General features: G+C 56.8%; 49 protein-coding genes and 1 pseudogene (1 of these 50 cut by a window edge). 35 read left to right on the forward strand and 15 right to left on the reverse strand.

Translation table 11 applies throughout. The annotated features are described in order from the left end of the window. The first annotated feature begins 40 nt into the window (after positions 1 to 40). Genes AC0L6S_RS18320 through AC0L6S_RS18330 form a run of 3 tightly spaced genes read left to right on the forward strand, consistent with a single transcriptional unit; the run spans position 41 to position 2,570 of the window. Positions 41 to 853, forward strand: a complete 813-nt coding sequence (locus AC0L6S_RS18320; protein WP_473425556.1) for an ABC transporter ATP-binding protein — start codon at positions 41 to 43, stop codon at positions 851 to 853. Continuing rightward, positions 850 to 1,623, forward strand: coding sequence for an ABC transporter permease (locus AC0L6S_RS18325; RefSeq protein ID WP_473425557.1), 774 nt, complete (start codon positions 850 to 852; stop codon positions 1,621 to 1,623). Before AC0L6S_RS18320 ends, AC0L6S_RS18325 begins: the two co-directional genes overlap by 4 nt. After that, positions 1,623 to 2,570: an ABC transporter substrate-binding protein gene (locus AC0L6S_RS18330; RefSeq protein ID WP_473425558.1), complete on the forward strand. Its 948-nt coding sequence runs from the start codon at positions 1,623 to 1,625 to the stop codon at positions 2,568 to 2,570. Before AC0L6S_RS18325 ends, AC0L6S_RS18330 begins: the two co-directional genes overlap by 1 nt. A gap of 20 nt (positions 2,571 to 2,590) precedes the next feature. Here the strand turns inward: AC0L6S_RS18330 and AC0L6S_RS18335 are convergent, their stop codons facing one another. After that, complete coding sequence (locus AC0L6S_RS18335; protein ID WP_473425559.1) at positions 2,591 to 3,769, reverse strand: glycosyltransferase family 4 protein; 1,179 nt, start codon at positions 3,767 to 3,769, stop codon at positions 2,591 to 2,593. A 203-nt stretch (positions 3,770 to 3,972) separates the two neighbouring features. Here AC0L6S_RS18335 and AC0L6S_RS18340 point away from each other — a divergent pair, with 203 nt between their 5' ends. Beyond that, the gene (locus AC0L6S_RS18340; RefSeq protein ID WP_473425560.1) at positions 3,973 to 4,470 is read left to right on the forward strand and encodes a hypothetical protein; all 498 of its coding nucleotides are present in this window, start codon (positions 3,973 to 3,975) and stop codon (positions 4,468 to 4,470) included. A gap of 39 nt (positions 4,471 to 4,509) precedes the next feature. On the opposite strand, the gene AC0L6S_RS18345 is transcribed toward AC0L6S_RS18340, so the two are convergent. Then, positions 4,510 to 5,916, reverse strand: a complete 1,407-nt coding sequence (locus AC0L6S_RS18345) for a hypothetical protein (protein WP_473425561.1) — start codon at positions 5,914 to 5,916, stop codon at positions 4,510 to 4,512. A gap of 175 nt (positions 5,917 to 6,091) precedes the next feature. Here AC0L6S_RS18345 and AC0L6S_RS18350 point away from each other — a divergent pair, with 175 nt between their 5' ends. Both AC0L6S_RS18350 and AC0L6S_RS18355 read left to right on the forward strand, forming a co-directional pair. After that, positions 6,092 to 7,396 carry a mechanosensitive ion channel family protein gene (locus tag AC0L6S_RS18350; protein ID WP_473425562.1) on the forward strand — a complete coding sequence of 435 codons (1,305 nt, stop codon included), beginning with the start codon at positions 6,092 to 6,094 and terminating at the stop codon, positions 7,394 to 7,396. 17 nt (positions 7,397 to 7,413) lie between these two features. Then, on the forward strand, positions 7,414 to 7,944 hold the full coding sequence (locus AC0L6S_RS18355; RefSeq protein WP_473425563.1) for a retropepsin-like aspartic protease family protein: 531 nt from the start codon (positions 7,414 to 7,416) through the stop codon (positions 7,942 to 7,944). Between the two features lie 72 nt (positions 7,945 to 8,016). Here AC0L6S_RS18355 and AC0L6S_RS18360 read toward each other — a convergent pair whose 3' ends face one another. The 6 genes from AC0L6S_RS18360 to AC0L6S_RS18385 form a co-directional block, all read right to left on the reverse strand. Further along, positions 8,017 to 8,790 carry an SDR family NAD(P)-dependent oxidoreductase gene (locus tag AC0L6S_RS18360; protein ID WP_473425564.1) on the reverse strand — a complete coding sequence of 258 codons (774 nt, stop codon included), beginning with the start codon at positions 8,788 to 8,790 and terminating at the stop codon, positions 8,017 to 8,019. 117 nt (positions 8,791 to 8,907) lie between these two features. After that, positions 8,908 to 9,546, reverse strand: a complete 639-nt coding sequence (locus AC0L6S_RS18365; RefSeq protein ID WP_473425565.1) for a hypothetical protein — start codon at positions 9,544 to 9,546, stop codon at positions 8,908 to 8,910. Then, complete coding sequence (asd, locus tag AC0L6S_RS18370; RefSeq protein WP_473425566.1) at positions 9,543 to 10,436, reverse strand: archaetidylserine decarboxylase; 894 nt, start codon at positions 10,434 to 10,436, stop codon at positions 9,543 to 9,545. The genes AC0L6S_RS18365 and asd overlap by 4 nt, the downstream gene beginning before the upstream one ends. A 3-nt stretch (positions 10,437 to 10,439) precedes the next feature. Beyond that, the gene (locus tag AC0L6S_RS18375; protein ID WP_473425567.1) at positions 10,440 to 13,157 is read right to left on the reverse strand and encodes a glycosyltransferase; all 2,718 of its coding nucleotides are present in this window, start codon (positions 13,155 to 13,157) and stop codon (positions 10,440 to 10,442) included. Beyond that, on the reverse strand, positions 13,154 to 14,725 hold the full coding sequence (locus AC0L6S_RS18380; protein WP_473425568.1) for an aminotransferase class III-fold pyridoxal phosphate-dependent enzyme: 1,572 nt from the start codon (positions 14,723 to 14,725) through the stop codon (positions 13,154 to 13,156). Before AC0L6S_RS18380 ends, AC0L6S_RS18375 begins: the two co-directional genes overlap by 4 nt. Positions 14,726 to 15,003: 278 nt before the next feature. Continuing rightward, a complete protein-coding gene (locus AC0L6S_RS18385) occupies positions 15,004 to 16,914 on the reverse strand; it encodes an alkaline phosphatase D family protein (RefSeq protein ID WP_473425569.1) in 1,911 nt (636 codons plus the stop codon). A 218-nt stretch (positions 16,915 to 17,132) separates the two neighbouring features. Between AC0L6S_RS18385 and AC0L6S_RS18390 the strand changes: the two genes are divergently transcribed. The 7 genes and pseudogenes from AC0L6S_RS18390 (at position 17,133) to AC0L6S_RS18420 (ending at position 21,190) form a co-directional block, all read left to right on the forward strand. After that, the gene (locus tag AC0L6S_RS18390; protein WP_473425570.1) at positions 17,133 to 17,906 is read left to right on the forward strand and encodes a hypothetical protein; all 774 of its coding nucleotides are present in this window, start codon (positions 17,133 to 17,135) and stop codon (positions 17,904 to 17,906) included. A 99-nt stretch (positions 17,907 to 18,005) separates the two neighbouring features. After that, positions 18,006 to 18,842: a GIY-YIG nuclease family protein gene (locus AC0L6S_RS18395; protein ID WP_473425571.1), complete on the forward strand. Its 837-nt coding sequence runs from the start codon at positions 18,006 to 18,008 to the stop codon at positions 18,840 to 18,842. A 25-nt stretch (positions 18,843 to 18,867) separates the two neighbouring features. Next, complete coding sequence (locus tag AC0L6S_RS18400) at positions 18,868 to 19,467, forward strand: DJ-1/PfpI family protein (protein ID WP_473425572.1); 600 nt, start codon at positions 18,868 to 18,870, stop codon at positions 19,465 to 19,467. 111 nt (positions 19,468 to 19,578) lie between these two features. Next, the gene (locus AC0L6S_RS18405) at positions 19,579 to 19,983 is read left to right on the forward strand and encodes a VOC family protein (RefSeq protein ID WP_473425573.1); all 405 of its coding nucleotides are present in this window, start codon (positions 19,579 to 19,581) and stop codon (positions 19,981 to 19,983) included. A 78-nt stretch (positions 19,984 to 20,061) separates the two neighbouring features. Next, positions 20,062 to 20,244 (forward strand): annotated as a pseudogene (locus AC0L6S_RS18410) (DUF1428 family protein); the annotation flags it as partial. A gap of 252 nt (positions 20,245 to 20,496) precedes the next feature. Then, positions 20,497 to 20,727, forward strand: a complete 231-nt coding sequence (locus AC0L6S_RS18415) for a hypothetical protein (RefSeq protein WP_473425574.1) — start codon at positions 20,497 to 20,499, stop codon at positions 20,725 to 20,727. 64 nt (positions 20,728 to 20,791) lie between these two features. Beyond that, positions 20,792 to 21,190 carry a GFA family protein gene (locus AC0L6S_RS18420; protein ID WP_473425575.1) on the forward strand — a complete coding sequence of 133 codons (399 nt, stop codon included), beginning with the start codon at positions 20,792 to 20,794 and terminating at the stop codon, positions 21,188 to 21,190. A gap of 134 nt (positions 21,191 to 21,324) precedes the next feature. On the opposite strand, the gene AC0L6S_RS18425 is transcribed toward AC0L6S_RS18420, so the two are convergent. After that, on the reverse strand, positions 21,325 to 21,825 hold the full coding sequence (locus AC0L6S_RS18425; protein WP_473425576.1) for a lactoylglutathione lyase family protein: 501 nt from the start codon (positions 21,823 to 21,825) through the stop codon (positions 21,325 to 21,327). Positions 21,826 to 21,917: 92 nt separating this feature from the next. Between AC0L6S_RS18425 and AC0L6S_RS18430 the strand changes: the two genes are divergently transcribed. Together AC0L6S_RS18430 and AC0L6S_RS18435 are read left to right on the forward strand one after the other, a co-directional pair. Then, positions 21,918 to 22,811 carry a LysR family transcriptional regulator gene (locus AC0L6S_RS18430; protein WP_473425577.1) on the forward strand — a complete coding sequence of 298 codons (894 nt, stop codon included), beginning with the start codon at positions 21,918 to 21,920 and terminating at the stop codon, positions 22,809 to 22,811. Between the two features lie 217 nt (positions 22,812 to 23,028). Further along, positions 23,029 to 23,529 carry a hypothetical protein gene (locus AC0L6S_RS18435; protein WP_473425578.1) on the forward strand — a complete coding sequence of 167 codons (501 nt, stop codon included), beginning with the start codon at positions 23,029 to 23,031 and terminating at the stop codon, positions 23,527 to 23,529. A 108-nt stretch (positions 23,530 to 23,637) separates the two neighbouring features. Here the strand turns inward: AC0L6S_RS18435 and AC0L6S_RS18440 are convergent, their stop codons facing one another. Continuing rightward, positions 23,638 to 24,729, reverse strand: a complete 1,092-nt coding sequence (locus AC0L6S_RS18440; RefSeq protein ID WP_473425579.1) for an SH3 domain-containing protein — start codon at positions 24,727 to 24,729, stop codon at positions 23,638 to 23,640. A 202-nt stretch (positions 24,730 to 24,931) separates the two neighbouring features. Here AC0L6S_RS18440 and AC0L6S_RS18445 point away from each other — a divergent pair, with 202 nt between their 5' ends. The 8 genes from AC0L6S_RS18445 to AC0L6S_RS18480 all read left to right on the forward strand — a co-directional run bounded on the left by AC0L6S_RS18445 (position 24,932) and on the right by AC0L6S_RS18480 (position 36,857). Further along, positions 24,932 to 25,666: a YoaK family protein gene (locus AC0L6S_RS18445; RefSeq protein WP_473425580.1), complete on the forward strand. Its 735-nt coding sequence runs from the start codon at positions 24,932 to 24,934 to the stop codon at positions 25,664 to 25,666. A 213-nt stretch (positions 25,667 to 25,879) separates the two neighbouring features. Beyond that, the gene (locus AC0L6S_RS18450) at positions 25,880 to 27,229 is read left to right on the forward strand and encodes a cytochrome P450 (RefSeq protein ID WP_473425581.1); all 1,350 of its coding nucleotides are present in this window, start codon (positions 25,880 to 25,882) and stop codon (positions 27,227 to 27,229) included. 30 nt (positions 27,230 to 27,259) lie between these two features. Continuing rightward, complete coding sequence (locus tag AC0L6S_RS18455; RefSeq protein ID WP_473425582.1) at positions 27,260 to 28,297, forward strand: alpha/beta hydrolase; 1,038 nt, start codon at positions 27,260 to 27,262, stop codon at positions 28,295 to 28,297. 124 nt (positions 28,298 to 28,421) lie between these two features. Then, positions 28,422 to 30,506: a hypothetical protein gene (locus tag AC0L6S_RS18460; RefSeq protein WP_473425583.1), complete on the forward strand. Its 2,085-nt coding sequence runs from the start codon at positions 28,422 to 28,424 to the stop codon at positions 30,504 to 30,506. A 158-nt stretch (positions 30,507 to 30,664) separates the two neighbouring features. Continuing rightward, positions 30,665 to 31,177 (forward strand): hypothetical protein, encoded by a 513-nt coding sequence (locus AC0L6S_RS18465; protein ID WP_473425584.1) that lies wholly within the window; start codon positions 30,665 to 30,667, stop codon positions 31,175 to 31,177. A gap of 173 nt (positions 31,178 to 31,350) precedes the next feature. Continuing rightward, positions 31,351 to 34,164: an XrtA/PEP-CTERM system TPR-repeat protein PrsT gene (gene prsT, locus AC0L6S_RS18470; RefSeq protein WP_473425585.1), complete on the forward strand. Its 2,814-nt coding sequence runs from the start codon at positions 31,351 to 31,353 to the stop codon at positions 34,162 to 34,164. Between the two features lie 174 nt (positions 34,165 to 34,338). Further along, on the forward strand, positions 34,339 to 36,078 hold the full coding sequence (locus AC0L6S_RS18475) for an N-acyl-D-amino-acid deacylase family protein (protein WP_473425586.1): 1,740 nt from the start codon (positions 34,339 to 34,341) through the stop codon (positions 36,076 to 36,078). Further along, on the forward strand, positions 36,078 to 36,857 hold the full coding sequence (locus AC0L6S_RS18480; protein WP_473425587.1) for an SDR family NAD(P)-dependent oxidoreductase: 780 nt from the start codon (positions 36,078 to 36,080) through the stop codon (positions 36,855 to 36,857). Before AC0L6S_RS18475 ends, AC0L6S_RS18480 begins: the two co-directional genes overlap by 1 nt. 33 nt (positions 36,858 to 36,890) lie before the next feature. On the opposite strand, the gene AC0L6S_RS18485 is transcribed toward AC0L6S_RS18480, so the two are convergent. After that, complete coding sequence (locus tag AC0L6S_RS18485) at positions 36,891 to 38,075, reverse strand: hydroxymethylglutaryl-CoA reductase (RefSeq protein WP_473425588.1); 1,185 nt, start codon at positions 38,073 to 38,075, stop codon at positions 36,891 to 36,893. 93 nt (positions 38,076 to 38,168) lie between these two features. Here AC0L6S_RS18485 and AC0L6S_RS18490 point away from each other — a divergent pair, with 93 nt between their 5' ends. The 7 genes from AC0L6S_RS18490 (at position 38,169) to AC0L6S_RS18520 (ending at position 45,538) form a co-directional block, all read left to right on the forward strand. Beyond that, positions 38,169 to 38,792: a TetR/AcrR family transcriptional regulator gene (locus tag AC0L6S_RS18490; protein WP_473425589.1), complete on the forward strand. Its 624-nt coding sequence runs from the start codon at positions 38,169 to 38,171 to the stop codon at positions 38,790 to 38,792. A gap of 8 nt (positions 38,793 to 38,800) precedes the next feature. Continuing rightward, positions 38,801 to 39,460, forward strand: a complete 660-nt coding sequence (locus AC0L6S_RS18495) for a DsbA family protein (RefSeq protein WP_473425590.1) — start codon at positions 38,801 to 38,803, stop codon at positions 39,458 to 39,460. Between the two features lie 71 nt (positions 39,461 to 39,531). Further along, entirely contained in the window at positions 39,532 to 40,203 is a 672-nt protein-coding gene (locus AC0L6S_RS18500; protein ID WP_473425591.1) for an HAD-IA family hydrolase, read from the forward strand. Positions 40,204 to 40,254: 51 nt separating this feature from the next. Continuing rightward, the gene (locus AC0L6S_RS18505; protein WP_473425592.1) at positions 40,255 to 40,536 is read left to right on the forward strand and encodes a hypothetical protein; all 282 of its coding nucleotides are present in this window, start codon (positions 40,255 to 40,257) and stop codon (positions 40,534 to 40,536) included. 139 nt (positions 40,537 to 40,675) lie between these two features. Next, positions 40,676 to 41,743, forward strand: coding sequence for an SMP-30/gluconolactonase/LRE family protein (locus tag AC0L6S_RS18510; RefSeq protein ID WP_473425593.1), 1,068 nt, complete (start codon positions 40,676 to 40,678; stop codon positions 41,741 to 41,743). A gap of 94 nt (positions 41,744 to 41,837) precedes the next feature. Then, on the forward strand, positions 41,838 to 42,716 hold the full coding sequence (yghU, locus tag AC0L6S_RS18515; protein ID WP_473425594.1) for a glutathione-dependent disulfide-bond oxidoreductase: 879 nt from the start codon (positions 41,838 to 41,840) through the stop codon (positions 42,714 to 42,716). Between the two features lie 182 nt (positions 42,717 to 42,898). Further along, on the forward strand, positions 42,899 to 45,538 hold the full coding sequence (locus AC0L6S_RS18520; RefSeq protein ID WP_473425595.1) for a penicillin acylase family protein: 2,640 nt from the start codon (positions 42,899 to 42,901) through the stop codon (positions 45,536 to 45,538). Positions 45,539 to 45,607: 69 nt separating this feature from the next. Here AC0L6S_RS18520 and AC0L6S_RS18525 read toward each other — a convergent pair whose 3' ends face one another. After that, complete coding sequence (locus AC0L6S_RS18525; RefSeq protein ID WP_473425596.1) at positions 45,608 to 47,197, reverse strand: DUF3336 domain-containing protein; 1,590 nt, start codon at positions 47,195 to 47,197, stop codon at positions 45,608 to 45,610. Between the two features lie 370 nt (positions 47,198 to 47,567). On the opposite strand from AC0L6S_RS18525, the gene AC0L6S_RS18530 reads away from it, so the two are divergent. From AC0L6S_RS18530 to dinB, 4 genes are all read left to right on the forward strand, one after another. Continuing rightward, entirely contained in the window at positions 47,568 to 48,107 is a 540-nt protein-coding gene (locus tag AC0L6S_RS18530) for a hypothetical protein (protein WP_473425597.1), read from the forward strand. A 188-nt stretch (positions 48,108 to 48,295) separates the two neighbouring features. Then, complete coding sequence (locus AC0L6S_RS18535; protein ID WP_473425598.1) at positions 48,296 to 50,626, forward strand: Tex family protein; 2,331 nt, start codon at positions 48,296 to 48,298, stop codon at positions 50,624 to 50,626. Between the two features lie 93 nt (positions 50,627 to 50,719). Then, positions 50,720 to 51,508, forward strand: coding sequence for a transglutaminase-like domain-containing protein (locus tag AC0L6S_RS18540; protein ID WP_473425599.1), 789 nt, complete (start codon positions 50,720 to 50,722; stop codon positions 51,506 to 51,508). Positions 51,509 to 51,605: 97 nt separating this feature from the next. Beyond that, positions 51,606 to 52,721 carry a DNA polymerase IV gene (gene dinB, locus AC0L6S_RS18545; RefSeq protein ID WP_473425600.1) on the forward strand — a complete coding sequence of 372 codons (1,116 nt, stop codon included), beginning with the start codon at positions 51,606 to 51,608 and terminating at the stop codon, positions 52,719 to 52,721. A gap of 15 nt (positions 52,722 to 52,736) precedes the next feature. Here dinB and AC0L6S_RS18550 read toward each other — a convergent pair whose 3' ends face one another. The 3 genes from AC0L6S_RS18550 to AC0L6S_RS18560 form a co-directional block, all read right to left on the reverse strand. Next, positions 52,737 to 53,729 (reverse strand): cytochrome d ubiquinol oxidase subunit II, encoded by a 993-nt coding sequence (locus tag AC0L6S_RS18550; RefSeq protein WP_473425601.1) that lies wholly within the window; start codon positions 53,727 to 53,729, stop codon positions 52,737 to 52,739. Beyond that, the gene (locus AC0L6S_RS18555; protein WP_473425602.1) at positions 53,722 to 55,083 is read right to left on the reverse strand and encodes a cytochrome ubiquinol oxidase subunit I; all 1,362 of its coding nucleotides are present in this window, start codon (positions 55,081 to 55,083) and stop codon (positions 53,722 to 53,724) included. Before AC0L6S_RS18555 ends, AC0L6S_RS18550 begins: the two co-directional genes overlap by 8 nt. A 135-nt stretch (positions 55,084 to 55,218) precedes the next feature. Next, a complete protein-coding gene (locus AC0L6S_RS18560) occupies positions 55,219 to 56,493 on the reverse strand; it encodes an amidohydrolase family protein (protein ID WP_473425603.1) in 1,275 nt (424 codons plus the stop codon). A 267-nt stretch (positions 56,494 to 56,760) separates the two neighbouring features. On the opposite strand from AC0L6S_RS18560, the gene AC0L6S_RS18565 reads away from it, so the two are divergent. Further along, positions 56,761 to 57,671, forward strand: partial view of an NAD-dependent epimerase/dehydratase family protein gene (locus tag AC0L6S_RS18565; protein ID WP_473425604.1) — the 5' portion only. Its footprint extends 151 nt past the window's final position; 911 of the gene's 1,062 nt are visible here — the first part of the coding sequence; it begins with the start codon at positions 56,761 to 56,763; its stop codon lies off the right edge, out of view.

Here is a 57,671-nt window from a genome sequence, read left to right on the forward strand (position 1 = left end):
TTCAATCGATTCGCTCGATGTGACGTTCGGGATAAAGGAAATGCAAAGCAGCGAGCAGATCAATACACAGTCAGCGCCAGCACCTGCCATCGAAGTGCAACATCTGGTAAAACGCTTCGCCGATGATGAGCACGCGATCATCGATAATTTATCGTTCGCCGTCCCCGCCGACAGTTGCCTGAGCCTGCTCGGCCCCTCGGGCTGCGGCAAGACGACACTGCTGCGACTTTTGATGGGGCTGGAGGAGCCCAGCAGTGGTGCTATTCGCGTGGCACCGGCGCAGGCAATGCACATGAGCTATGTGTTTCAGGAGCCCAGATTGGTGCCGTGGCGCACCTGTCTGGAAAATGTGTTGCTGCCGCTGGAGCTCACGCGACAGCAAAATCAGGCAGCGCAGGCCTATGCGCTCGATTTGCTGCAGCAACTGGGGCTGGGCGAGCGCTTGCAGCATTTCCCCGGTGAACTCAGCGGTGGCATGCAAATGCGTGTGGCACTGGCGCGTGCACTGGTCACCCAGCCAAAAATTATCCTGCTGGACGAACCGTTTGCCGCGCTCGATGAGCGCACGCGATTTCGTATGCAGGACCTTTTGCTGGAGCTTAAATCGCGCCTGCAACTGCAGTACGTATTTGTGACCCACTCTATCTCGGAAGCCGTGTATCTGGGCGATCAGATTCTATTGATGGACAGCGCGGGCCGCGCGAGGGACTGGCGGGGTATCGATTTCGGTGAGCGAAATCAGGCACTGAAGCTGGCGCCCGAATTCAATGCCATCGTGCAAACCTACTCGCTGCTCTTCAGTGAGATGGAGCAGGGTAGCGCTGTCTCCGGTGGCGGCGAGGTACCACTATGACCGAGCGACTGAAGGCGTGGATGGTGGAGAAGTATCCGGCCTGGATTTTTCTGGCAGCCCTGTTGCTGATCTGGGAGTATGTCGTTGCGCAGGAGTGGGTGGCTTCCTATCTGCTGCCGTCCCCCACGCAGATATTTCAGACCACTGTGGAGTTGTGGCCGGAAATCTACGCGGCCACGTTGAGCACGGCAAACTCGATAGCCTGGGGTCTGGGTTGGAGTGCGATCAGTGGTGTCACGCTGGCGCTGTTGTTTTTTGCGATTCCGATTGTGCGCCGTGCGGTGTTGCCATTTTGCATCTTTTTTCAGACGGTACCGATTATCTCCATCGCACCACTACTGGTGATCTGGTTCGGTTTTGGTCAGCCTACGGTGCGTGCGTCGGCATTCATCGTGTCCATTTTTCCGATCCTTGCCAATACCTTGACCGGACTGCAGGAAACAGACCCTCATCTGAAAGAGCTTTTCAGGTTGTACCGGCCCTCGCCATTACAGTTAATATTCAAGTTACAGATACCCTCGGCGATTCCGTATATTCTGACAGGTATCAAGATTTCAGCCGGGCTTGCAGTGATCGGTGCTATTGTCGGTGAGTTTATCGCCGGAGGCGGGCTGGGCAGCCTGATAGATGCAGCGCGCACCCAGCAGCGCGTCGATCTGGTGTTCAGCGGGGTGGTCATGTCCAGCGTGCTGGCGCTGTTACTGGTGTTTATTATTGAGGTCGTCAGCCGCATCTTGTTGCGCGGCAGGCCCTACTTGAGGAAATTGTAATGCCTAGGCTCGTTACTTTTTTGTATGCGGTGTTGTTCAGTTGCCAGGTTCTGGCGCAAGCCGCTGCTGCGCCCGCGCCATTGGTGTTGGCGCTGAACTGGAAACCGGAGCCACAGTTTGGCGGGTTTTATGCCGCGCAGGTGCAGGGCTACTACGCGGACAATGGCCTGGATGTAAACATTATCGAGGGCGGTTCGGGCACGCCCACCATTCAGATGCTATTGGCTGGCAGAGTGGATTACGCCATAGTCTCTGCCGATGAAGTCATCATCGCGCTGGCGCGAGGTGGGAGCGATATTGTCGCGTTGTTTGCCACCTACCAGACCAATCCCCAGGGCATTATGACGCACGCCGAGCGCGGCTTTGAGTCCATCGATGAAGTGCTGCAAAGCGAGGGTGTGCTGCTGTGGCAATCCGGTCTGCCGTATGCGCAGTATTTCAAGAAGCAGTATTCGCCGTTCAAGGTTGTCACCGCGCCCTACCTCGGTGGCATCGGCAATTTCCAGAACGACCCAAAAGTGTCTCAGCAATGCTTTGTCACCAGTGAGCCCTTGACGGCTGCAGCAGCAGGGATCGAGGTAAAAACCTTCCTGGTTGCCGACAGTGGCTACAACCCCTACACCGCAGTACTGGTTACCCAGCGCCAGCGCTGGGAGACATCACCCGATGAAGTGAAAGCCATGGTGGCAGCTGTTCGCAGCGGCTGGGACAGCTACCTGCAGGACCCAACTGAGACGAATAAGGCTATGCTGGCACTCAACCGTGCGATGTCCGCCGAAACCTTTGCGCTAAGTGCACAGGCGCAGCTCGCGCTGATCAAAACACCCGACACCGAAAAGGTGGGTGAAATGACACAGCTTCGCTGGCAGACGCTGGCCGATCAGCTGTTGCAGATCAAGGTGGTTCGCCAGCCGGTGTCTGTGGACAATGTGTTTGTCGATCTGTAGTACTGGTTATGTAGTGCCGGTTAACCGCCGTGCAGGTTCTCGAGATGTTCGAGTGTCAGGCGCGCAGCGTGTTCCCAACTGAACTCGCGGGATCTGGCCAATGCGTTTGCGGATAAGCGCGCGTGCAGCGACGTGTTCTCCACCATTTCGATAATCGCCTCGCAGATAGCCTGGGTATCAAACGGATCAAAATAGAGGCCGGCGTCACCGACAACTTCCGGTAGTGATCCCCGGTCGCTGGAGAGTACCGGCGCCGCACACGCCATTGCCTCGATGGCTGGCAGCCCGAAACCTTCGGAGAACGACGGCATCGCTGCGGCCAGAGCGCTGCTGTACAGCGCTATCAAATCCTCGTCAGAAACGTACCCTGAAAAATGGACTCTTTCGTGTAGCGTCGGGTTTGCCGTCACTTTCTCGTTCAGTGAATGGTAATTGGACAGAAAGCCTCCGCCTTGAAAGTCGCCGATCAGCGCCAGATGCACGTTGCCGATGCGGCCGCTTGAAACGGCCTTGTCGAAACCGTCGAGCAGCCCGTGCAGGTTTTTGTGAGGTGCCAGCCCTCCCACATAGACAATGATGGGTGAATCCGGCGGCAACTTGGCTCGCTGGCGTGCCGCTGCAATCAGTGCACTGTCATGGGTCTGTGTGAACTGGGGGTTCGGTGCAGCACTGGCAACATCAATGCTATTGCCGGCGACACCCATATATTCGATGATCTCTGCTTTAGCGGCCTGCGACACTGTGAGGATGCGTGAGCTGCGCCACAGCGCGAGTTTTACTTTCAGCGTCCAGAACAACCGGTTCTTCCACTTTGGAAATATCAGCTTGGGGTAGTGTTCTGCGATGGCGTCGTGGACAGTCACCATGCTGGGAATGCTACGGGGCACCGGGAACCAGGAGTACACAGCGGGAAAGAACATGATATCCAGCGGGGTTCTGGCGACCGCTCTGTACATGTGATACATGTCAGGGACAGAGCGTCTGCTGTCTGCCACAGCAGCTTCTGTGGTCGGTCGCGTGGATTCAACCTGTACCACCCACACATTGTCGAGTTTTTCGAACTCGCACAGCGGCTGGTCGACGAAGAGATAGAAACGGTGATTGGATTCAAGCTGGAACAGTGCCGTTAGCAGTTCGCGTGTGAATCGGCCGAACCCGCGATTATTCCACCAGCAGGTAGCGTCAATACCGATGTTCACCCATGGCACCTTCTTATTTGGATTTAGGACAAGCGTGACACCAGGGCCCCAGCTTGGTGATGGCGTGCATATTACACCACGGCTTGGTGGAATTAAGAAGTCGCGGAAGTGGTTGGCCGAACGACACTGGGCGCGACCGTTTTACCCGTGCTTACGTTCAGGGTATGCTCGGGCATCTAATAAACACGTAGCAGGTCCGGATTGTGAGTATTCGCCGAACAATGGAAGTGCCCTCCGCCACGCAGCCTGCCTTCAAGCTGAAGGCGCGATTCGGTGGGGCGAGGTGGTTGCGCGGGGGTATGCAGGCGCTGTTGCTATTGCTGCTTGCTGTCGGGCTTTCGTCCTGTGAGAAACAGGGCGCCTTGCTGACTGAACCGCAGTATCGTGCAGCACTGCTGGGCGAGTGGCAGGGCAATGTCGGCGACGAGAGTGAATCGCTTAATTTCAAGGCAGACGGCAGCTTTAGCAGTCATGCTCGTTCCAATGGTTTCATCGGTGCCACTCTCGGTCAGGGCGCTACCGGCAAAGTGCACGGAAGTTGGATGCTGGAGGGCGACGTTATCACTCTGTCCATCGATCACATCAGCAACGAGAGGGGTTTGAACAGCTCGACGACGAGTACTATTGTCAGCTTCCACGAGAATCAACTGGTGGTGAAAAGTGACAGCGATGAAACCTCGACCTTTGTACGCGCCATGTAATAGCTTGCTTCGGGCAACCCGGCGATGCGTGCCCGAGCGCTACCCGGCAGCGCCCTGGCGGTAAATCCTGAGGTTTTTGTAGCCGTCTCCCGACGCCAGCGGGATGTTATCAATCGTCACGGTATCGCCCGTGACAGTCGCCTCTCCGGACAGGACGCCATCATCCCATGACCACTTCAGGGTCTGCCCGTCTCGCAACTCGAAGTTCTGCGCACGGCGGGGAGTGACGCTGATGGTGATGGTCTCCGGTTGATCGGGAACCCCCTTGCCAATCTTCACGCGCCGCTGATACTTCAGGGGAAAAACGATCTGTGTGGCCTCGTCGACAATATTGGCGTGATCCCAGGTGATACCCATGTTGTAGTGGCCCCGTGGAAATTTCGCCTGTTTTGTCCGGTCCGATGCCAGCAGGGGATAGTTACCGGTTGAGTGTGTAATCGCGGGATGGGCGCGGTCCAGCGTTACATCCTGTTCAGGGCTTTCAAACACCGACATATTCGGCAGATTTACACCCGCCTCGGAAAATGCATGCCCGGCTTTTACCCAGCTGAAAGCGCCCCCGATTTTTTGTTCTTCCACCAGGTTTACAAACAGTAAGTGCGTGCTCGCCCCTTTTAGACCGGCACTGAATTGGTCATTCGTGCTAAAGGCGTGCCGGTAGTGCATGCCTCGTACTATCGGGTCCTTGCGGGACTGGATGGCGAAGTCAATGCTGTCCCACAGCGCCTCGTTAGCCAGGTTATCGGGAGGGAAGGTGCTGTACTGCGCCGGGTCTCGCTGTGCAATCTGTCGCGGCATGATCACACCCGATACAGCGGAGGAATAGGCGATGGCATTCCGCCATGGTTCGGGCAGTATCATCGTTTGAATCACCGCGCCGGCACCACCCATGGATGGTCCGCCCAGCACGATCCCGCGTTTACTGACATCGATTCCGTAGCGCTCGGTCAGGAATTCCAGCGTGGCGACGATTCTGCGGCCTGGGTAGGGGGTGCCATCACTGCCGAATGTCCACCACTCCCGCCATTTGGAGCTGTAGGCCTCTGCATCCTGGGTGCGTACCTCGATGTCACCCAGTGAAGAGGGGCCGAATACCCGCATGGTCCCTTCGCCGCCACCGGAACCGTGCATCATCACATAAATTCTGGGGTCGGCCGGCAGCGGGTCCTTGCGCGAATAGGCCCATTTGAAATCGACACCGTGAGGGTCGTAATAGTCATTTGCGTCGATATCCATGGTGCCGGCATAGAATTTCCAACGGCCACCCTGCTCAGTCGCCTCCGCCGGTGCTTTGATCAGTTCGGGGTTGGGCTTATCCTCAGCGCCTGCAGTTCCGCCGATAGTGAGGCCACTGAGTAGGGCCAGCGCGGGCAGTGCCAATCTGGATGAGAGCAGGCCGAGGGCCGGTTTCTGCAAAAGTCGCCTGTCGCGGATCGGGTAGGGCATAGTCGTTTTCAGTGTCAGGATTGAAGCCCAAGCATAGCAGTACCTATTGAGTAGCAGAAGCGGTTGGCCAGCTTCGCACTAATCCCTTTATAATGACCCATGAACAGACTGCAGATTCAAGGGAGACACTGTGAACTACGGAAATTGGACGAAATCTTTTAGATGCGCGGCCGTCATGGCACTCATTATGGCGCTTTTTCATCCCGCGTCTTTTGCTGAGACTGACTATGTCGCAAAGACAGCGAAGAACGTGAATATCAGTATCGACGACCTGGGTTCCAAACTGCTACCGCTGACCAAAGCGGAACTGGAGGTAGAGGCAACTGCCTGGCAGAGCGTACTATCGAGCAAGGTCGCGCAAGTGAGTAATCTTGAAATCCGCAATCGGGATGGTTCGCAGAAGGCGGAAGCGGCCTCCCCATCGGGTACTGCGCCCCCCGCAGAGCAGACGGCTGTGGATGACAACCTGAAGAGCAAAATTGCCGCTATGCGCCTCGAACAGGGCAGCATCGCAAAGCGGTACGGCCTCGTGCTGGATGCGTTGGAGAGAAAGGGTGGAGACGTCAAGGACCAGCGCCTCTATCTGGATGCGGTATCGGCAATCGCGCCGCATATCGATGATACCAGTGCCGCGTTACTGGCCTTGCAGGAATGGCTGAAGTCCGATGACGGCGGCGTACTATTCTTTATCAATGTAGCGAAGTTCGTTGCGGCGCTTGTGATTGTCGTACTCATTGCCCGGCTGATAGGCCGTTTTACCGACCGGCTGATTAGCAAGCAGTCGGTTTCAATGCTGTTGGGGAGTTTCATCAAGGTCGCTGTGCGGCGTTCTGTGCTGGTGGTTGGTTTCATTGCCTGCCTACCTATTATAGGGATCAATATCGGCCCTGTATTGGCGTTGATTGGTGCTGCAGGTCTGGTCATCGGTCTGGCCTTGCAGGGTACGCTGAGCAATTTCGCCAGTGGTTTGTTAATCCTCATTTATCGCCCGTTTGATATGGGGGATGCGATTACCGTGAGTGATGTCAGTGGTTCCGTGCACGGGATGAACCTGTTGTCTACCACCATCAAGACCTTCGACAACCAGATGATCACGATACCCAACAACAACGTCTGGAACGGCGCAATTATTAATATCACAGGCAGTGATACGCGTCGTGTCGATATGGTGTTCGGCATTGGCTATGACGATGACTTTGCCAAAGCGCAGGAGATTCTGCATACCATCCTGGCACAGCACCCCAAGGTACTGGAAACCCCTGAGCCGAAGATCCGCTTGCATGAACTGGGCGATTCATCGGTGAACTTGATCTGCCGCCCATGGGCGAAAACAGCAGATTACTGGGATGTTCACTGGGATGTGATGGAAACCGTGAAACGCGAGTTCGACAAGCAGGGCATCTCTATTCCATACCCGCAGCGCGATGTTCACTTTTATCCGGCTGAAGGGTCGACAGACGCAGCGGATAAAACCGCCTGATTGCTCGGCGATAGCCCATGAGCGACGACAGCGAAGTTCATGAGCAGAAGCGCATGGGCACCACCATGCAGGTACTGGCATGGTTGGTGCTGCTTGCGCTGGGTGTGGCCTATTTCAGCGATTTACTCGATAAGCAATACAACCCCAACCAGACCCTGCAGACTGGTTATACTGAGGACGGTGTTCGCGAGGTGGTGCTGCAGCGAAATAAGTTTGGTCATTACGTCACTAGCGGAGAGATAAACGGCAGCAAGGTGACTTTCATGCTCGATACCGGTGCCACCGGTGTGGCAATTTCTGACGCTGTGGCATCCCGTTTGGGGCTCCAGCGCGGTAGAGCCTTCCCCACGCAGACGGCTAACGGTATGACAACCAGCTACGCGACGACGCTCAGCAGGATCAGCGTGGGCGACATCGAGCTGTACGATGTGCCCGCCGCAATCTCCCCAGGCCTGCAGACCGACGAGATATTACTGGGCATGTCTTTTCTCAAGCATATTGAATTTACCCAGCGCGGCGACACGCTGATTCTTCGGCAGTTCCCTTAACCCGGTCATTGGCGAGCTGTGCCTGTTTGCCAATCGGGTTGCGGTTGCAGCGAATCGGGTGGGGCGTGCTCATCAATCAAACAGCGATGCCCAGTTGATACCGTTGATATGGCCGCCGCCGTCAACGTACAGGGTATTACCCGTCATATACCGCGCTTCCTTGCTGGCGAGAAACAGGGCAACGCCCGAAATATCCTCATAGGGATCACCCATATACCCCATCGGTACCTGTTTGTTCACACGCTCGGCCATCTCCGGCGCAAACTCCTGCATCGCGAGAAATGCTGCGGTCACCGCACCGGGGCAAATAGCGTTGACGGTAATGCCGTAGGGAGCCCACTCGCGCGCGGCCGTTCGGGTGAGCGCACGCAAGGCTTCCTTGGCCACGTTATAGTCCGCCGTCTGTGGATGCGCATTCACGCCGTTGAGTGAACACAGGTTGATGACGCGCCCGAAGCCGCGCTCCTTCATTGTCGCAAAGGCCGCATTCATCGCCCAGCGCGCCGCAAAGAAGGAGCCGTCCAACTGGCGCTGGAACTCCTCGTCGGACTTCTCTTCCAATGGTGTCAATGCGGCCGGTGGCACGGCATTATTAATAAGTACATCGACTGCGCCGTACTGCTCTATCGCAGTATTCACTAGCGCTTCAACCTGGTGCCTTTGCGTCACATCGCAGTGTTGGTAGTCGGCACGGCCATTCTCTGCCTGCAATTGCGCGGCAAGGGCCCGGCCGGCTTCATCATTGATGTCGGCGATCAACACCTGATAATCCGCTCGGGCGAAGCGTGTGGCAAATGCCTTTCCCAGACCGTCTGCAGCACCGGTGACTATCACAACTTTTTCCATTCCCTACTCCCGCTGGACGACGTTTAGCAAAGAGTAGCAGTTGCGCTCCAGCGTAGAACAGAACAACGGTAAATCCCGGTGATGGTATAGGCCGGTGAACTGCGCTGCGCCCGCGTATTACGAGGCCGGGTCGGCGTGTTCGTCAAAGGTCACCTCGCGGTACCAGTCCGTCATGTCATCATACATATCGCCCTTGAGGATATGCATCGGAGCGCGGTGATAGATCTTAATATCGTGGAAGGGGTCGGTCAGGATTTTGATCGCCCACACCAATCCGGACTGAAATCCCATCAGGTGGAAAAGATGTACCGTGCGGAACAGCACTGCGCCTATGCCGGTGAACAGCCAAAGTATTGTGGTGTTATAGATCAACCCCTTATCAATCTGCTGGTCACCCAGCAGGCCAAAGAAATCGGGAATGAACCAGAGCACAATAGGCACTGCAATCCAGATAGATAGCAGTATCACTTTGCGTCGCAAGTTGTAGCCCACCTTCACGCTTTCCTTGTACTCGTGTGTCGCGCCGTTGACTTCATCATAGCTTTTGGGCTCGAAGAAGAAGTGACCGATCTGCCGCAGCACCATCGCCAGTAACCAGCCGACCATTACGGCGGCAACGGGATCGACAAACAACAGGTAGTAGCTGGCCACGAAGCAGCTAGCGCTCAACAAGTGCAGTAGCTGGTTCACGCGGTTGTGGTGGTAGTAGCGATGGTCATCCCAGCGTTGTCGGTGCAGCTCTTCAAGAAAGGTCATGTAGTCACCTCATTAAGGGGTTGTGGTTCTGAGTAATGGAGTAGTGCGCGGCCCATCTGTACACGCTCGCCGGTGCGGATGTCATCACAGAATCCGAAATCCGATGTGGCGAACAGAATGATGGTTGAGCCGTGCTGGAAATAGCCAAGCTCATCCCCCTTATTAAAGGCGGCGTCGCAGGCAATTTGTTGTGGGCCCTTGTAGTGCATATCCAACAGGTTCTCTAGCCAGTGCAGGCGGATACTGGCGACCAGAATTGCAGCAACAGCCACCAGGCAGACACCGCTGTCGGGGCGGCCAGTGTCGAGGTTTATCACCGCTCTTTCATTTTTACAGTAGAGCTTTTCGATACGCTGCAGGGCAATAGGGTTCACGTTCCAGGTGTCACCGGATATGTAGGTTACCTGCGGTATACGGCAGTCGAGTGGAGCGTGGAAGCGGTGGTACATGCTGCTTTTGAGGCGCAGGGTTATGTATTTGCCGTCGCGGTAGCGTTCGCGCACACTTCGGTCCGGGATGAGGTCTTCCAGATAGTAGGGAAACCCCTTGGCCTGGAACACCGTGGTGCCGACGATATCGCCGTGTTCGCCGACTATCGCATCGCAGGGGCTGACGACGATATCCTCACGCAGGTCGATATTTCGTGCACCCGGTAGCAGCGGACGCGTGAAGCATTCCTGCAGGCTGGCATACTCGCGTGGTGGCGCTTCGCTTAGATCCAGGTCATCGGCGAAGGTTTTCCAGACTCGAATGAGCACACGGGTAAGGCGCGGGTTCTCGATGCCGCTCAACCAGCCCATAAACTGTGTGGCCAACCGACGTGGGATGCGGTTGGTCAGTAGAAAGTTGAGCTGTGCGTTCTGCGACAGTGTGTGGATCATCTTGGCCATAGGTCAGGCAACCGAACGATGCTCCAGTACGCACTGGGGAGCGGGCAGGCCGAGGTCCTCAACATACTGCGTCATGATCCGGTCTGCGCTGTAATACCTTGCTCGCGCCAGTGCTGCACTTCGCATCGTGGCGCGCCTGTCAGGCCAGCTGTAGTGACTGACGATCTGCGAAGCCATCTCCCTGGGATCATTCACCAGGTAGCCGCTGATATCGTGTTCTATGATGTCCCTCGGCCCCTTGCAGTCATATGCGATGGCCGGCATCCCGTGGGCGAAGGCTTCCAGCAATACGTTGCCGAAGGTATCGAACCTCGAGGGGAACACAAACAGATCAAGGCCAGCGTAGAGTGATGCCAGCGTCTGCTTGTCTATCCAGCCCATGAATTTGGCATCCGGCAGCAGTGCCTTAAGCTCGTCCTCGGCCGGCCCGCTCCCAGCGATCACCAGTTTCAGGTCCGGCAGTACTTTTCTGGCACGGGCGATGATGTCAGGCAGGTCCATGATGCCCTTTTCGGCGCTGAGCCTGCAGGCTATGAAAAGTACCGGGGTGCTGTCCGTTGCATCCTCGAACAACTCGGATTTATCGATAGGCTGTACTTGCGTCGGTACCTGTGGTGCATGGTGCGCTGTGAGGAAAACCTTGTCGGCGTCCAGCTCCATCTCAAAACCTGTGAGCCAATCGCGGTGCTCGCGGTTGAGTACAAAGATACCGTCAAACTGGCTGTACAACAGTCGCAGGATGCGCCGCACACGGTCGCGTTCGTGTTGTGTCGCCTGCGTGGTGCACTTGATGTATTCGATCCAGTCTGTGTGCATGAAGAAGTAGCAGGGCACATTGAACATGTGTTTGAGAAACAGGGCCACCGCCACCATCGGACCTTCGGTCGAGCAGATGACCCGGTCGTAACCACCGTCATAGAAAATGCGGGAAACCTCCAGTAGATCCGGTACGCGAAGCTGCTGGCCACCGGATTCGGGCAATGTGAAGGCTGTCAGCGGGCGCGTCACATGCAGGTGCGGTTCGGGTTTTGCAGTTTCGTGGCACACCAACATATCGATAGCGAGGTCATTGCCCTGTATCTGCCGCAGCTTACCCGTCAGCGAGTTGGATACCCCGTTCTTGTCGAACAGCGTGTCTGTCAGGTGTAGCGCACGGTACTCGTGGTGATTGCGACCGAGGTCTGCAGCAAAGTTGTTGAGAAACTCGCGGTTCTGGTAGAGCACCCGCGTACTGGCCAGGTTGGCACCGGCCAGTACGGCAGCAATCATTACAGGGAAGGTCAGCTTGTCCAACAGGTCACCCAGACAGCGGTCGGTGACCTGCGTGTACTTGCTGGGAGTGCCCAACAGCCACGCCGTCACCTGGCTGGGTACCTCAAACTTGCGCGTTAGCTCCTCGGTGGAGAAGGCTCCGGGTTCGCTCAGTTTGTCGGCCAGTTTGGAATCCTGTACGCGCTGTATGATGACCTTGTTGATCTCGGTAAAGAGCCCGGTGATGGCCAGGTTGACAGTGCGGGTGAACTCCTCGGCAGACCCCTGTGCCCGGCTGTCTGCAATTTGCTCCAGATAGGTGATGCAGAAGCGGTATTTCTTCGAAATCTTCCAGCGCAGCATCTTGTTGGGTTTTTTACCCTGCAGAGCATCGTGGACAAACTCGAAAAACTTCCGCGATTGCTTGTGCTTCTGTAGTTCCAGCAGCACATTGCTGAGGGCAAAGCAGGCCAGCTTGTCGCTTGCTTCACCGCGGTGCAGCAGAATGCGCAGTAACCCTGGGTCCTCGATGTTTGTGGCGATCTGCGCGAAGTAATCCAGCAGCGCGATATTCAGTTTCTGGTTTTCAGCGACATGGCCAAATGGCGCCATGTTGCCAGCGCGAATCGCTTCGAGCGCCAGTTTAGACGCCGGTTCTTCACGCAGCCGTTGCTCCAGGTTTGGCACCATCAGCCGGGTGCCACACTGGCCTGCAAAAATGCCCATGTGATCGTCTGAGCCGCCACTCAAGGCCTTGGGCTGGTCGGGGTTCACACCGAAATCGCTCGGATTCAGCTTGTGCTTTCTGGCGTATTCGCGGATTTTCTCCGGCGTCAGGCTCTGCACCCAATTCAGTGTGAGTGTAGATTGCCACAAGTCACGCTGGCCGTTGAGCACCTCAAACCGCTGAAACATAACGGCCAGCTTCTCGAACAATTCCAGATTGATTTTGTCATTGCGGGTGTAGAAATATAGCGGGTGTGGCAGTACCACTGGAATGTCCTGTGCGGCCGCGTAGCGCAGGAAATCGTACACATTCTGGCGTTTGTCAAACAGCACCACCTCCTGCTCGGGAGTGAAGCCGTAGGTCAGTACATGCAGGTAGAGATTGGCTTCCGGAAAGTAACAGGTGAATTCGGCGCCCACCAGCACATCGTATCCCTGATCCAGCAGTTTCCAGCAGGAGCGGGCGTTGTTGTGATTGGTCACCGTCAGCACGTCGCTGCCGTTGCGGCGCAGGCACTTGACCAGCTTGCTGGTTTTGAGCCAGGTCTCCGGCAGCCCCAGAATACGGCCCCAGAGTTCATCGGGGGTGTCACTGTTGTGGTCGTGGCAGTGCAAATCCACCCGCAAGGTATCCTCGCCTGCAAACCGTGTGGATTCGCGCAGCAGATACGAGTTGAACTCTTCCGTGATCGAACTCCTGAACTCACCGGGGCGAATAGCCGTCAGTTTTGTTTCGATAGTCATGGCGCTGCCTCTCCTGCGTTGGCTGGCTGGTGGTGCTGTCGGGGTGTCCGCAGTTTTCCCAGCATTGGGAAACGCGCCTTGAGCATTTCAAACGCTAACTGTCGCTGAATGGATTTGGTCGTGAGCTGCTCCGCCTGCCACCACCAGCCGTCAGCAGACATCTGCTGTGCTGCGCTGACAAACCGTCTGGTGACTTCTTCGAAATCTGCGTCGGTGAAGTTCAGGCTCATAATCATGCGGCCGCTGCCAACCCAACTGAGTTCGAGCCCCTGATCACGCAGGTAGAACTGGAACATCCAGTTATAGCGGCAGGGCGTCTGATAAAGCACGGTGCAGATGGTATGCAGGTTAACCACTTTGACCGGCAGATCGGCAACTTTCAGTCGCGCATTGAGCTGTGCAATTCTCGCATCCCAGGTCGCTTCTGCCTCTGTATATAGCTGCTGGTAGTGCGGCTGCTCTACGCGCCTCAGGAAGACGTTCATCGCCGCCATTACATAGGGATGCGAGTTAAAGGTGCCGCGGGCAAAGGAGATATTGGCCGGTTGGTCGGGCTTGAACCGTTGCATCAGGTCACGGCGGCCACACAGTACGCCAACGGGCAGACCGCCGCCGAGTGTCTTGCCATAAGTCACCATATCAGCCTGGATGCCGAAATAGTCCTGTGCGCCGCGATAGCCGAGTCGGAAGCCGGTAAACACTTCATCAAAGATCAGTACAATACCCCGTCTGTTGCAGACGCTGCGCACACGCTGCAACCACTGTGCGTATTCCTCACGATTGCAATTGGCGCTGCGGGTGCTGTTGACAAGACTGGCGTCTCCCGCAGCATCGGCATTGGGGTGTAACGCCTGCAGTGGGTTAATCAGGACACAGGCGATGTCTTTGCGCGATCCCAGTACCTTGAGTGTGTTCTCGCTCAGATCAGCCAATGTGTAAACATCATCGACGTTGCGTTGATTGCCGACCCCTGGTTGCACACCATCCCACCAGCCGTGATATGCACCGCACATCCGCACAAGATGCGTTTTGCCTGTGTGATAGCGCGCCAGCCGCACAGCCTGCATAACGGCCTCGGTGCCGGACATATGGAAGGACACCTCATCCAGCCCCGCTATCTGGGTGATTCTGGCAACGTTGTCGCGGATCACCGGATGGTAGGCACCGAGTACCGGGCCGAGCCGCTGGACCAGGGCAGAGCCCTCAGCAATACACTCCTTATAGAAGTCGTAGCCAAATACGTTGACACCGTAGGAGCCGGTCAGGTCATAGCGCCAGTTGCCGTCGAGATCGCGCACGCGCACATCGGCAGATTCCTCTACCACAGCCGCTTGTTTTAAAGGCTGCGGCAGCTGATCGCGGTAGGGAAATGGGACACGGTAGTTGCTGGTAAAATTAACGTCCGAAATAGCGCCATCGAGTGAGGCAGCGCACGCCAGCGTTTCGGGTGAGCGCCCGGCGAACGTCTGTGAAAGCCGAGCGAGCCCTGCACGTCGCTGGTTGGCTACGGCCTTGGGCGCGCCGTCACTGCTAAAGTACTGGTCGTGGTCGAAGCTGTAGGCTGCCACTTGCCGCGCGATTCTGCGGGACCATTTGGCGTGCCCGCGAAGCGAAGGGTGTTTGGCCCTGGAAAGTCGGAGACGAATATGGACTTTGTAGAGCAGGGCGCCGGTGGCGCAAGCTGCGAGTACCGAAAAAACCGTAGTCTGTAACATAGCTTCCTTGATCCAAGCACCGGCCACCTCGGTAGCCAGCGCCTGTTGGTTTACGCAAATTTACAAGGAGCGAGTGTCAGTACCGTGAAGTTTTTGCGACATTCCTGTTGCAGCCATCGTGCACAGAAAAGTCATTGCGGGTTTAGAATGCCCTCGGGCGCGGGCTCGGCTGTCCGGTCACCCGCCGTGGCTTTAACGCCTAGCCCGTGCAGGCTGACATGATCCAATTGATTGCGATAACGCGGCGGCGTGGCAGCTGTATCATCTGCTGCGAACGCGATCATCTGATTGCCCAGCACATCCGGAGACCCTGGCGTGAGTTTGTCCTGCCACCAGTACTCAAAAGTAGCCGAGTCCTCAGTGAGGTGAACAATCCCGTAACCATGATCAACCCATTCGACAAACTGGCAGGCCGGCGTGATGCCCATCAACCCTTTCTCAGTAGTGCGAGAGGCGCTGATTTGCTCTTCAAAGCTTGAATCAGGCGAGCTGTTCGCAATGATTTCGTCAAAACCACCCCTGCCCATCGATGTGGGTGCAAACTCCACGCCGACCGAGGCTGCCCTGGCATTATCGACGGCAGTATTGGCAGTGCTGCTGCGGAAAAACCCTGCGGCTGTGTTCTCTACTGTTGATCCGTTTAGGGGGTTGGGTGCGATGCCGCCTGACTGGTAGTCGGTAAGATCCTTCTCCACCAGATCGGCTCCCCAGTTCCCGTGCATGTCACCCGACACCACTATATTGTTCTGCACGCGCTGCGCAGCAGCGTTTTCTCCGCGCAGAAACTGGAACAGTTGCTGGCGTTCTTCGGGGTAATCTGCCCAGCGCGTCAGTTCGCTTGTTAACCAGGTTTGGTTGATCATTATTCGCCAGCGCTTACCCTGCTGTTGTGAGGTCAACATACTGTTTGTTAGCCATTCGTACTGTGGCCTGGAGAACAAGCTGTTGCCCGATGACAGATGTGAGCTGTCTGACACAATGCCCGGCCTTTCACGCGAGGGCAGATAGAGCTGCGTGTCGACACAGAATATGTCGGCCATGGGCCCGTAATCGAGTTTGCGATAGACCTGCAGTGGGTCTGCCGGCTGTGGGTAACTACCGTCATCTACCAGGACGAACTCACCGCTGCCGTCGGCGCGCACGGGGCGTGTGGGCGTCCACTCATAGAACGCCTGTACGGTATCCTGCAGTGTCGTCGTCTGGCCGCTTGCATCCACGCTACCGTCTTCCAGCTCATTGCCGAAGTTGACCGAGATATCGTGGTTGTCCCAGATAATGGCCCACGGATGCTGTTGGTGGGCGCGCAATAGATTGGGGTCTGAGCGGTAGAGCGCGTAGCGTCGTCGCACTTCCTGAAGATTGAGCCAATCCCGATAATCCACATCGTTGATATCGGCGCGGTCACGTCGCGCGCGCACGGTCTCGTCCTCGTCTACAAAGTCGTAGATATAGTCCCCGCAGTGTGCGACCAGATCGATATCATTGCGATCTGCCAGATGGCCATAGCCGCTCCAGTAGGATGACCAGTAGCTGGAGCAGGCGACCACTGCAACACGCAGCGCGCTGACATCGGTGTCCGGCGCGGTGCGTGTCCGCCCGACGATGGACGTGAGGCCGCCCAGTGCACTGAACTGATAGTAGTAGGTGGTCGCAGGTGATAAGCCGATGACGTCCACTTTGATCGTCCAGTCGTGATCGGCAATCGCATCCTGTGTACCCTGCGCTACGATAGTGTTCATGCCCGGATCTGTGGCCACTTGCCATTGCACCGCTACGGAAGGAGAGGTGATATTCTCTTCGGTAACCCTGGTCCAGATAATCACGCGATCGGAGAGTGGGTCGCCGCTGGCCACGCCGTGGGCAAAGGGCAGCTCGGATACGATTGGAAAATCGAAATTTTCTGATGGCACTGGTCGCGGGGGCAACACCGGTTGTTCGTCTGTAATCGGTTTGCTGTCGTTGCTATCGGAGCAACTCGATAATGCAGGCACTAGGGTAACTGCTCCGAGTCCCTTCAGGAATGTGCGTCGGCTGGGGGGCATTGTGTATCTCCTTTTGAGCGGAGGATAAACGTGAGATATTACGGTTGTGTGACTGTATTAGAGCACGGCTCCCTCTGAGAGGGCGATAGTTGATGATTAGTGTCTATATATGGACATGGCTAGTAGTCACCTGTGGCTACATATACCTACACATGTCTAGATGTGGACATAATGGCTACATTTGGCTACAACATATTCTTAGCTGTTAGGCATCAGTAATGGCAAACTTGTACTTCGACGAATCAATTAGAGATAACGGAAAGTTTATAATAGGCGCTGTGGTCATATCTGAGGACGACTTGTCCACTCAAATAAGAGCGCAGTGGGAGAGTATGGGGTTAAACCCATACGATGATGAATATAAAAGTTCTGCCATAAAATCCGATAATGAAGTATCGATTCAGCAGCGAGATTTCATTAGGTCTCTACTACATAGTTCCAAATTGGCCTTAGTTGTATTGCCGAGTCATGATCGAAAAGAGTTGGGTAATTATTGTGCCGAATTGGTTCTCCAGCTTTTGAGTACAAAAAAGTTATTCGGCGATACACATAATTTATTTATTGATGAAAATGTGTTCATGGATAAAGGTTTCCAATTAGAGCTGGAGCGCTCTGGGGTTAATCTATATTTGAACTCTGACTCCAAAAGAGAAGCAGGAATACAATTAGCTGATCACGCGTCACATGCTTTGGGTGGAATGCTGCTTGAAGAAATGGGGCTAATAAAAAAGCAAGTAAAAGCCGGTGAGAACTCGGGGTATCACCCCGATGAGATGCTAGATTTGGGTTTTGAACTCTGGGCTAGCCTTCGCTATGCATTGATTGGTGACAATCAATATATTGAGGGTTTGTCGCCACCGCCAGACGATCCAGCAAACCCATACTTTATGGTAAATGGTTACGGTTTATATATTGCTGCAAGCTGTGTCGAAAATCTTGAGTCCTGCGCCAAAAGAAGGTTTGGTATAAATTACTTAGGCTGCATACATTAAATGTAAATTATGCCTAACAAACGCAGTCACAGGGAAAAATTTTCCGCTGCGCTTCAAATTTTCCCGTGCTGCGGGCGTTAAGTTTCAAAGGAGAGTTCATTGCAAGCAGCAACAATAAAACTATTTCTCGTCCACGGAAGTCCAAATGGCTTGCGTACCGCCGAGCTCTCTAATTGGTCAGGGAAAGCTATAGCAGCTCCACGAACTGAAATGTCTGAGCTATTAAAGCGAGAGGAACTCACAAGTCCTGGGTTCTACTTATTGACAGGCGTTGATCCAGAATCTGGAGATAGAGCTATCTATATAGGTGAAGCAGAAAACGTTGCAAATCGATTAAAAGGGCATGCGGCAAAAGATTTTTGGAATGCAGTCACGGTTTTTGTCTCGAAAGATGAAAATTTAACCAAAGCTCATATACGTTACCTTGAAGGGTTTTTAATTGATAAAGCCAACACCAACGGTAATTCCATAGTTATGAATGCCGCCAGCAGCGGGGCGCGGCTGCCTGAATCTGACGCAGCAGAAATGGACGTATTTTTAGAAAAATGCCTCCAACTTCTACCCGTTTTAGGAATATCAGATTTCAATAAAAAAGTAGATGTTTCAAGCGAATCTAAAGACCTGCTCTATTGCAAAATTAAAGGGCTTACAGCCTCAGGAAAACGGACAGCTAACGGATTTATTGTTTTTGCAGGTTCTCAGGCGGTAATAGACCATAGGCCTTCTGCTAAACGCATGAAGGCAAAGCGAGAACAGCTAATTGAGAAAGGCTTTCTCCAAGAAAATGGCGATCATCTAGTGTTCACAAAGGATATTGAGTTTGGGTCTCCAAGCACAGCTGGTAGCGTTGTAAGGGGTGGCACAACTAATGGCCTTACCGCATGGAAAAATGCCAACGGAAAGCAGTTGAAAGAGATCGAAGAAAATGAAACTTAACAAGGCGCTCAGCTAGAGAGATCTTATGAAGTTAGGCGTTCTACTTTTCGAGGGGTTTGAATTGCTGGATGTTTTTGGTCCGCTTGAAATGCTTGGACAAATTGATGAGCTATCCATTGAGATGATTGCAGCAGAAATCGGTGCGGTAAATTCTACTCAAGGCCCTGCGGTACTGGCCCAAGAGACATTATTAAGCAAGGCTTGCTATGAAATCATCTTAGTTCCTGGCGGCATAGGAACACGGAAAGAAGTAGAGAATACCGAGATCATTAAATGGATTTCAGAGAAAGCATCAAAAGCCAGGTATATTACTTCGGTTTGCACAGGCAGTGCTTTGCTTGCAAAGGCTGGAGTACTTGATGGAAAAAAGGCGACTACTAACAAACTGGCATTTTCTTGGGCATGCTCTCAAGGACCGAAAACACAATGGGTCGCAAAAGCGCGCTGGGTGCAAGACAGCAATGTATTTACCTCTGCAGGCGTATCGGCCGGTATTGATATGTCTTTGGCCTTAGTTAAAGAAATTTGGGGTGAACCTAAAGCTAGGTCAATAGCAGACTGGGCTGAATATCAATGGAATTCAAATCCCAATGATGATGTTTTTGCGGCAAAACATGGCCTATAGCAAAAGCCATAGCAAGCGCTTCTTGCGTCAGCCACTACGTGGCTTGGACGGTTTTTTCGCTCGTTCCACGCTACAAAACCGCGGCAAATGCGTGCGTTATAGGGCCTTGACATGATCTCGGGTATCAACCACATAACGTTTGCAGTATCAGACCTTGATCGTTCCTTGCATTTCTATCGAGATATACTCGGATGCACTGAAGTTTACTCCTGGAATGGCGGTGCATATCTCGAAGCTGGTAGCTTGTGGGTCTGTTTGTCCCTAGATGCCAATGCATCCGGAAGTTTGGACTATACTCACGTTGCTTTCACAGTAACCTCAGAAGACTTCGGTGAGCTTTCCTCCAAGATCATCAATTCAGGTGCGTACATATGGAAGGAGAATCGCAGCGAGGGCAACTCGCTCTACTTTAGCTGTCCTGATGGACATCGCTTAGAGCTGCACGTTGGGGATCTACAATCGCGCCTTCGGTCCATACAAAGACATCAGGGAGGGCGCTGTGGCTCGCCCCAATAAGAAGTCAGGGCTGTGGCGCCTGCATGCAGGACGCGCTAACGCGCCCCTCAGCCTGCAGCGCTTGAGGCCGCGTTTCCGCAGGCAGTTAAATGCAAGGCAGACGAAACCGTGTTTTTTTCCTGGATAGAGTGGCCTGCTCGTCAGATGAGAGATGAAGGGATGGTCAGCATCGAGCAGGATGACAGAATGAAGGACAACCCCATGCCTTTTGATGGCAGCAGGTTGATATCTGGAGGTTTTCAAATGGTCGTCGACGAGTAGTGCAGCGGATACTGGTAGATGCGAAGTCGTGCTTCGACATCAAATGCGTGTCAACTTGGCAAGGCCCTTGTTGGCACCAGAGTTTGCCAGGGCTAGCCGTATTGAAATCACAACGCTCGAAACGCCGGCACTGTTAAAAAGAGAATAGCCACCATGCCTATCGCTAACTGCACAATAACATCAGAGAATTCGGGCTGTTCAGAAAGCCTCATTAAGCTGTGGGCCAGTGAGGCAGGTATATCGCCTGAACACATGACCATTAATGTTGTTACTGCCAGCGGCCAGGTAGGAGCCAAGTATGCTGCAATGGCCAACCTGTTGCTTCCATCACTTTGGTCAGACAGCGAGATCTCATCACTTCAGCTTGGTTTGGCCAGGGCACTGGCGCAGCATTATGCTATCCCTATTACCGAAGTACATGTCGTTACCACCGTTGTCTCGTCGGGCAGGGTGGTTGAGGCGGGGCGGGAGGTTGAATGGTAATCACGGTTCATGATCAAGTACTCTGACCCCTTGAAGTCTTGAAGAGTTGCGAAAGGAGTTATGTATGAAAGGTGCATGTCTGTGTGGGAGTATAGAGGTGGAAGCGGCGAACCATACTGACCTCGGGCTATGTCATTGCTCAATGTGCAGGCGCTGGTCGGGCGGGCCGATGTTCGCAGTACATTGCGGTTCAGAGGTCAGTTTTTCTGGGCATGCTCCCGCCGTATATGCCTCGTCTGACTGGGCCGAGCGAGGGTTCTGCGCCAACTGCGGTACACATCTTTTTTATCACCTACTGCCCAACAACGAATACATTCTTCCTGCGGGCCTGTTCCAGGATCAACAATTCAACCTGTCCAATGAAATATTCATTGATGAGAAGCCGGCGTACTACGAGTTCAGTAATGAAACGTCAAAAATGACGGGGGAGCAGGTTTTCGCACAGTTTGCGTCCGAGAGCTAGCTCACTATTTGGCAACAGCAGGCCCGGCAGCAGGAGCGGGCCCATTCGCCGATGTGCGCCGGATCTAATAGCAGCAGCACCATTGCCGCACTGCTGCTATCAGTAATACCGTCTGTGGCTGTGTCGCCAGTAACTCAGTAGGCGCCGTCGCTGTATGTCAGCTCATAGCTGTGGCTGTAGATTTCCACGATGTTTCCAAACGGATCTTCCATATAGATCATGCGGTAGGGCTTTTCTCCCGGGTAGTAGTAGCGCGGTTTCGCCATGCGCCTTTTCCCACCGGCAGCGACAATACGCTCCGCGAGTTCCTCAAGGTTGGGGTCCTGCACGCAGAAATGGAAGACACCGGTTTTCCAGTATTCAAAATTGTCGTCCGGGTTCTGCTGATTCTTGAACTGAAACAGCTCCACGCCGATCCTGTCACCGGTGGATAGGTGGGCAATTCGAAAGCTTCCCCATCCAGCGCCGAATACATCCGTGCACATTTCGCCTATGGCGCTGTCGTCCTCTTCAATGTCGGTGGGTTCCATAATCAGGTACCAGCCCATTACCTCGGTATAGAATTTTACCGCCTGCTCCAGGTCAGGCACCGATATGCCGATGTGTGAAAAGCTTCTCGGGTATGTGTTGTTCATGGTGTGCCTCCTCTGTGAAATTGAGATCAGCTTACAGCAGGTCTATAATCATGAAAAATTATCATTTATCATAAATAAGATTACGAAACGTAATGATAAACACCGTTTGGCTACGCAGCTTCTGCACACTCGTCGAGGTCGGGCATTTCACCCGTACCGCCGAGCGCCTCTACATGACTCAGTCGGGGGTCAGCCAGCATGTTCGCAAGTTGGAGGAGCAGCTCGGTGTTGAGTTGCTGATAAGGGAAGGGAAGCAGTTTTCCCTCTCCGGTGCGGGAGAAAGGCTCTACACGGAAGCGCAGGACATACTCTCGGCGTTGTCGCATCTGGAGCAAACGGTCGTCGAGGATCCACCCTACGAGGGTATGGTGCGGATAATGTCGCCGGGGAGTGTCGGGCTCAGGCTGTACCCTCATCTGCTGGAGTTACAGCGTAAGCACCCAAAGCTCACGATCGACTACCGTTTTGCACCCAATTCGACGATCGAGAGCGCTATCGCAGTCTCCGCCACCGATATCGGCTTTATGACCTCAAAGTCAACGGCGGCCGATGTCGATTGTACGCCTATAGCAGAAGAGCCACTGTTGTTGGTGACGCCGACAACCCTCAAAGTGCCGGATTGGGAGGCGCTGCTAGACCTTGGATTCATTGATCACCCCGATGGAAGCCATCATGCCAACCTGCTACTGGGGGGCAATTACCATCAGTTCCAGCATATTCAGCAATTTCCGGCGAAGGGGTTCTCTAACCAGATCGGTCTGATTCTGGAGCCGGTCAGCCGCGGGCTGGGTTTTACGGTGTTGCCGGCACATGCTGTCGAGGCATTTAACAAACCGGGGCAGATTACAGTTCACACACTTTCCGCGCCAGTGAGTGAAACGATATACCTTTGCAGTCGGCGCAACAGGGTTGTTCAGAAAAGAATTGAAACGGTGATAGCGCAAGCTCAACGGTGGCTTGTGACTTCGCGTTCTGCCGACAGTTAGATGGTTGTTTATGCGGCCCGGCACCGCTTCTGTCGCGGTGCGTATCGTGGCGCCAAGCGCAGATAAATAGCAGGGCGGAGGCGACGCTATCGTGGTGGCTGATACCTAGCCGGTAGGGCGGATGGGCAGCCGCTGCCGACAACGTCTCTACTATCGCGGGGTGCGACATGGTAGTTTCACTCAGACCACCCAGAATCGCGATGCCAGGTGAATCACAATGAAGAGTTTAACAGTTCGTATTTTGTCCGTGTTACTGCTGGTTTACGCTACCAGCGCGCTGCAGGCCGAGGAGGTCGCGGGCAGAACAGCAACCTGTGAGGAGCTGGTGGGTTTCTGGAAGTTAGTGCCGCTCAATGACCCCAGTATCAATGAAGTCGACCCTTGGCCGCTTCCCTATCAATGGTTCGGGTTTTATGAAGACGGGCGCATGGTAACGATGGGGAAAACCGAAGATATCGATTACTCGGTTGCGGAGTTGGATGAAGTGCTTTCGACCATGAAAGCGTCGTCGCCAATCTACTATTGCGATGAACCATGGCTGGTCGTCGAGTATCAGGATGGGTCTGGGCTAGGTGAGTCCTGGGGCAAGAATATATTCACGCGGCGAGCGGGTCTGGACAATGCAAGACCCTTCGAGGCTGGCGATGTCGTAATGAGCTTGGTGGCGGTAGATGGTGGTCGCCCGCTCTATTTCAGGTGGATGAGGAAACTGCAGTGAGCGTCCGGGTTTTACAGTTGGTTCTCCGCACGCAATTGAAAGCTGGCGTTTTTGACGCTGCACACAACCGTGTCGTCGAAAGCCGACAAAGACTCAACATCAACCGGATTAGTCGGCCCTGAACGACCCACGCTGGTCGGATGCCAGGCCGAGCCGGACAGCATCGAGTGTGCGTTGTGCACGTTTGCGGGAGTCTGTCATGGATGTCTCATGGCGCAGCTCCAGATAGAAATCCAGCACGCGCAATTCCTCGGCGATGGTCCATTGGCCGGGGTCTTGTTCGCCACCGCGCTGAAGAAACTGGGCAATTCCCTGTGCGAGGATTTTTGGTACATGCCCGGGCCTGTTCACGTGCTGGTCGAGCAGCAGTGCAACGCCATACTCGGACGTGATGTAATCCGCTATCGGACGCCCGAGTATGCCATTCCCGCTATGGCGGTAGAATGTGTCGAGGCGAGACATCGCGTGATGTATCTGAATCTCCCTCACGTCTTCGTCCTCGCCGGCGCGCCAGAACCTGTAGGCCCAATCGTGACTGCGCAACGCTTCCTTCTGTCGCGCTGTTCGCAGGAGCTTTCCATTCAGCGTGAAGCGACCCCGTGCGACCGAGCGTGCTGATTCAGAGACATCCACCACATCGAGACCGGCTTCAAGAAAGAATTTTTCGAAGACCTTCGGCTTGTCGCGCTTCAGCCGATGGATCAGCGCCGGCAGTTCTCCGCTGCTGTCGCCTGTCCCTGCTGTCCACTGGAAGCAGCCGAAGGTGAGATAGGCATTGTCCCAGGTATTGATCGCCTCCAGCTTGCCCTCATTGGCCGAAACCGCCTGCATTACACGCAGTAGCGATTGGGACAGATGCGTAAACCGATCTGACTGGTTGCTAACATAGTCATGAATGGAGACTCGCCCATAGTTGAATACACCTTTCCTGAACGTCTTTGCGAAGACACGCCCATCCGGGCCGATGACGTCCCGTCCCCGCACGACAATTGAACCGGGTGTGATGGTCCCTTCAGGGATTGCGGTGACGTAGCGGGCGGCGACATAACCCGACTGGCGGCCAGTGCGGATCTTCCACCAGCCTTCATGCAGATCCAGCAACTCGACTTTCCTGCCCTTGCGCAGGCTGCCGATTTTCTGACCCCCCGGTTGTTCGCGGAGGTTAAGGCCTGAATCTGCGTTGACGATAGCTTCATTCATATCCGATACCTCTTGCGTGATGGAGGACTACAGGCAAGCGTGAATGCTGTGCTATGGGGAAGTCGAGCCATGAAATTCACTCGCTTTTCAGTCTAGCAGAAGTCCGTTGGTCAACAAGCGAGTGTAGCCGCACATTGACGCAGCCGGTGACGCATTGAATACTGTGCCGGTCGATGCAGAATAGCCATAAGAGAATAGCCGCTTGAACGAACCCGTAGCGCCGTCTGATTCGGGGCATGTCAATCCACCACCGCCTGTGCAACCGGCACCATCGTCGATGCATATACGTGGTCTCTACCTGATTTCGGGTGTGTGCGGTCTGGTTGACGCTGTCTGTTTCCTGTCGCTGGGTGAGGTCTTTGCGGAAATGATGACCGGAAATCTGCTACTCATTATGTTCTATCTGGGCACGGGGCATCCATTCAGCGCCTATGCCGCCAACGCAATGGCGGTTGCGGCTTTTCTGTTGGGGGCGATCTTTGCCGGCAGGATTGTGCGTGGGCGCTACGGGCATACCCGGTTCGGTTTCATTATCGAATGGGTGTTTCTGGCTATCGCAGTAAGCTTCAGCCTGACCCTGCCATTGGGCACATCTCCAGAGGCCCGCTTCGCCCTGATCGCTACACTGGCGTTTGCAATGGGCATGCAGAATGCGCTGATACGCCGTCACGGTGTGCCCGATTTGGCGACAAATGTGATGACCCTGACGCTCACGGCACTGGTAGCAGACTCGACGCTGGCAGGCGGTGAGAACGCGCGTTGGCGACGGCGTTTCGCGTCTATCGCGGTATTTGCAATGGGTGCTTTGCTGGGTGCATTACTGACGACGCGTGTTGGCCCCTGGGCACCGCTGTTAGCAGCGCTGCTATTGTTCACCGTGGCTTTGCCGGGTCTTACCCGGCCCGCGAAGGGGCAGCCGGCGACGGCCGATAACTGAACACAGGCAGAGCCTTTTCGGCGCGCTATCGCTGGCCACCGCTGTACACCGTTTTACCTATTGGGTCGCCGACGCTCTGCCATTTCTGTTAGTTTAGGCGATGCAGATGGGCGGGCTCTGGACGCCCCGGCAGGATGACTGCCAATTGTGTTCAGCTCGTGATGACGTGGTTTGGGAGCGGCAATATGTCGAATGTTTCGAGGATAATCCACAGTGACTGATACTGCGCTGCCCGGGGCCGAGGTTGAGAATTTGCGGCTTTTGAAGCCGGGTTTTTTTGAAACCTTGCGCCTCCTGCGCAAGAGCTACACCTATCCGCTAGAGCACGCGCAGGAACTGCAGACGCGTTTCGGAAATGCCGTGATGCAAAAGGTGGCGGGCAAAACAATTGTGCACCTGTTCGGCGCCGATGCGCACCGTCTCGCGCTGATCAATGAGGGTCAGGTGTTCTCAAATAAGAAAGCCTGGGACCAGATTATCGGCCGCATATTTCCCAATGGCCTGATGCTGCGTGACGGTGATGACCACCGCTATCACCGACGCCTCATGCAGGCCGGGTTCAAAAGCGCCGCCATGCAGCGCTACCTGCTTGAAATGGAGCCGCAGGTGCAGCGTGCCGTAGCCGCTTGGCCGCTGTCTCCCGGGCAGCCGCTGCTCGCGTTTCCCACCTTCAAGCAAATGACACTGGATCTGGCGGCCACCATCTTCCTGGGTATGGACCTGGGTGAAGAAGCCACCCGGCTCAACGATGCCTTTGAAATCACCGTGGCGGCTTCCATGCCCAAAATTCCACTGGCCATACCCGGTACTATCCTGTGGCGGGGTATTCGCGCGCGGGAGTATATGTGTGAGTATTTTCGCAGGCAGTTGCCGGCAAAACGTGCGGGCGATGGCACGGATATGTTCTCCCTGCTGTGCAATGCCACCGACGAAGACGGCAACTGCTATACCGATCAGGAAGTGATCGACCATATGAACTTCCTGATGATGGCGGCACATGACACCACAACCAGCACGCTGACCAGCATGACGTATGCGTTGGCGCGACACCCACAGTGGCAGCAACGCCTGTTGGAAGAAGTCCAAAGCCTGGGGGCAGAGCATCTGCGCTACGAGGATCTCGACAAAATGGTGCAGACAGAGTGGGTGATGAAAGAGGCGCTGCGGATGTACCCGCCACTGTCGACCCTCCCCAAGTACAGCACGGCACCCTTTGAATTTGAGGGGTTGAGGATTCCGGCCGGGGCCATAGTGATAACCTACCCCATTCACACGCATTACATGGAGGCGTACTGGTCCGAGCCACAGCGGTTTGACCCTGAGCGCTTCAGTGACGAACGCGCCGAGCACAAACGCCACTCGTATTGCTGGGTGCCTTTCAGCGGCGGTGCGCATATGTGTATCGGCCTGCATTTTGCGATCATGCAGATCAAGCTGGTGATATTTGAGATGCTGCGTCGCTACCAGTGGTCGCTGCCCGCAGGGTATGATATGCCGGTACAGCAATCCCCGATTTCCAAACCACGCGACGGTTTGCCGGTGTATTTTGCGCCGCGCACCTGACATGTCTAACGCTAATCACAGGATGCAACAATGGCTACTCGCAATATGAATGATGACCCCCGTATCGACCCCCGGATCAAGGCATTGATGGGCGCCCTGGTGCTGCCCGAAGGGGCAGATGTCGCCAGCCGGGAAGAAATGCTGGAACGCGCCAACACACCGCAGGCACAGCAGATGGCCGCGGGCTTCAGGGAGTTTATGGAGCTGTGTGATACCGAGGAGATAGCGCCCTCCGCAGGATTGGAGGTGAGTACCCTGACGTTCACATCGGAACCCGATGGCAACACCATCAAGGTGCAGTATATTCGCCCCGAATCCAGCGGGCCGCTGCCCTGTGTGTACTATATCCACGGTGGGGGTATGCAGGCGATGTCCTGCTTTGATGGCAACTACCGCGCCTGGGGCAAGATCATCGCCGCGCGAGGTATCGCTGTGGCGATGGTGGATTTTCGCAACGCGATCTCGCCGTCATCCGCGCCGGAAGTTGCACCCTACCCGGCGGGGCTCAACGACTGCGTTGCCGGCCTGAAGTGGCTGGCCAGCCAGGCAGAATCGCTGGGTATCGACAGCTCGCGCATCATCATCGCCGGAGAAAGCGGTGGAGGAAACCTGACGCTGGCGACCGCAATGCGCCTCAAGCGTGAGGGAGAACTCGGCCTGATACAGGGCATATACGCGCTGTGCCCCTATATTGCTGGAATCTGGCCGCTGCCGGAAAACCCTTCCTCGACGGAAAACAACGGCCTGCTGCTGGACCTGCACAACAACAATGGTGCGATGGCCTATGGCATCGAGGAGTTGGAGAAGCGCAATCCGCTGGCCTGGCCCGGCTTTGCCACAGATGACGATGTGGCCGGTCTGCCGCCCACGGTTATCAGTGTGAATGAGTGTGATCCGCTGCGTGACGAAGGCGTGAATTTCTATCGCCTGCTGTTGAAGAACGGCGTTGCCGCGCGGTGTCGCCAGGTGATGGGAACGATACACGGCACGGAAATATTCCCGATGTGTTGCCCGGATATCAGCCGTGATACGGCGCGTGATCTCGCGGCATTTTGCCGCGGCGATTAGGGAGTGGCCGGTGCCGCCTTTCGCAGCGAACGCTGCGAGGATGCGCCGGCGGAAGCTCGCTCTGTAGTCGTTGTGTGCGACAAGCAGGTTTGACGGTTTTCGCGGTTCGAACTAGTATTGGCCGATGAATAATAAGACACGCTGGCTGATTCTCTCATGCGCCCTGGCAATTGCCACGGGCTGCTCCAATGGTAACAACTCGACTCCTGTCGCACAGGACGGGCCGGGCGTTGTGCCCGTCGATCCTCCTGTCGTCCCCCCGGTTGATGTACCGCCCGCACCGGCACTGGACTGCGATCCCCTATCGCCCGGCTACTGCGGATTTCCGTACCCCAACGACTACTGGACCGAGGAAGACCCCGACTCCGTCACCGGTCTGCGGCTGGCGCTGCCACAGGTCATCATGCCGACCACCGTGTTGGGAACTCAATCCAGCACAGCGCCCTTCAACGAGATGGATGGCTTTTCACCGGGCATTGCGGCGATGACGCATCTGCCGGGTGCGACCGTTACCGGGTTGGCAACCCCGGACACGATAGCAGGCTCGCTGTTGCCGCAGTCGGCCACTGTGATTATGAACGCACAGACGGGCGAGCGACTGGCTCACTGGGTGGATCTCGACGAGTATGTCGTGCAGTCGAAACTGCGTGTGGATGACGGCGAGAAACTGCCGGATTTTACCATCGAGCGCGACATCGACGCGCTTCGTCAGGAGCAGGCGTTGATGCTGCGTCCTGCAATCCGACCGGAAGATGCAACACGCTATATCGTCGCGATACGCAATGTTGTCGATGGTGATGGCGCTGTCATTGAACCATCACCGGGCTTTTTGGCCCTGCGAGATAACCTGCCCTCGGATGACCCGATTATCGAATCACGTCGCGCCCATTTTGAGACGATCTTTGCGGCGTTGGAAGCACAGGGTATTGCGCGGGATGAGCTGCAGATCGCCTGGGATTTCACCACATCCAGCCGCGAAAACAATACGCGGGCGATGCTGCATATCCGCGACGATGCGCTGGCCAATTATCCCGAGGGAGTGTCGTACACAATAGCGGCCAAGAATGAAAGTTTGATCGATGGCATGGCCTGTCGATTGGAAGTCACCTTTGATGTACCGCTGTACATGACCAAAGGTGAAACCGGTGGCGGGTTCAATCTCGGTGAAGACGGCCTGCCACAACAGAATGGTACCTATGGCTACAATGCGGCATTGTTGGTGCCGATGAGCGCGCAGACAGAGGCGGCACCGCTGGTTGCGTTCGGCCATGGGCAGCTGGGGGCCAAGGAGCAGGTACTGGGTATCCAACCCATTCTTGCGGAGCAAAACCTGGCCGCGTTCGGACTCGACTTCAAGGGCTTTGCCTCCGATGACACACCGACGGTGCTTGCTGCGCTCAGTGGCGATCTGGCAAATTTCCGCGTTGTGCCGGAGCGGATGCACCAGGGCTTTCTGAACTTCCTGATGGCGATGCGCACGCTCTCGGTCGCGGCCGACGGCGGGCCTTCAACCACATTGAACCAGGCGCTTGCGACGCATTGTGGTGGCGCGGCCCTCGACGGCTCCAAACGCTACTATTTCGGCGGTAGCCAGGGCGGCATCCTCGGCGCTGTGTTGATGGCTATTAATACAGATATCGAACGAGGCCTGCTGGCGGTGCCGGGCCAGTCGTACAATCTGCTGCTCAATCGCAGTGTTAACTTCGACCCCTTCGCCAAACCACTGTATTCGCTGTACAACTGGAATGCGCTCGATATGCAGTTCAATCTGGCGTTGGTGCAGGGTCTGTGGGACCGCGCCGAGCCGACCGGTTATTCGAAATACATTCGCAGCAACTTATTGCCGGGAACCCCTGCGCATGAAGTGCTGATACAGGTATCCAAAGCTGACCACCAGGTGACCAATCTGGGCGCGCATATTATGGCGCGCACGATTGGCGGTGTGGTGAATCTCGCGCCCGTTATCCGCAGCGTGTGGGGCCTTCAGGAAGTCAGCGGAGCGCATACCGGCTCCGCCATGCTGGAAGTCGATTTTGGTAACCCCGATCCCCCCATCACCAACATCCCGCACTGGGATGATACGTTGTCGGATCCCCACGGCCGCGCGACTGAACTGCGTAATATCGGTGCCAGCCTGGCGAGGTTCTACGCCACAGGTGTTGCCGAAAACGTGTGCAACGGGCCGTGCGATGCGGACGATATCCCATAGCGCAGTGTCAAGCCCAATAGTGCGACCTGTGTCTACAGACTGGGTGCTATTTCATTGGTTTTTGCCCGCAGATTGATGTTTGATAGTAATGTTTATTCTCCCGGTTTTTTTCGCCATAGCTGGATACGAGTTCCAACCCTGTATGGGGGTTAACAACTATGACATTTCGCAAAGTACTTATTTTGGTCGCAGGCCTGCAAATAGCGCTGGGTGCATCGACCGCCATCGGCGGCTATGTCGTTGAGGCCGACGGCATGTCGGCAAGCGCTGGAGCCACGGCTCCGAGCGTGAATTTTGAGTTTGTCGCTCATGATTTCGGCATGGAATCCAAGGATGCTATCCAGGTGGCGCTCGATAATCTGAGCGCTGCGACAAACCTGCAGGGCAATCTGCTGTCGTGGTCCTTAGGCGAGGATTATTCTCACTACGATGACAACGGCGTTGGCGCTGAGGGAGGCGAGGACGAACAGGAATTGAATGGGCTGAGTGACAGCCTTGCCGCCGGCACGACTTTTATCACGTTTGCTGATACAAACGATTCTCTGGCCACGGGTGTCCAGGGCTTTTCACCCATTGATATCAATACCATATTCTGGATTCTCGGGCCCACTGACGTTACATCCTTCAGTCAGGTGACGGCTGCCCGGTTCGGTTTTGATCGCGGTGAATAACAGGTTTGGTGGTGAGAGCAAGCAGCACGTGTGAAATAGCGTACTGTTGTTCGGCGCTGCCAGCTATTTTTGTTAACTTGGTGAACGGGAAATCTACGATCAAGACTTTAATTGACACACGCACTCGCTCCTCCCGGTCGCGTCGGGTGAGGCGCAGACGGCGTAAAAAAACCATGAGCACCGGTCTGCGCCGCGTGCTGCTAGGGTCGGGCCTGCTGCTGGGGCTGGCGGCGGTAGGGGTTATCGTTTCAGCACTCATGCCGGAGCCCACGGTGGCTGACCACATCGATCAGGCGCTTGCCTACGAGGATCAGGGTGATCTGGATGCGGCCATTGTAGAGTTGCAGGCGACGCTCCTGCAGGACCCAAACAGTATCGATGCGCGCTGGCTGCTGTCGGAGTTTTATCTGCAGCAGCGCAATGGCGCCGAAGCGCTCGCCCAATTGCAGCGGGCCCAGGAACTGGGTGTCAGTGGGCGGGATTTCAACGATCGTTGGATCAGTGCGCTGCTTATGGATCGGCAATACGACAAAGCGCTGGCGCGACTTGCGTTCATGTCACCGACAGCGCAGGACTCGACTGTACTGATACTGCGCGGACGGGCGCGTCTCGGGCTGGGTCGTTTTGAGGATGCGCGTGAGGCCTTCGAGGAAGCGCTGCGTATTACACCGGAGAATCCCGATGCTTACATTGGTCTGGCCATCACAGCGTTTGGCCTGAACAATGTTGAAGAAGCGCAGCGTCTGGTCGAAACTGGGCTGGAGAAAGATCCGCACAATTATCTGGGCTGGATGCTAAAGGGCGAGATAGCAATGTCGCTCTATAACCCTGAAGGTGCCCAACTGGCTTTCGAGCAGGCGTTGGAGGTTATCGAGGGTGATCTGCCCGCGCAGTTGGCGGTGGTGCAGTCACTATTGGTGCAGAAAGAGTTTGATCAGGCCAGTGCCGACCTGGGCGCACTGCTTGAAAAGCACCCGAAAGATCCGGACCTGTTGTTGCTCTCCGCGCAGAGCGAGTTGTCGGGTAATAACAACATCGATGCAGCTGAGGAGGCGTTGAAGGTCGCGCTGAGCAGGTCGCCGGATGATACCTCCTGTCTGCTGCTGATGGGCTGGGTCATGTTGCTCAAGGGCGATCTCGAGGGAGCGCTGGAAAATCTCAATGCGCATCAGGTATTGCTGCCCGCAGATCCCGCCGGGGCCAAATTGCTGGCCTATGTGCTGGTGCGTAGAGGCGAATTGCTGCGCGGCATCGAAGTCCTGCAGCGCGCTGTGGATAAAGCGCCCGACGATGTTGAACTGCTCACACTGTTGGGTAATACCTACCTGCAGGCAGGGGAAGAGGAAAAGGCCAACCCCTACTTCCGCAAAGCAGTAGCGATGGCGCCCAGTGCAGCGGCGACGCGCACCCGCTGGGCGACCAGTCTGCTGGCGACGGCTGACACAGCGGAGGCACTGCTGCAACTGAAGGCGGCCGTTGCCGCCGATCCGGGTTATTCGCGCGCCGAGTTTCTGTTGGCCCGCCTCTACTATCAATTGGGGGATTACGAAAACATGCTGGCGACGGCGACCAGTCTGGCAGGGAAATACCCACAGGACCCGCGGCCCTATGTGTTGATGGCCGCAGTCAGCGAAACCCGGGGAGACCACGACGGAGAGTCAGCGTACTATCAAAAAAGCCTGGAGTTGAGCCCGGGCAATGTGTTGGGTCAATACAATCTGGCCCGGATATCGCGAGAGGCCGGCGATATTGAAACGGCCCGTGAGCGTTTCAACTCGGTGTTGTTAGCGCAGCCCGGACACCTGCCGTCTGTTATCGCACTGGCGCAGCTCGAGTTGGATTCCGGTCGGCCCGATGCCGCGCTGGCACTACTGGAGCAAGCTCGTGGCGAGAATTCAAACTCGCTGAGTCTGTTGCTGGAGCTGGCCAATATGTACGGCCGCATGGGGCGTGAGGTTGATGCATTGCTGGTTGCTCGCGAGGCGGCTGTGCAGGCACCTTACGACCCGGATGCCAGACTGGTACTGGGGCGCGCTCAGTTGCGCGCAGGCAAGGTCGATGCCGCACGTGAGACTTTGGGAAATGTGGTGATGCAGGTGCCCGACTCTGCGGATGCGCATTTCGAATTGGCGAAACTGCGGTTGCGTGAGAATGAGCCGCGCGGCGCACAGGCGGCGCTGGAAACTGCGCTGCGGCTGGCGCCTGATCGGGTCGACATGAATATCCTGCAGGCGCAACTGCGGCTGGCACAGCAACAGTATGACGCGGCGCTGGCCATCGCACTGCAGATTCAGGAGGCGTATCCGGACAGCGCTGAGGGCTATATGCTGGCGGGTGAGGTACTGATGGCCCAGCAACAGCCGCAGGCAGCGCTGGTTGCCTATGAAACGGCCGTCGCCAACAGCGCCGCGCGCGGGCCGATGATCAAACTTCAGGCAGCGCACAGGCAGCTTGGAAACGCCGCAGAGGCCGATCTTATTCTGCGAAACTGGCTGAGCACGCACGCCGAGGATGTGCCGATCCGGATCATGCTCGCGACGTCCATGATGCAGGCGGGTGATCTCGATCGGGCAGAGCGCGAGTACATTCAAGCACTGAAGTACCAGCCGGATAATGCCATTCTGCATAACAATCTGGCGTGGCTGTACAGCCAGTCTGCGGATTCCAGGGCCGACGAGCACGCCAAGCGGGCGCTGGAGCTGCTGCCGGACAACCCCAACGTGCTCGATACCTACGGCTGGATTCTGGCGCAGGGGGAGAGCCCTCATCAGGGCTTGTCGCTGCTGGAAAAAGCCATCGAACGGGCCCCCGGCGACCCCCTGATCCGATACCATCTGGCCGGGACACTGGCCCTCATCGGTCAGCCCTATCAGGCCCGGCGCGAACTTGAATACATTCTGGAATCCGAACAGGCGGTGGTCGACACGCACGTGCTCGAACAGGCCATCCGGGATTTGCAGGAAACGACCGTGGGCGCAGAAGGCTGATCCTCCCCCCTCCGCAATACAGATTTCCCCGCTGTACTTGATTACCCCCTGACACCACTCCACAGACATTCATGATTCTCATACCGTCACGCAGTGCTATGATGTTTGCACTCACCGGGTTGACTGCCCGATAGCGCGACTATATTTGATAGTAAGAATAAGAGGAGACAGGCTATGTATGACATTGTGATCAGAAACGGAACATTGATTGATGGCAGCGGCACGGCTGCCCGCGTAAGTGACGTGGCAATTACAGGGGACTGTATTGTCGCTGTAGGTCCCAATATTGAGGGGGCAGGGCGCAGGGAAATCGATGCCGCCGGGCATCTGGTGACGCCGGGTTGGGTAGATATACACACCCATTACGACGGTCAGGTGTCCTGGGATCCGATGTTGACCCCTTCCAGCTGGAACGGCGTGACAACGGTAGTGATGGGCAATTGCGGTGTGGGCTTTGCCCCGGTGGTACCAGGCAAGGAAGACTACCTGATTCAGCTGATGGAGGGTGTGGAAGATATCCCCGGCTCGGCACTGGCCGAGGGTATCAAATGGGACTGGGAAACGTTTCCGCAGTATCTCGATGCGATAGAAAAACTGCCGCATGCCATTGATTTCGGTGCGCAGGTACCGCACGGTTCGGTGCGCACCTATGTGATGGGCGAGCGCGGCGCACAGAATGAGAAGGCCACCGCGGAGGAGGTTGAGGCGATGGCTGCCATCGTGCGGGAGGGCCTGCAGGCCGGAGCGCTGGGATTTTCCACCACACGCACAATTTTGCACCGCGCCAAGGACGGTGAGCTGGCACCGGGTACGACCGCTGATCGCGAGGAAGTTATCGGTATCGGGCGTGTGCTGGGCGAGGTGGGTTTCGGAGTGTTTGAAGTGGCCAGCGACCTGGCACCGGAAGAGGAAGAACTGGCCTGGATGCGGCAGGTCGGCCGCGAAACGGGTCGCCCGGTGACGTTCGCCTGCCTGCAGAATAACGAAGACCCACAGCAGTGGCAGCGTTTACTGGCGGCGGTGGATGAGGACCGCGCCGCGGGCGGCACGCTGACGCCGCAAGTCGCACAGCGCCCTGCGGGTGTGTTGTTCACATTGGAGAGTTCCGGTCATCCCTTCATTCTCCACGCCGGGTATCAGCCGTTGGCAGAGCTACCTCTGGCAGAGCGTGTTGCCGCCATGAAGGAGCCGGCGGTACGCCGCGAGATTCTGGATAACCCACCGGACCTCACCGGTTTGCCGGAAGTCTTTACCGCGGCGCTGACTGCGTGGGACAACATGTTTCCGCTGGGTGACCCCATCGACTATGAGCCGGGCCCGGAAAAAACCGTGCGCTCACTGGCAAAGGCCAGGGGCTGTAGCGAGGTTGAGTTCGTCTATGACACCATGCTGGAGAATGACGGCAAGGGGATTATCTATATGCCGCTACTGGGCTATTCCAACGGCGATTTTGAAGCCCTGCGGGAAATGATGCTGCACCCGCACGCGGTATTCGGCCTGTCCGATGGCGGCGCGCACTGCGGCCTGATTTGCGATGCCAGCATGCCCAGTTATCTGTTGACCCACTGGTCGCGCGACCGCAGTCGCGGCGAACGTATACCGATTGAACAACTTGTACACAACCAGACGCAGCGCACGGCCAGTTTCTATGGCCTGAACGATCGCGGCCTGATAGCGCCGGGCATGAAGGCCGATGTCAATGTGATTGACTACGACAACCTCACCATCCACCCACCGGAAATGGTGTACGACCTGCCCTCTGACGCGCGCAGGCTGGTGCAGCGTGTCGACGGCTACAAGGTGACTATCTGCAGCGGTGAAGTGATACGGGAAAACGGCCGTGATACCGGCGCCATGCCGGGCAAGCTGGTGCGCGGGCCACAGCCGCAACTGCAGTCGCAGCAGGTGGCCTGATGGCGCGTCTCAGCAAACTTAGCCGCTCCATCAACGGCAGTGTCGCCATCATCACCGGCGCTGCCAGTGGCATGGGGCGCGCCACCGCACACCTGTTTGCCGATGAGGGCGCGCGGCTGGCGATCATCGATATCAATACCGCAGCGCTGGAATCGGTTGCCGAGGAAGTGAAAAGTGTTGGCGCTGAGGTACTGGCGCTCACGGTCGACCTGTCTGAACGCAAGGCCGTGACGGAGGCCATCGAGCAGGCCGGTGTGCATTTCGGGGGAATCGATATATTGGTCAACAATGCTGGTTTTGCGTTGCTGGCCGAGGTGGATGCCGACGAATACCCCAATTCCTGGGACACCTCGTTGGCGGTGATGGCGACAGCGCAGGCGTGGGCGATTCGCGCCGCGCTGCCGTTTTTACGCAAATCAGCACATCCGAGAATCGTCAACGTGGCCTCCACGGAAGCGCATGGCGCGACGCGTTACAACAGCGCGTATGTCGTGGCCAAGCACGCCTCCCTGGGGCTGACCCGGGCGATGGCGGTCGATCTGGGCAAGGAGGGCATCACGGTCAATTGTGTTTGTCCCGGTCCGGTACGCACCGGTATTACCGACGCGATTCCGGAAGAGGCCAAACAGACCTTCGCCAATCGTCGTACGGCGCTGCGCCGCTACGCCGAGCCAGAGGAGGTCGCGCACGCCACTTTGAGCCTGGTACTGCCCGCCGCCAGCTTTATCACCGGCGCCACCCTGTTGGTGGATGGCGGGGTCACGATCCGCAACGCCTGACGAGCGGTCACAACCCGCACCGCGACGTTGGGGCTAGCGATTGCGCCCCAGTTTCTCGTGTGCGTCCACCCATTCGTTCCTGCCGGTATCCGGGTCGCGTTTTTGCGAAGCGCCCAGCGACAGTTCGCCGGCGACAACCAGCGCTGCGGCAATTTCAATCAGCTTGAACGCCTTGCCTTTGCCGTAGCAACCCATCAGTTCCAGGCATTCTCGCTGCGTGGCGAGATTGGTGCCGCCACCATAGGAGGCCATGATCAGCGCTGGAAACGTGATGGAGTAGTACAGGTCACCCTTGCTGGTGATGTAGTGATACATGGAGCACTGGTTGGCCTCACCGATGTTGGCCATGTCCTGCCCGGTGGCCAGAAACAGCGCGGCCAGGCCGTTGGCCGGGTGAGCGGCGTTGTTGGATGAACCCACCAGGTAGGAGCTCAGGTTGGCAACGCTGTAGCCGAAATGCATCTGCTCCGGTGTGATGCGCAGTACGTCCTGCAGCACCTGTCGGGGGATGGTCAGCTCGGCGGTGACACGGCGGCCGCGGCCTTTGAGTGAGTTGACGTAGGAGGTGCGTTTTTCCGTGTCCATGCCACCGGAGAGCATATAGGTGCGCATCTGCGGGTACTGGGCCCGTATCCATTCGCAGGCGACGTAGGTGGCCTTGCCGGTCATATTCTGTCCGGCAGCATCCCCGGTGCTGTAGTCAAACCGTGTGTAGACAATGCCGTGAACGATGTACTGTTCGATCTCCAGCAGTTTGCCCACTGACGTCGTCGATTCTGCCTGTGCCTTGATCGCGGCAAAATTGTCGGTGAGCCACTGGCCGAAATCGCGCGCTTCGCGGGCGTTGCGGAAGATGAAGGCGGGCGCGCGCTGCATGGATTCGCCCATCACGGTGGTCATGATGCCGCCGCTCTCGCGTATCACGCGCATACCCCGGTTGTAGCTGGCTACCAGTGTGCCCTCTACCGTTGCCATCGGGACGTAGAATTCGCCGTTGGCGTGTTCGCCGTTTACCAGCAGCGGGCCGGCCACGCCGATAGGCACCTGGGCCACGCCGAACAGGTGTTCACAGTTGCCGGACATGGTGTCCGGCTCAAAGGAGAATGCCTTGGTATGATTGAGACTGGTACCCGACTTCTCTTCCAGGAACTGCTGGCGCTGGGCGATGATGTCACTGCTGTAATCGTTTTCATTGCTGCGGGGTATCTTTGAACTCATGGCGTATCTCCTCGTAACTAGACAGTGTCAAGATTTGCGTGGTACCATACGCCCGAATTTAGACAGTGTCAAGATAGGTGGAAAAAGTTAACCATGGCGACCTCGCAAGACAGCGATAAAAAGGGCTATCATCACGGCGATCTGAAAGCGGTGCTGCTGGACGAGACGGCGCGCATTCTGCGCGATGAGGGAGAGGATGCCCTGTCGCTGCGGCGCCTGGCGGCCAACGTCGGTGTCTCGCGTACCGCGCCCTACCATCATTTCAAGGACAAGCAAAGTTTGCTGGGTGCAGTCGCGGAAGAGGGGTTCATCCGCTTCAACCGCACGATGAAGAACTCACTGGAGGCAGGTCGGGGCAAAGGCGGCGAGCGCATCATGCAGGAGTACGTGGCGGCCTATGTGAACTTTGCGGTGAGTAACAGCGAATATTATGATCTCATGTACGGCAGCAAACTCTGGCGTTCCGAACGCCTGTCCTCCTCGCTGCTGTCATCGGCTCGGGGTACACTGAGGGCCGAAGTCGAACGCCTGCAGCTTTTGCAGGATCGCGGCCTGATCGCTGCGGAGCTTGATGTGCTGCGTTTCACGCAAGTGGCCTGGGGTATGCTGCACGGCATCAGTCGCCTGCTGATAGACGGCATCTACACGGACTCGGCCTCGGTGACACGCATCTGTGAAAACGCCGCCGATATGTTGTGGCAGCAATTGAAGGAGTAAATAGCGCGATGGCTGAGTTTGAAGTCGATCTGTATTTTTCATTTCGCAGTCCGTGGTCCTACTATGGCGTGAGGCAGATGTACGATCTGCAGAGGACCTATGACATGCAGGTTAACCTGCTGGTTGTGAACCCCATTTATATCCGCTACAACGACTTTTTCGACAAGGCGCACGAGAAATGGCGCCCCTATTTCCTGACGGACCTGCTGCGCTATTCCGAGTACCGCGGCATACCCATCGGCCTGCCGCGGCCGGACCCGATCAATGTCGAACTGCCGGCCGATGACCCCGGCCATCTGGTGCATATACTGACGCCGCTGGGGCTGGCCGCATCTGCTGCCGGTCGTGGCCTGGAATTTGCGCGGGAGGTGTCCGCGATTGTCTGGGATGGGCAGGTTGACGGTTGGGATCAGGGCGAGCATCTGGCACAGGCAACAGCGCGAGCCGGTCTGTCACTGCCCGAGTTACAGCAGTGGGTGAGCGACAATACCGACGTGTGGAAACAGCAATTGGCAGCCAACGATGCCGCGCTGGAAGAGCACCACTGGGGTGTGCCGACGATGGTCTTCCGAGGCGAGCCATTTTTCGGGCAGGACAAGATTGAGTTGTTGCTGTGGCGCATGCAACAACAGGGGTTGCAGGCGCGGGAACAGTCAGAGCAACCGTAGCAGCCCCGCCCGCCAAAACGACAGACTACCGCAGTTGCCCGGTACAGCCGGGTGTAAGGGACAGGATTTACATGAACATCGTTTTCGACCTCGATGGAACACTCATCGACAGTGCACCGGATATACAATCAGTCGCCGCAACTATTCTGAACAGTATCGACAAAGAGGCGTTAAGCCTGCAGGAAACACGGCGTTTTATCGGCGAGGGCGCGGCTGTTTTCGTGCGCCGCATGATGGACGCACGCGACATTAATGAGGCCCGGCACAGCCACGCGGCGTTGCTCAAGGCGTTTGTCGCCCAGTATGAGTTTGCCGTGGATAAAGCCGTGTACTATCCCGGTGTTTACGACACGCTGCTGGCGCTGAAGGAATCGGGCTTCTCACTTGGCCTGTGTACCAATAAGCCGGAGGCTCCTGCTCGGGCAGTGATGCACCATATGGGTATGGAGGCACTGTTTGACGCTGTGATGGCCGGGGGCATGATTGCCAGCCACAAGCCGGAGCCGGATATGCTGATACAGACCATCGATTCACTCGGCGGTGGCGCAACGCTGTATATCGGAGACAGCGAGATAGATGCAGAAACCGCGAGGCGGGCAGCCATACCCTTTGCCTTATTCTCGCAAGGGTATCGCAAGACCCCGGTCAGTGAGATGCACCACGACTGGACCTTCGATGATTACGGTGCGCTGGGAGATATTGTTGATGCGTTCAGGCTCAAGCATGGCCAGGCCGCGCAATAGCATGGCTGGCGGCGAGCCTGCTGCCGCCGCGGTGGTATCCGGGCGTCCGGGATGAATAGTGTCTTCGTTGTGACGATGCTGGTAGCCCTGTTGTTTGCGCTGATGGCGATACGCGCCCTTCTCAGTGGCAGTGTGCCGGATTACCTGTTGGCGGTAGTGCAGGGTATCGGTGTCCTGCTGCTGTTCAGCGATTACCGCGAAGTTGCATTATGGCTGTTACTGGCGTCTGCGGCAGCCTATCTGATGAGCCAGATACTCACCGCTGCGAGGCCGCTCAGCCGGTTGTTGCCGCTGGCCGGGGGCGCAATGGTTGTGCTATCGCTGCTGCTCTGAACCGCCGCAGCCGTAGCGCTTGATGTCGCCAGCATAGATTGGCTGGCCGTCACCTGAATATCGCACTATGCTGTGCCGCTGGCGCTATGCTTTGTTGCGCAACAGGTCGTCACAACAATAAAACACTGGAGTCAGGTCTATGTCTTTTGCTACGCGCAGTCTCTCTGTTCTCTTGATGATACTGGTGATCACCGCTTGCGGGCAGGTGGAGTTGAGCTGCGCCCCCGCCGGCAAAGTCACGCCGATTTGTGGTGTACAAATGCCGGAAGATCTGGCGCCGCTGCCTGCTGGCGGCGGCATACTGGTTGCCGAATATGGCGATGGCGGCAAACTTGCAGGCGAGCTGAAATGGTTTCAGCCGGAGGCGGGCAATGTATTTGTCAGCGTGCTGGACAGCGACACTGTCGGCAAGGGTGCAGCGAACCTGAACTGGGGTGAAGCAGACTGCCCCGTACCGGACTTACTCTCTCCCCACGGCATCCATCTGGCACAGCGCGGCGATACACTGCAGCTACTGGTGGTCAATCACAGCAGTGTGGAGCAAGTATTGTTCTATGAGGTGCAGCCGTCTGCCGATACCAATATCGCTCCCGTGCTGTCCTGGCGCGGTTGTGTAAGCTTTCCAGACAATGCGGTACTCAATGATGTTGTCGCATTGCCGGGGGGCGGGTTCGCCGTCACGCATATGTATGACCGCGAAAGTGAAATTACTGCGATGATCAAGTCGTCGCTGGGGATGAACGACGGACATGTCTGGCTCTGGCGCCCGGATTCCGGGCTTCAGGTGATGGCCAATACCACCGCAAAAATGCCCAACGGCATTGAGGTCGCGGCCGATGGCAGGAGTCTCTGGGTGAACAACTACATCGAGCAGGAATTACGGCAGTATGATCTCGCGACACAGGCGCTGCTGACGACTATCGAGGTGCCCAATATCGACAATTCCGCGTGGTTGTCCGATGGCCGTTTACTGCTCGCGTCTCACCTCTCGCCGCTGACTATGATGTCCTGTTTCGGCCTGTTGGAGGGCAGTTGCGGTGCACCCTATGAGCTGGTGGCTGTCGACACCGACAGCGGTGACACGGAGGTAATTTTTCACGCCGACAAGGGTGGGCCCTTCGGTCCTGCCACGGTTGCGATCGAGTATCAGGGCAAGCTGTATGCGGGGTCATTTTCGGGTGATCGTATGGCCGAAATCGCACGGTGAGGGATTCGGGGCGCATACCCTGTATAGTGAGCTGCTATAGAAAAATTTGTTCTCTGGACAACACACATCAACCTGACAACGGAGCCGACTAATTATGGCTGAAACAACACCTTACGAACCGCCAGCAGTGTGGGAATGGGATCCCGACAATGGGCAGGCATTTGCCAACATCAATCGGCCGACCGCTGGTGCGCAACAGGAGAAAGAGCTGCCAGTAGGAAAGCATCCACTGCAGTTATACTCGTTGGGCACGCCCAATGGCGTCAAGGTGACAGTGTTGCTGGAGGAATTACTGGCCAGGGGGCACAGCGGTGCCGAGTACGATGCCTGGCTGATCAATATCGGCGATGGCTCCCAGTTTGGCAGTGGCTTTGTCAGTGTGAACCCGAATTCCAAAATTCCCGCGCTGATGGATCACAGCACATCGAAGCCGACCCGGGTTTTTGAGTCCGGTGCCATCCTGCTCTACCTTGCCGAGAAATTTGGCGAATTTATCCCCACGGATCCTTCAGAGCGCGCGGAGTGCCTGTCCTGGTTGTTCTGGCAGATGGGCGCGACGCCGCTGCTTGGTGGTGGCTTTGGTCATTTTTATGCCTATGCGCCGGTGAAGATCAAGTACGCTATCGACCGCTACGCGATGGAGGCCAAGCGGCAGCTCGATCTGTTGGACAAAAACCTGGCCGAGCGGCAGTACATCTGCGGCGATCAGTACACTATCGCGGATATGGCGATTTATCCCTGGTATGGCGGTGTAGTGCGCAATCTGGTGTACAACGCCGCAGAGTTCCTGCAGGTGCATGAATATACGCATCTGATCCGCTGGGTGGAAGAAGTGGGCAAGCGACCTGCGGTAGGGCGCGGCACGATGGTCAACCGGCCCTTTGGCGATAAATCCCGACAGTTGCTGGAGAGGCACGACGCCAGCGACTTCGAATTGCGCACACAGGATATTCTCGACCCCGACCCGGCCTGAGGAACTTACTGGCTTTTGGCCAGTCGTATGACATTCTGGCCGAACAGACACTTTGTCGATCAAAGAGCGCGATATTGATCGGCAGGGTGTCAGCGGGCGTACTATTCGATGCGGTTTCGCGCTAGAGTGGCGCCCGAAAGTAACATAATAATTTTCCCATCACTCTCGCAGAGGAGTTTGTCATGTCCGCATTTACCGCACTGCACCGCATACTGGACGCCAGGAAGTTACTGGTGCCGGGGCTTGTTGTCGCCCTTTCCATGACGGGTTGTTCCAATGGTTCGAACAACTCCAATAACGCTGATGGCACGCAGCAACCACCGGTGAACCCGCCGGTAGATCCGCCGGTAGATCCACCGGCAGCTGAGGATCGCGCGTTCTATGTCCTGCCGCCTGGCAACTTCGGCGGATTCCCAAACACCTCCGTGAACTCATTCGATCAACTGCCGTTGTATGACGGATTGACGCCCCTGCGGGGCAACGTCACCGATGCCGATATCGAAGCGCTTTTCCTACCCGAGGATTTCCAGCCGGTAGGGGAGACGACCGTGGAAGCGACCGGGCGACCCGGAACAACCATTCTCTACGACGAATTCGGTGTCGCGCATATCACTGGAGATACCCGTGATGACCTGTCTTTTGGCGCGGGTTGGGTAACCGCCAGAGATAGAGGTCTGTTAGTGTCACTGGGGCGGGGGCCGGCGCGTGTCGCTGTGGCCGATGTTCCCGGTATCAATGCCTTTGGGCTTGTCACCAGCGCGCAGGAGTTTATCCCCAGCGCGGCAACCGAGCAGTTGGTGACTGATCAGGTGGCCCTGCTGGTTGAAGAATACGGCGAGCTGGGTGAACAGATTGTCGCCGATGCTGAGGCCTACGTGGCCGGTTATAACGCCTATCTAGTTGTACAGGGCGATAACCCTGAACCGTTCACTGTGAACGATGTGATCGCCACCGCCGCGTTTATCGGCTCAATCTTTGGAGCCGGTGGTGGCGCGGAAGCGCAGAACGCGGAGTTTTTGGCAACGTTGAAGGCCGGACTGGGTGATGGGCCGGGGCAGATGGCGTGGGAGGATGCCATGCTGTTTAACGATCCTGAAGCGCCGACCACGATCAGTACCCGCTTCGAATACGGCCCGATGACAGGCGGACCGGTCACCGGTTCAGCCGTGATCGATTCGGGTTCGATCATTTCACTGGACCCCCGTGCTCCGATGGTACCTCTGGCCTTTGATACCAGCGTGCCGCTGGCGGAAGATCCAAACCCGTTGCAGCTTGTGGAGTATTTTGCGACCACGGCGGCACAGGCGTTTGGGGCGGGTGACTCTGTGTTGATTCCGGCGGCAGAAGCGCCGTTTAAACGCCGCGCATCGAACTTCCTGATTGTGGATTCGCAGCAGTCCGCCAATGACACCAATCTGGCGGTGATGGGCCCGCAGTTGGGCTATTACTACCCAGAGATCGTGATGCAGATTCACCTCAGCGGCCCGGGTGTCGAGGCGCAGGGCGCCGCAGTTCCGGGGCTGTCGATGTATCTCCTGCTGGGGAGAACCCAGGACTATGCCTGGAGCCTCACCTCGGCCAGCCAGGATGTGCGCGATGTCTTCGTCGAGGAACTGTGCACCACAGATGATTCCGAACCCACGCGCGATTCCGATCACTACATGTATAACGGCGAGTGTATTCCCTTTGAGATATTCAATGCGGGAACGCTCAACGGCACGCCGCTGATTTATCCGGTGTCTGTTCACGGGCCGATGATTGGCACTGCAACCTCCAATGGCGTGCCGGTGGCGCTGACACGTAAGCGTTCGACTTTCGGCCGCGACGGGTTGAACCTCGCAGCGCTTAAACTGATGACGGAGGGTGAGGCGACTACGCCGGAGAAGTTCTGGGAATCTGCGAACAACTTCGGCTTTACGTTTAACTGGGGCTATATGTCGCGTGACAATATCGCCTACTTTGCCTCCGGTTTGCTGCCGGTCCGCGCGCAGGGCCTCGACCGCCGCCTGCCCACCTGGGGTACGGGTGAGTACGAGTGGGATGGTTTCCTGACGCAGGCTGAACACCCCCATGCCGCCGAGGGCCCCTCGGGACGACTGCTGAACTGGAACAACCAGTCGGCACCGGGCTTCATGCATGGCGATGACGAGCCCTACGGTTCCGTGCATCGGGTAGAACTGTTTGATCAGTTCCCGGATAAAGTCGAGCTTGCAGGTGTCGTTGGCATTATGAATCGCTCAGCCACTGAAGACACGCTCTCGCCCGTTTGGCCCGTGTTAAGCGAAGTGCTGCGTGGCTCTGATCCCAGCACGCCGCTGGCGGGGCAGGTCGTCGATATTCTCGATGCCTGGGTTGCCGAGGATGCCCCGCGTCTGGATGCAGACAACGACGGTAACTTTGATGAGGCTGGCCCCGCTATCATGGATGCACTGTTCAGGCCATTGGCGGAAACGGTGATGGAGCCGGTTTTCGGTGCCTCCCTCGGTGCGCTGAACAGTCGGGTTAACCTCGGTGGCAGCAATGGCGCCAGCCTTGTCGACAAGGATCTGCGTACCCTGCTGGGCAAGCCCGTAGAGGGCGCGTTCAACCTCAGTTATTGCGGTGGTGGCGATCTGGATCTCTGCCGGGAATCGCTGTGGGCCGTGGTCGATGCTGTTGCGCTGGAACTAGCGGATGAGTACGGCAGTGATGATCCGACCACCTGGTTGCGCGAGGGCTCACTGACGCGCTTCGCCCCCGGTTTGATCCAGAATACTTTCCGTACGACTAACCGGCCGACGTTCCAGCAGGTGCTGGAGTTCCTGCCGTCCTCAGGTGGTTGATCCAGTCCGGATTGCTATCAGCGTCTGTCGGCCGACAGGCGCAAAGGGTTAGCTAATTGCGGTCGCCGTTCAGGCGACCGCTTTCGCCTTCCTGTTGATAATCCCCGATACTCTTTTGTTGCGCTTGGTTTTTGCCGGGCTTTTACTCACTCTGGCGCGATCTATCTCGGCTTCCAGAGCCGCATCGGTTTGTGGTGCCGTGCGCAGCCAGTGCGCCTGATCGACTTCAAACGCGTGCAGGATGGTATCCAGCGTGCGGCCAATTCGCGTGGTTGTATCGATTATGGGGATTTTTGGCCACGTCGCGCGCTCCCCCGCCCTGATCAATTCTGCCATTTCGTCTTCAGACAACATTTTGAGCAACTTGCTGAGGCCGGAAAGGCCGTAGCCTGGAAAGATATTGATATCGCCGGTGTACTGCTGCTCCATCAATGCGTTGACAGCGTTCAGGGCTGTGCCAATTTTCGGGCCAACCCTGCCATAGCGTTGGAAAAAATCCAGATACCCTCTTAGCATTTGCTTGGAGGCTGCTACGGAGGCATCTGAGACTATAGCGCGCAATCCTGGCGTGGCGTTGGGCTCGCGGCCCAACCCCGGCATCACCTGAGAAACAATGAAGTGATTGACCCCGTACAATCGAGCGAGGCGTTTGGCGGGCAGATCCTGTGAGAAAGAGCCATCAATCCAGCGGCGCGACGGTAGGTAGGGCTTGATCTCTCCCTCGGCATTGCGCGCCTCCAGTTGTACCGGTTGGAAAACGCCGGGCAAGGCGGTGGAGGCCAGTACCGCTGAGCGCAGTGTGACATTGGGCGAGGCAATGTGATTGAGCAGGCGGGAGTTTTGCCGCGGCTCCGCCGGGGAAATCGATATATTAATACTGCGCCCGGTTTTCTCGTAGGCCTCCCTGAACGTGAGGTTGGGTATCAACTTGGCCATTTCGCGTTTGATCGAGCGCATGTCGATCTGTTTGCTCATGCCAAAGCCGAGTTTGATATTGTCGCTGTTCTCGGTGAGTGCCCGCGCCAGGTAATTGTCCTCAAACAGGGCCAGATACTCCTTGTCGCTGCGGGCGCCAACAATAGCGGCGACAAAAGCGCCGGCACTCGCGCCGGAGATCACTACCGGGCACAATTGCTGCTCAATCAACGCCTTCAGAACGCCGAAGTGGAAATATCCCAGTGTGCCGCCACCGCTGAGCATCAGGGCTGTGCGGCCATAGCAGTGGCTGGCGGTCTGGAAGAACTCGGCGCGCTCGGACCAGGGTATCCCTTTGAAGCGGCGCGGTGACAGGAACGTCAGCACATCGCAGATTTCGTCGATGTACTGTGTGATGAGAATTTTTGTTCCGGAGCGGGCCTTGTTGTACAGCTTCGGATTGCCCATGCCGGCCATATTGCCGTGTATGCCCTCGCTGAGCGCGAATAGCAGGCCGAGATGGTCGTTGCGCTTGCGCAGTCGGCGCAACCGCTGCAGGCGAGTATTGATGCTGACGTTGTCGTACAGGGGAGAGTCTGCTTTCTCGCGCCAGCTGTCGCGGCCGGTGTGGTGGTCGTGGGCCTCAGCGAGCGCCTGCCACTGGGAAAAACTGGCTGCCCTATCCATGGCGGCTTCCAGTTCTCGCACCGCGCGGCTGTTTCGGGAGTATCTCTTGTTGGCCATCGGTCTCTTCAGTCCATAGTGATCGCTCAGGCTGGCTTCGGCCGGCGAAGATTCTGCCCCCTCTAGCGGGTTTTCGGGCTGGTATGGCGAATCATCATAGCCCGAGGACAAAGCGGGCGCTAGCGGGCAGGTGGGGCGCCAAAATATCGCGTTTCCGACCCATTTGGGGGCAATAGTGTCCTCGCTCTCCCGCTATGCGCGTTATCCGCTATTGGAGATTGTGAATTATTAATGAAGCCTCCAAAAACAGTGCGTTTTAGGGTATAGTGCGCGCACTTTTTCACCAGCTGCGGACCGCAGGCGGTGAAAATACATCCTACAACCGTATCGATTCCACTCTTTGAATTGAAATTTCGCAGGTAAAGACTGAATGCTTACAGCACAAAAACTGGAAAAAATTATTGAATTGGAAGAGAACCTTCGCGCGCAGTACCAGGATCAACTGGATGAAAAAGCTGCCGAAATTGAACAACACCTTAAAAAGCACGAAGAACAGCAGGCCGTGATTGAAAAACAACTGGCGCAATTGACTGCGCAGTCGGCCGAAGCCTCTGCCAACAAGCGCGTAGAGCAGCTCAATCGCGAGCTGCACAATCGCTGCGACAATATGGCTGCCGAGGTTGATACCCAAAAGAAGCGTATCAAGGAACTGCAGAAAAACCTTGCCGAAGCGCGCGCAGAGGTTAAGGCGCTTAAGCAGTACGACGCTGCTACGCTGAAGAAAAACCTCGATGCGAACAAAAAGAAACTCGCCGAGAAAACTTCAGCCAATGCGTTGATGCAAAAGACGCTGAACAAAACCAAAGCTGAAAACGCCGAGTTGCAGGCCAAGGTGAAAGAGCTGGAAGCCAAACTCGCAGAGCTTGAGCCTGCCGAGGTCGAGGAAGAAGCAGAAGCTGCTGCAGCATAAGCCGCTGCTTCCGCTGGATCGGGTATGCAAGATGCCCACGGGGTGCCGCCGCTCGACCAGGTTCCCGATGCAAATCACACATTCTGAGAGTGCTCAGTAAAAACACCAGGGGTGCCTTCGCGTCACCCCCTGATACAATAAAACCCCCCGGATTTCCCGGTTTATAGTCAGTAGGAAACTCACCCGTCATGACCCAATCCATTTCCCGGCTGTTGGCGGAAGAACTGTCCGTTCACGAAAAACAGGTTGTCGCTGCGGTCGCGCTGCTCGATGAGGGCGCTACAGTGCCTTTCATCTCACGCTATCGCAAAGAGGTTACAGGTGGCCTCGACGACTCACAGATGCGGCAACTGGAGGAGCGCCTGCGCTATCTGCGCGAGATGGAAGACCGTCGCGCCACCATTCTTGCCAGCATCTCTGAACAGGAAAAGCTGACGCCAGAGCTGGAGGCGGCGATACGCTCAGCGGATACCAAGAGTCGCCTTGAAGACCTGTACCTGCCATTCAAGCCAAAACGACGAACCAAGGCCATGATCGCGCGCGAGGCGGGTCTGGAGCCGCTCGCTCAGGCATTGTTTGATAACCCCGAACTCGACCCACAGGTGGTTGCCGCCGATTACCTTAACGAAGAGGCGGGAATCTCCGACATGAAGGCGGCGCTGGACGGGGCCCGGCAGATACTGATGGAGCGCTTTGCCGAAGACGCTGATCTGCTGGCGACGCTGCGCACGTTCTTGCAGGAACAGAGTCTGTTGGCAGCGCGGCTGGTCGCCGGGAAGGAAGAGGCTGGCGCGAAGTTTAGTGACTACTTCGAGCACAACGAAGCGTATAAAACCACGCCGTCGCACCGCGCGCTGGCGATGTTCCGCGGTCGCAGCGAGGGTGTGCTGACGCTCGATTTGCGTATGTCAGCTGATGAGTCACCACTGGATGCACACCCCTGCGAGGCGATGATTGCCTCTCACTGGAAAATTGAGGACAGGGGGCGAGGCGCAGACAAATGGCTGGCAGAAGTGGTGCGTTGGACCTGGCGCGTCAAACTGCTCACCCATTTACAGTCCGATCTGCTGACCCAGCTGCGTGAACGCGCTGAACTGGAAGCTATCACCGTGTTTGGCAGCAATCTGAAGGATCTGTTATTGGCAGCCCCGGCCGGCCCTAAAGCCACCATTGGCCTGGACCCCGGTCTGCGCACCGGTGTGAAGGTGGCGGTTGTGGATGCAACCGGCAAGGTGGTGGACCACGGAACAATTTTCCCCACACCGCCGCAGAACAAGACCCGTGAGGCGGCCGCCCTGTTGTTGTCGATGATAGAAAAGTACGACATCAGATTGATCAGTATCGGCAACGGTACAGGCAGTCGAGAGACCGATCGTTTTGTGGGGGAGTTGCTGGCTGCACATCCCCAACTCGATGTCCGCAGGGTGGTGGTGAATGAGGCGGGGGCCTCCATCTATTCTGCATCGGAGTTCGCCGCGCGCGAGTTCCCCGACCTCGATGTCACCATCCGCGGCGCGGTTTCCATTGCCCGGCGCCTGCAGGACCCGCTGGCCGAGCTGGTAAAAATTGACCCTAAATCTATCGGTGTCGGGCAGTACCAGCACGATGTGAGCCAAGTCCAATTGGGGCGTCAGCTCAATGCAGTTGTGGAGGATTGTGTAAACGCCGTCGGCGTTGATCTGAACACCGCTTCGGCCCCACTGCTCACCCGGGTGTCGGGGTTGAGCCAGCGTATCGCCGACAATATCGTTGCGCTGCGCGACCAACAGGGCCGGTTTGTCGACCGTAAAACCCTGCTGCAGGTTAGCGGGATGGGCGAAAAAACGTATCAACAGGCGGCGGGTTTTTTACGCGTAATGGACGGCGATAATCCACTGGATCGCTCTGCCGTACACCCGGAATCCTATTGTGTGGTGGAGGCTATCGCCGCATCGAGCCGGCGAGAGGTGCACAGTCTCATCGGTGACAGCACTTTCCTGCGTGCGGTTAAGCCCCAGGACTATGTGACCGAAACTGTGGGGCTGCCAACGGTGACAGACATCCTGAAGGAGCTGGACAAGCCGGGACGCGATCCGCGACCGGAGTTCAAAACCGCCAGGCTACAGGAAGGCATTGAAAAAATAACCGACTTGCAGTTGGATATGATTTTGGAGGGAACTGTCACCAATGTCACCAGCTTTGGCGCCTTTGTGGATGTGGGGGTGCACCAGGACGGTTTGGTACACATTTCCGCAATGTCGGAAAAGTTTATCAAGGATCCACGCGAGGCGGCGAAGGCCGGCGACATCGTCAAGGTCAAGGTGATGGAGGTCGATGTGCCGCGCCAGCGTATTGCCTTGAGCATGCGACTTACTGACAGCGCTGGGGAAGACAAGCCCTGGACCAACGACCGACAGCGTCGCGGCAAGTCGGACAATCGCCGGGGTGGGGGTGGTGGCGGATCCGCCGCGAGGCAACAGGAAAAAGCACCCGAGGGCGCTTTTGCAGCTGCTTTTGCCAAGGCCAAACAAAAGCCCTAGGGCATGCCCGCAAGTAAAACACCTATGCGATAGCATTTCCTGGCATGTATTGGTGCATACTGTCTTCAAACGGCACTGACCAGGAGGTTGTTGATGTGGCTGAATACAAGTTGTGATCTGGCATTCGACATCGAAGTGGCTACGCCGTTTGTTATGATGCTCAGGCCGCGCAGTGGTGCCCAACAGTGGATCGCCAGCGAGCAGTACCGGCTGACGCCGAACGTCCCGGTGATCGAATTTACCGACAGTTACGGTAATCTGTGCCAGCGTCTGGTCGCGTTTCCAGGCACTTTTCAGGTGCATACCTCTGCTGAAGTGATGATATCGGACACGCTCGATCAGGCCCCTGATGCCCCCTTCGTTGAGGTGCAAAATCTGCCCGATGCGATATTCTGCTACTTGCTGCCGAGCCGATTCTGCGAGTCCGACCGGTTTGGACAGATGGCAAATGAGATCACAGCCGGTCTGCTACCCGGTTACAATCAGGTGGCAGCGATCGAGACATGGTTGCGGGATTCCATTCAATTTGCGCCGTTCAGCAGTGAAACACATGTCTCAGCGATTGAGGTCAATGAACGCGGGTGGGGCGTCTGTCGGGACCTTTCGCATCTCGGCATAGCGCTGTGTCGCAGCCTCAGCATTCCGGCGCGTATGGTGGTCGGCTACCTCCACGGGCTGCAACCGATGGACCTGCATGCCTGGTTTGAAGCCTTTGTCGGTGGCCGCTGGTATACCTTTGATGCCACGCAATGTGGTGTCCCCGGTGGTTACGTCGCAATCGGTTACGGTCGGGATGCGGCTGATGTTGCCATCTACAATCAGTTTGGCCCAGCGTTGTTCCCGAGTGAGCAACGGGTGAGTGTTACGCTGCTGGAGCAGTGAGACTGCGCCTCTGCCATGCTGAAAGACGTACTGATGCCGGCTCGCTCAACGCACCTCGACTTTGACCCCGAATCCATGTGGCATGGTTATCCATGTAATGTCTGAAACCGGCGACAACCCCGTGCGCAAAATCATCCACGTCGATATGGATGCCTTCTTTGCCAGTGTGGAGCAGCGCGACAATCCCGTGCTGCGCGGTCAACCGGTTGCGGTTGGTGGTTCCGCAAAGCGTGGTGTCGTGGCTGCGGCAAGCTATGAGGCTCGGGCCTACGGGGTGCGCTCGGCAATGCCCTCGGTAACGGCTGTGCGACGCTGTCCCGCACTGGTGTTTGTGCCGCCGCGCTTTGAGGTGTATCGCGCCGTGTCGCAACAGATCCGGCAGATATTCGCCCGCTACAGTGAGCTGGTTGAACCACTGTCGCTCGATGAAGCTTATCTGGATGTGACGGAGGATAAACAACAGGTCGGAAGCGCCGTGGGCACCGCTCAGTTGATCCGCTCGGCTATTCGTCGGGAGACGAACCTCACGGCCAGTGCCGGGGTGAGTTACAACAAATTCCTGGCGAAGATCGCCTCAGACCAGAACAAGCCGGACGGTATTTTTGTGATCCGCCCTGACGAGGGTGCCGACTTCGTTGCCTCGCTCCCTGTGCGCCGCTTCTACGGCGTCGGGCCAAAGACAGCGCAGCGAATGGGCGGGCTGGGAATAGAGCTGGGCGCCGACCTGCGCGAGAAGTCGATGGACTTCCTGGTCGAGCATTTCGGTAAATCAGCCAATTACCTCTATCACGCTGCGCGCGGTGTGGACCACCGGCAGGTGAAGCCGGATCGTATTCGCAAATCGGTGGGTCGCGAGCAAACCTATAGCGAGGATCTGTCAGTCGACGCCGAGCTCTATGCTGCGCTGGATCGAATCATCGATAGTACTTGGGCGCGCATCGAGAAAAATGGCGTAGTGGGACGCACCGTCACATTGAAAGTGAAGTACGCGGATTTTCGACAGATTACACGCAGCCAATCCTGTGAGGACTATGTCACGGACAAGGCCCGCTTCGGTGAGCTGGGGCGGCAGATGCTCGCGCAGTTGCTTCCGGTTGCAGACAGTGTCCGCCTCCTCGGGCTGACGCTATCGGGGCTGGCCGAGGCGCAATCGCTGCGGGCGCTGGAAGAAACAACGCAGATGATTCGGGAACAACAGGTGTTCGATTTCTGATACGTTCATCGCGAACTATTCATAGCTCAAATCGGTCGCCTTGCCGCGAAATACCCAGAATACATAGGTGGAGTACAGCAGTATCACCGGCAGGGTCACAGCCACACCGTAGAAAATAAACTGCAGGGAATTGGTCGCCGCTGCGGCCGCAAATAAATCCATTTTCCCGAGAATGATGTAGGGATAGATGCTGTAAGCCAGCCCCAGCGCAGCCATCAGGCAGATGAGGACGAGCAGCGCGTAGACTATCCAGCTATTACTGTTGCGTAAAAATTGCGGGCGTTGCAGTAGTCGGTAGAGCGCAAAATAGGCGACGAGACAGCTCACCGGTATCGGTAAAAGTCCAATCGCATTGGGCAGTGCAAACCAGCGCAGGGCGATATCACTGCTGACAATGGGGGTGGCAATGCTGACCAGCAGCAGGGCTATGCCCATCGCGGGCAATGCCAGGCGCGCCCAGTGCACGGCTTTATCAAACAGCGCCCCCTCGGTTTTAATCAGCAACCACCCGGCGCCCAGCATGACATACAGCGCGGGCAGCGTGAGTGCGATCAGTGCAGCGAACAATACACTGGTGAGATTTGATTCCAGCCCGGTGATGTAGGCGCCCAGCATCCAGCCCTGCGATACGGAGGCTATCAGCGAGCCGAAAAAAAACGCGCGATCCCAGCGGTGTTTGTGCGCATCACCCGCTTTCACCCGAAAATCGAAGGCGACGCCCCTGAGGATCAGGCCAAATAGCATCAGTGTCACCGGAATGTACAGCGCGGACAGCACAATGCCCTGAGCCTGCGGGAAAGCGATAAGCAGTATGCCAATGCCCAGTACGATCCAGGTTTCATTGGCGTCCCAGAACGGGCCTATTGACGCGATCATGATGTCCTTTTCAGTGTCGGTGGCCTGCGGCAGTAGCAGCCCCACACCCAGATCGAAACCATCGAGTATGACGTACAACAGCAGCGCGAGGCCCATGGCCGCGACGAAGAAAATGGGTAGGAATTCATCCATCTGTCCGGTTCCCCTGTAACACTATTGGCTGTGAAGTGGGTAGTAGAGAGAGCGACTGCGCGGGTTTTGATGCCAGATAACGCAGCGCCTGGATATAGGAGACAAGCAGGAATATATACAGGCCGATGTACCCGAACAGCGTGCCAGTGAGCGTGGCGCTGGCGTGATCGGCCACCACATCGGCTGTGCGCAGCAGGCCGTACACGATCCATGGTTGCCGGCCAATTTCGGTGACATACCAGCCCGCCAGCGTGGCCACCCAGCCGGAAAATGTCATCGCAGACAGCACCAGTAGCAGTGGCCTGCCAATCGTTTTTCCGCGCAGGAACTGCAACGCAGCCCACCAGGACACCAGCAGCATCAGCATGCCCATGCCCAGCATTACCCGGAACGACCAGAACATCATGGCTACCGGCGGGTGCTCACCCTCGAAGTCATTGAGTCCCTGCACCTCGCCATCGGCGCTGTGCGTGAGGATGAGGCTGGCGGCATAGGGAATCTTGATAGCGTAATGGGTCGTGCGCGCCTCTTCATCCGGCAGCCCGATAAGCGTGAAGGAGGCGCCGCGTTCGGTCTCCCAGATCGCCTCCATCGCGGCGATTTTGGCGGGTTGGTGCTGCAGTGTATTGAGCCCGTGCAGATCGCCTATCGCTATCTGTATGGGTATCAGGATTGCGGCCATGAACACCCCTGTCTTCATCACCATCAGTGTGGCCGGGCCGTCGACACCCAGCCTGGAGCGCCAGGCGCTCACGCCGGCTATCAGGAAGGCGCTGGTGAGAAAGCAGGCCGTCATCATATGCAGGAAACGGTAGGGGAACGACGGATTGAAAATAATCTGCAGCCAGTCCTGCGCATAGAAGACGCCGTCTTCTATCACCGCGCCGGCGGGCGTCTGCATCCAGGAGTTCAGCGCCAGTATCCAGAAACCCGAGATGGACGTGCCTATCGCAACGATCGCAGTGGCAATCAAGTGCACCCGGTTGGAGACGCGGCTTTTGCCGAACAGCATGATGCCGAGGAAGGATGCCTCAAGGAAAAAGGCCGTGAGTACCTCGTAGCCCAGCAGCGGGCCGGCGATATTGCCGGCTTTCTCCATAAAGCCGGGCCAGTTGGTGCCGAACTGAAAGCTCATGGTGATGCCCGACACCACGCCCAGCGCAAACGTCAGTGCGAATATCTTCACCCAGAAATAGTAGGCGTATTCCCAGGCCTGATTGTTCGACAGGGTGAAACGCGTGCGAAAGTACAACAGTATCCAGGCGAGGCCGATGGTTATGCTGGGGAACAGAATGTGGAAGCTGATGTTGGCCGCAAACTGGATGCGCGCGAGAACGAAGGGGTCAAACTCCATTGTCTTCCCTCTGCTGGAGACACAGGCCGATATATCGGGCTACCGGTGGGGATTGGGCTGGAAAAGGCGGTGAATACGCAGACCCGCCACCGGGCAAATGCCATTGTAACCGATTTTAGTGCGCGACTGGTGGCGCTATGCGTTGCCTCGGGCGAGGTTCAGCAGCTTCAGCGCATTGCCGCGCAGCAGTGCCGCGCGTTTGCCGGGTTGATCCTCCGTGATAATCAGCAGTTTCGCGAGGCTGGCCGCGAGGTGATAGAACGGCCAGTCGGTGCCGAACAACATGCGTTCGCCTCCAGTGCGCTGCAGCATGGTGTCCAGCGTGGTGACGCCCTGGCCGTGCGTATCCAGCCACACATTGTCGTAGCGCAGCGCCAGTGGCAGTGCCTCGGCGACGTCGCGTGCGCCGGAGTGCCCCAGCACGAATTGCACACCCGGATAGGTATTCAACGCCGCCTCATAGTGGCGGGGCAAGGCGTAGCGGTGGGTTGATTCAGGCTCTATGCCGGCGCGCCCGCAGTGGAAGAAAACAATAAGCCCCAGCCGTTCACATTCGGCGTACAACTCCATCATTACGGCCGAATCCGGATAGGCGCGTTGCATCGTGGGGTGAAATTTGACGATGCGTGCGCCGGACGCCGCGTAGTCGCGCAACCGAGTGAATCGCGCCGGGTCCTGTGGGTGTACGGAACACCCCAGTATCAGGCGATTGCCGGCGCCGGCGATGTCGATGGCGTCAATCCAGCGCTCTGTAAGATCATCGCCAAAGGGCAGGTCAAACGCAATCGGCAGGATACTGGCGCGCTCTACATTGCAGGTATCCATCTCGTGTAACAGGTTGGGAATGGTCTGCGTCACTGCCCTTTTGCTGCCCCACAGGCCCTGCGCCGCAGAGCCCCACCACAATTCGTCCAGTGCCTCCTCGGTGAAGTTCCGGTTGATGTAGACATCCAGATCCAGCTCGCAGCCAGGATCAGTAGCATCGCAGTCGAGCAGGTGGATAACGCGGTCTGTGCGCTTGTGCAAATCCACTTCGGGGGCCAGCAACAACGACATCCCCAGATGGCAGTGCATGTCGATGGCCCTGGGTAGATCGAGATCTACGATGCGCAGTTCCCCGCCAGAATCGAGTTCGAACCAGGGCAACTCGGCGAGGCCGCGATAGCCCTTAAAGCGCAGCGGGCCGAAGGGACCCTGTCCGGATTGCGCGCCCTCCTGAACCCGCTGTTGCGCCAGGCGTTCAATATCTGCTGTGGTATAGCGCTCTCCGGGCTCCTCATTGCTGCACGAGGGCAGGCAGGCGCCGGCGGCGGACAGCGCGGCGAACTGCAGGAATCGGCGGCGGTCAAAGTGGTTACGCATCGTCAGGGATCTCTGGGTAAAATGCGCCTCAATGATGACGCGCTGCATGTATTTTATCGGCAGTATAGAACAAAAAGCCGGTGGTTCTATCTGACTCCTACAGCGTATTCGTCAATGCCGGCATGTGCTGGCGTATGAGCGTCGTTTTCCGTGGATGCAGACTGCCGGGACAAGACTGGTGTCACCCGGGAGCATCTTCGATTAGCATACACAGCAGCTGACTCCCGCAGCAGATCACTGGAAGGATAATAACGACTCCGGCTGTCATTTGTCCGGGTGGGGAGCGGGACTCTTTTTTTACTGGGGCACTATTTTATGCATGCACCATCACATGGCGCGCCGACGGCCTATCTGGGTCACTGCCTGGTTACGGGTGCAGCAGGATTTGTCGGAAGCCACCTGGTAAAAGCGTTATTGCAACGCGGACTGCGAGTGCGTGCACTGGTGCGTCAAACGCCCTTGGACATGCAGCATCCCAGGCTGGAATGTATCAGCGGCGATATCCAGAACGCGGGGCAGGTGCACCAGGCCTGTGAGGGCATCGACACGGTGTTTCATACTGCGGCGATGATTGCCACGCTCGGCGGGAGTGCTGTCACTTCGGCGTATCGCGAGCGGGCTCACGGCGTCAATGTCACTGGAACGGAAAACATGATCCGGGCCGCTCAGGCGCAGGGCGTTCGGCGACTGGTTCACACCAGTTCTATCGATACTTGCTTCAATGGCGAAGATGATTTGCATATGGATGAACACACGGCATACGGTACGCAATTGGGCTGTGTCTACCAGGAAACCAAAATTACCGCTGAGCAGGCGGTACTCTCCGCCAACACACCGGGCGGGTTGTTAACCTGCGCGTTGCGCCCGGACGGCATCTGGGGTGTCGGTGGGAGTATGATGCTGGATATTCTGGTAGAAAAGCTGAGGGCGGGTTTGCTGCGTATGCGTGTCGGCGGTATGGGCGGTATTCACGACCATGTGCATATCGACAATCTGGTCAGCGCACATGTGTTGGCGGCGGGAGCGCTGGTCCCCGGTAGCCCGGTTTGTGGCAAGGCCTATTTTATCTCCGACGGAGTGCCGGCACGGCTTTTTCAGTTTGCCCGGCCAATCATCGAGGGTCTGGGCTACGATATGCCCCGATACAGTATCCCGGTAGCGCCGCTGATGTTGCTGATGCGCGCCTGGCAATGGCTGCATTTCAAGGCCGGTATATGCCCACCAAT

This window comes from Halioglobus sp. D3-4, assembly GCF_055809315.1.

What these genes read in the sequence shown, in the direction of transcription:
- AC0L6S_RS18480 (WP_473425587.1), top strand. Translation starts at nt 36,078, where the DNA reads ATGGCGCGTCTCAGCAAACTTAGCCGCTCCATCAACGGCAGTGTCGCC.
- AC0L6S_RS18520 (WP_473425595.1), top strand. Translation starts at nt 42,899, where the DNA reads ATGTCCGCATTTACCGCACTGCACCGCATACTGGACGCCAGGAAGTTA.
- AC0L6S_RS18430 (WP_473425577.1), top strand. Translation starts at nt 21,918, where the DNA reads ATGATAAACACCGTTTGGCTACGCAGCTTCTGCACACTCGTCGAGGTC.
- AC0L6S_RS18460 (WP_473425583.1), top strand. Translation starts at nt 28,422, where the DNA reads ATGAATAATAAGACACGCTGGCTGATTCTCTCATGCGCCCTGGCAATT.
- AC0L6S_RS18555 (WP_473425602.1), bottom strand. Translation starts at nt 55,083, where the DNA reads ATGGAGTTTGACCCCTTCGTTCTCGCGCGCATCCAGTTTGCGGCCAAC.
- AC0L6S_RS18560 (WP_473425603.1), bottom strand. Translation starts at nt 56,493, where the DNA reads ATGCAGCGCGTCATCATTGAGGCGCATTTTACCCAGAGATCCCTGACG.
- AC0L6S_RS18510 (WP_473425593.1), top strand. Translation starts at nt 40,676, where the DNA reads ATGTCTTTTGCTACGCGCAGTCTCTCTGTTCTCTTGATGATACTGGTG.
- AC0L6S_RS18325 (WP_473425557.1), top strand. Translation starts at nt 850, where the DNA reads ATGACCGAGCGACTGAAGGCGTGGATGGTGGAGAAGTATCCGGCCTGG.
- AC0L6S_RS18360 (WP_473425564.1), bottom strand. Translation starts at nt 8,790, where the DNA reads ATGGAAAAAGTTGTGATAGTCACCGGTGCTGCAGACGGTCTGGGAAAG.
- AC0L6S_RS18440 (WP_473425579.1), bottom strand. Translation starts at nt 24,729, where the DNA reads ATGAATGAAGCTATCGTCAACGCAGATTCAGGCCTTAACCTCCGCGAA.
- AC0L6S_RS18465 (WP_473425584.1), top strand. Translation starts at nt 30,665, where the DNA reads ATGACATTTCGCAAAGTACTTATTTTGGTCGCAGGCCTGCAAATAGCG.
- AC0L6S_RS18435 (WP_473425578.1), top strand. Translation starts at nt 23,029, where the DNA reads ATGAAGAGTTTAACAGTTCGTATTTTGTCCGTGTTACTGCTGGTTTAC.
- AC0L6S_RS18365 (WP_473425565.1), bottom strand. Translation starts at nt 9,546, where the DNA reads ATGACCTTTCTTGAAGAGCTGCACCGACAACGCTGGGATGACCATCGC.
- AC0L6S_RS18320 (WP_473425556.1), top strand. Translation starts at nt 41, where the DNA reads ATGCAAAGCAGCGAGCAGATCAATACACAGTCAGCGCCAGCACCTGCC.
- AC0L6S_RS18385 (WP_473425569.1), bottom strand. Translation starts at nt 16,914, where the DNA reads ATGCCCCCCAGCCGACGCACATTCCTGAAGGGACTCGGAGCAGTTACC.
- prsT (WP_473425585.1), top strand. Translation starts at nt 31,351, where the DNA reads ATGAGCACCGGTCTGCGCCGCGTGCTGCTAGGGTCGGGCCTGCTGCTG.
- AC0L6S_RS18490 (WP_473425589.1), top strand. Translation starts at nt 38,169, where the DNA reads ATGGCGACCTCGCAAGACAGCGATAAAAAGGGCTATCATCACGGCGAT.
- AC0L6S_RS18415 (WP_473425574.1), top strand. Translation starts at nt 20,497, where the DNA reads ATGACCATTAATGTTGTTACTGCCAGCGGCCAGGTAGGAGCCAAGTAT.
- AC0L6S_RS18355 (WP_473425563.1), top strand. Translation starts at nt 7,414, where the DNA reads ATGAGCGACGACAGCGAAGTTCATGAGCAGAAGCGCATGGGCACCACC.
- AC0L6S_RS18535 (WP_473425598.1), top strand. Translation starts at nt 48,296, where the DNA reads ATGACCCAATCCATTTCCCGGCTGTTGGCGGAAGAACTGTCCGTTCAC.
- AC0L6S_RS18540 (WP_473425599.1), top strand. Translation starts at nt 50,720, where the DNA reads ATGTGGCTGAATACAAGTTGTGATCTGGCATTCGACATCGAAGTGGCT.
- AC0L6S_RS18485 (WP_473425588.1), bottom strand. Translation starts at nt 38,075, where the DNA reads ATGAGTTCAAAGATACCCCGCAGCAATGAAAACGATTACAGCAGTGAC.
- AC0L6S_RS18500 (WP_473425591.1), top strand. Translation starts at nt 39,532, where the DNA reads ATGAACATCGTTTTCGACCTCGATGGAACACTCATCGACAGTGCACCG.
- AC0L6S_RS18505 (WP_473425592.1), top strand. Translation starts at nt 40,255, where the DNA reads ATGAATAGTGTCTTCGTTGTGACGATGCTGGTAGCCCTGTTGTTTGCG.
- AC0L6S_RS18390 (WP_473425570.1), top strand. Translation starts at nt 17,133, where the DNA reads ATGGCAAACTTGTACTTCGACGAATCAATTAGAGATAACGGAAAGTTT.
- AC0L6S_RS18350 (WP_473425562.1), top strand. Translation starts at nt 6,092, where the DNA reads ATGGCACTCATTATGGCGCTTTTTCATCCCGCGTCTTTTGCTGAGACT.
- AC0L6S_RS18495 (WP_473425590.1), top strand. Translation starts at nt 38,801, where the DNA reads ATGGCTGAGTTTGAAGTCGATCTGTATTTTTCATTTCGCAGTCCGTGG.
- yghU (WP_473425594.1), top strand. Translation starts at nt 41,838, where the DNA reads ATGGCTGAAACAACACCTTACGAACCGCCAGCAGTGTGGGAATGGGAT.
- AC0L6S_RS18375 (WP_473425567.1), bottom strand. Translation starts at nt 13,157, where the DNA reads ATGACTATCGAAACAAAACTGACGGCTATTCGCCCCGGTGAGTTCAGG.
- AC0L6S_RS18400 (WP_473425572.1), top strand. Translation starts at nt 18,868, where the DNA reads ATGAAGTTAGGCGTTCTACTTTTCGAGGGGTTTGAATTGCTGGATGTT.
- AC0L6S_RS18345 (WP_473425561.1), bottom strand. Translation starts at nt 5,916, where the DNA reads ATGCCCTACCCGATCCGCGACAGGCGACTTTTGCAGAAACCGGCCCTC.
- AC0L6S_RS18405 (WP_473425573.1), top strand. Translation starts at nt 19,579, where the DNA reads ATGATCTCGGGTATCAACCACATAACGTTTGCAGTATCAGACCTTGAT.
- AC0L6S_RS18475 (WP_473425586.1), top strand. Translation starts at nt 34,339, where the DNA reads ATGTATGACATTGTGATCAGAAACGGAACATTGATTGATGGCAGCGGC.
- AC0L6S_RS18550 (WP_473425601.1), bottom strand. Translation starts at nt 53,729, where the DNA reads ATGGATGAATTCCTACCCATTTTCTTCGTCGCGGCCATGGGCCTCGCG.
- AC0L6S_RS18455 (WP_473425582.1), top strand. Translation starts at nt 27,260, where the DNA reads ATGGCTACTCGCAATATGAATGATGACCCCCGTATCGACCCCCGGATC.
- AC0L6S_RS18530 (WP_473425597.1), top strand. Translation starts at nt 47,568, where the DNA reads ATGCTTACAGCACAAAAACTGGAAAAAATTATTGAATTGGAAGAGAAC.
- AC0L6S_RS18425 (WP_473425576.1), bottom strand. Translation starts at nt 21,825, where the DNA reads ATGAACAACACATACCCGAGAAGCTTTTCACACATCGGCATATCGGTG.
- AC0L6S_RS18420 (WP_473425575.1), top strand. Translation starts at nt 20,792, where the DNA reads ATGAAAGGTGCATGTCTGTGTGGGAGTATAGAGGTGGAAGCGGCGAAC.
- AC0L6S_RS18330 (WP_473425558.1), top strand. Translation starts at nt 1,623, where the DNA reads ATGCCTAGGCTCGTTACTTTTTTGTATGCGGTGTTGTTCAGTTGCCAG.
- AC0L6S_RS18525 (WP_473425596.1), bottom strand. Translation starts at nt 47,197, where the DNA reads ATGGCCAACAAGAGATACTCCCGAAACAGCCGCGCGGTGCGAGAACTG.
- dinB (WP_473425600.1), top strand. Translation starts at nt 51,606, where the DNA reads ATGTCTGAAACCGGCGACAACCCCGTGCGCAAAATCATCCACGTCGAT.
- asd (WP_473425566.1), bottom strand. Translation starts at nt 10,436, where the DNA reads ATGGCCAAGATGATCCACACACTGTCGCAGAACGCACAGCTCAACTTT.